General features: G+C 63.5%; 44 protein-coding genes. 24 read left to right on the top strand and 20 right to left on the bottom strand.

The features are described from left to right. Positions 1-267 precede the first annotated feature (267 nt). Entirely contained in the window at positions 268-1,596 is a 1,329-nt protein-coding gene (gene mnmE, locus NKI47_RS17230) for a tRNA uridine-5-carboxymethylaminomethyl(34) synthesis GTPase MnmE (protein ID WP_352591897.1), read from the bottom strand. A gap of 59 nt (positions 1,597-1,655) precedes the next feature. Between mnmE and NKI47_RS17225 the strand changes: the two genes are divergently transcribed. Next, positions 1,656-3,674: a thioredoxin domain-containing protein gene (locus NKI47_RS17225; RefSeq protein ID WP_352591894.1), complete on the top strand. Its 2,019-nt coding sequence runs from the start codon at positions 1,656-1,658 to the stop codon at positions 3,672-3,674. A gap of 185 nt (positions 3,675-3,859) precedes the next feature. On the opposite strand, the gene rho is transcribed toward NKI47_RS17225, so the two are convergent. From rho to hemE, 3 genes are all read right to left on the bottom strand, one after another. Continuing rightward, positions 3,860-5,125 (bottom strand): transcription termination factor Rho, encoded by a 1,266-nt coding sequence (gene rho / locus NKI47_RS17220; protein WP_023675925.1) that lies wholly within the window; start codon positions 5,123-5,125, stop codon positions 3,860-3,862. A 166-nt stretch (positions 5,126-5,291) separates the two neighbouring features. Further along, on the bottom strand, positions 5,292-5,837 hold the full coding sequence (gene hemJ, locus NKI47_RS17215; RefSeq protein ID WP_031211566.1) for a protoporphyrinogen oxidase HemJ: 546 nt from the start codon (positions 5,835-5,837) through the stop codon (positions 5,292-5,294). 2 nt (positions 5,838-5,839) lie between these two features. Then, positions 5,840-6,868, bottom strand: a complete 1,029-nt coding sequence (hemE, locus tag NKI47_RS17210; RefSeq protein WP_023675923.1) for a uroporphyrinogen decarboxylase — start codon at positions 6,866-6,868, stop codon at positions 5,840-5,842. A gap of 401 nt (positions 6,869-7,269) precedes the next feature. Between hemE and NKI47_RS17205 the strand changes: the two genes are divergently transcribed. The 5 genes from NKI47_RS17205 to dnaQ all read left to right on the top strand — a co-directional run bounded on the left by NKI47_RS17205 (position 7,270) and on the right by dnaQ (position 11,124). Then, on the top strand, positions 7,270-8,088 hold the full coding sequence (locus NKI47_RS17205) for a pyruvate, water dikinase regulatory protein (protein ID WP_023675922.1): 819 nt from the start codon (positions 7,270-7,272) through the stop codon (positions 8,086-8,088). Between the two features lie 196 nt (positions 8,089-8,284). After that, positions 8,285-8,884, top strand: coding sequence for a Maf-like protein (locus NKI47_RS17200; protein WP_023675921.1), 600 nt, complete (start codon positions 8,285-8,287; stop codon positions 8,882-8,884). Beyond that, entirely contained in the window at positions 8,877-9,719 is an 843-nt protein-coding gene (locus NKI47_RS17195; protein ID WP_352591891.1) for a shikimate dehydrogenase, read from the top strand. Before NKI47_RS17200 ends, NKI47_RS17195 begins: the two co-directional genes overlap by 8 nt. Then, the gene (coaE, locus tag NKI47_RS17190) at positions 9,716-10,318 is read left to right on the top strand and encodes a dephospho-CoA kinase (RefSeq protein ID WP_023675919.1); all 603 of its coding nucleotides are present in this window, start codon (positions 9,716-9,718) and stop codon (positions 10,316-10,318) included. Before NKI47_RS17195 ends, coaE begins: the two co-directional genes overlap by 4 nt. An 86-nt stretch (positions 10,319-10,404) precedes the next feature. After that, positions 10,405-11,124 carry a DNA polymerase III subunit epsilon gene (gene dnaQ, locus NKI47_RS17185; protein WP_023675918.1) on the top strand — a complete coding sequence of 240 codons (720 nt, stop codon included), beginning with the start codon at positions 10,405-10,407 and terminating at the stop codon, positions 11,122-11,124. Positions 11,125-11,383: 259 nt separating this feature from the next. Here the strand turns inward: dnaQ and secB are convergent, their stop codons facing one another. Together secB and NKI47_RS17175 are read right to left on the bottom strand one after the other, a co-directional pair. Then, positions 11,384-11,884: a protein-export chaperone SecB gene (secB, locus tag NKI47_RS17180; protein ID WP_023675917.1), complete on the bottom strand. Its 501-nt coding sequence runs from the start codon at positions 11,882-11,884 to the stop codon at positions 11,384-11,386. 113 nt (positions 11,885-11,997) lie between these two features. Beyond that, a complete protein-coding gene (locus tag NKI47_RS17175) occupies positions 11,998-12,489 on the bottom strand; it encodes an FxsA family protein (RefSeq protein WP_023675916.1) in 492 nt (163 codons plus the stop codon). A 199-nt stretch (positions 12,490-12,688) separates the two neighbouring features. Between NKI47_RS17175 and NKI47_RS17170 the strand changes: the two genes are divergently transcribed. From NKI47_RS17170 to NKI47_RS17155, 4 genes are read left to right on the top strand one after another with little or no spacing between them, the layout of a single operon-like run. Further along, positions 12,689-13,396 carry a Tim44/TimA family putative adaptor protein gene (locus tag NKI47_RS17170; RefSeq protein ID WP_023675915.1) on the top strand — a complete coding sequence of 236 codons (708 nt, stop codon included), beginning with the start codon at positions 12,689-12,691 and terminating at the stop codon, positions 13,394-13,396. A 23-nt stretch (positions 13,397-13,419) separates the two neighbouring features. Then, on the top strand, positions 13,420-14,526 hold the full coding sequence (mltA, locus tag NKI47_RS17165; protein ID WP_023675914.1) for a murein transglycosylase A: 1,107 nt from the start codon (positions 13,420-13,422) through the stop codon (positions 14,524-14,526). Next, positions 14,523-15,059 carry a Smr/MutS family protein gene (locus tag NKI47_RS17160; RefSeq protein WP_023675913.1) on the top strand — a complete coding sequence of 179 codons (537 nt, stop codon included), beginning with the start codon at positions 14,523-14,525 and terminating at the stop codon, positions 15,057-15,059. Before mltA ends, NKI47_RS17160 begins: the two co-directional genes overlap by 4 nt. A 53-nt stretch (positions 15,060-15,112) precedes the next feature. Next, entirely contained in the window at positions 15,113-15,481 is a 369-nt protein-coding gene (locus tag NKI47_RS17155; protein ID WP_023675912.1) for a helix-turn-helix domain-containing protein, read from the top strand. 9 nt (positions 15,482-15,490) lie between these two features. On the opposite strand, the gene NKI47_RS17150 is transcribed toward NKI47_RS17155, so the two are convergent. The 3 genes from NKI47_RS17150 to NKI47_RS17140 form a co-directional block, all read right to left on the bottom strand. Beyond that, positions 15,491-16,108, bottom strand: a complete 618-nt coding sequence (locus NKI47_RS17150; protein ID WP_023675911.1) for a transglutaminase-like cysteine peptidase — start codon at positions 16,106-16,108, stop codon at positions 15,491-15,493. A gap of 215 nt (positions 16,109-16,323) precedes the next feature. Further along, on the bottom strand, positions 16,324-17,601 hold the full coding sequence (locus NKI47_RS17145; protein WP_023675910.1) for a polyhydroxyalkanoate depolymerase: 1,278 nt from the start codon (positions 17,599-17,601) through the stop codon (positions 16,324-16,326). Between the two features lie 255 nt (positions 17,602-17,856). Then, the gene (locus NKI47_RS17140; RefSeq protein ID WP_023675909.1) at positions 17,857-18,216 is read right to left on the bottom strand and encodes a septal ring lytic transglycosylase RlpA family protein; all 360 of its coding nucleotides are present in this window, start codon (positions 18,214-18,216) and stop codon (positions 17,857-17,859) included. Between the two features lie 307 nt (positions 18,217-18,523). On the opposite strand from NKI47_RS17140, the gene NKI47_RS17135 reads away from it, so the two are divergent. Further along, complete coding sequence (locus NKI47_RS17135) at positions 18,524-18,709, top strand: hypothetical protein (RefSeq protein WP_023675908.1); 186 nt, start codon at positions 18,524-18,526, stop codon at positions 18,707-18,709. A 58-nt stretch (positions 18,710-18,767) separates the two neighbouring features. On the opposite strand, the gene NKI47_RS17130 is transcribed toward NKI47_RS17135, so the two are convergent. The 4 genes from NKI47_RS17130 to tauA all read right to left on the bottom strand — a co-directional run bounded on the left by NKI47_RS17130 (position 18,768) and on the right by tauA (position 21,734). After that, complete coding sequence (locus NKI47_RS17130) at positions 18,768-18,956, bottom strand: hypothetical protein (protein WP_023675907.1); 189 nt, start codon at positions 18,954-18,956, stop codon at positions 18,768-18,770. A 19-nt stretch (positions 18,957-18,975) separates the two neighbouring features. Further along, positions 18,976-19,842, bottom strand: a complete 867-nt coding sequence (locus NKI47_RS17125; protein ID WP_023675906.1) for an ABC transporter permease subunit — start codon at positions 19,840-19,842, stop codon at positions 18,976-18,978. Further along, positions 19,839-20,612, bottom strand: coding sequence for a taurine ABC transporter ATP-binding protein (locus NKI47_RS17120; protein WP_352591888.1), 774 nt, complete (start codon positions 20,610-20,612; stop codon positions 19,839-19,841). Before NKI47_RS17120 ends, NKI47_RS17125 begins: the two co-directional genes overlap by 4 nt. 108 nt (positions 20,613-20,720) lie before the next feature. Then, positions 20,721-21,734: a taurine ABC transporter substrate-binding protein gene (tauA, locus tag NKI47_RS17115; RefSeq protein WP_023675904.1), complete on the bottom strand. Its 1,014-nt coding sequence runs from the start codon at positions 21,732-21,734 to the stop codon at positions 20,721-20,723. Between the two features lie 339 nt (positions 21,735-22,073). Between tauA and NKI47_RS17110 the strand changes: the two genes are divergently transcribed. From NKI47_RS17110 to NKI47_RS17095, 4 genes are all read left to right on the top strand, one after another. Beyond that, positions 22,074-22,265, top strand: a complete 192-nt coding sequence (locus tag NKI47_RS17110; RefSeq protein WP_156937312.1) for a hypothetical protein — start codon at positions 22,074-22,076, stop codon at positions 22,263-22,265. 147 nt (positions 22,266-22,412) lie between these two features. Continuing rightward, positions 22,413-22,865 carry an RrF2 family transcriptional regulator gene (locus NKI47_RS17105; protein WP_023675902.1) on the top strand — a complete coding sequence of 151 codons (453 nt, stop codon included), beginning with the start codon at positions 22,413-22,415 and terminating at the stop codon, positions 22,863-22,865. 49 nt (positions 22,866-22,914) lie between these two features. Then, entirely contained in the window at positions 22,915-24,261 is a 1,347-nt protein-coding gene (locus NKI47_RS17100) for an FAD/NAD(P)-binding protein (protein ID WP_023675901.1), read from the top strand. 334 nt (positions 24,262-24,595) lie between these two features. Further along, positions 24,596-24,949, top strand: coding sequence for a winged helix-turn-helix transcriptional regulator (locus tag NKI47_RS17095; protein WP_023675899.1), 354 nt, complete (start codon positions 24,596-24,598; stop codon positions 24,947-24,949). A gap of 115 nt (positions 24,950-25,064) precedes the next feature. On the opposite strand, the gene NKI47_RS17090 is transcribed toward NKI47_RS17095, so the two are convergent. Together NKI47_RS17090 and NKI47_RS17085 are read right to left on the bottom strand one after the other, a co-directional pair. Continuing rightward, entirely contained in the window at positions 25,065-25,712 is a 648-nt protein-coding gene (locus NKI47_RS17090; protein ID WP_031211561.1) for a cysteine hydrolase family protein, read from the bottom strand. After that, entirely contained in the window at positions 25,709-26,038 is a 330-nt protein-coding gene (locus NKI47_RS17085) for a hypothetical protein (RefSeq protein ID WP_023675896.1), read from the bottom strand. Before NKI47_RS17085 ends, NKI47_RS17090 begins: the two co-directional genes overlap by 4 nt. Positions 26,039-26,117: 79 nt before the next feature. Between NKI47_RS17085 and NKI47_RS17080 the strand changes: the two genes are divergently transcribed. The 8 genes from NKI47_RS17080 to NKI47_RS17045 all read left to right on the top strand — a co-directional run bounded on the left by NKI47_RS17080 (position 26,118) and on the right by NKI47_RS17045 (position 35,829). Further along, positions 26,118-26,609, top strand: a complete 492-nt coding sequence (locus tag NKI47_RS17080) for a RidA family protein (protein ID WP_352591885.1) — start codon at positions 26,118-26,120, stop codon at positions 26,607-26,609. Positions 26,610-26,794: 185 nt separating this feature from the next. Then, entirely contained in the window at positions 26,795-28,219 is a 1,425-nt protein-coding gene (locus NKI47_RS17075; protein WP_352575409.1) for a pyridoxal-phosphate dependent enzyme, read from the top strand. Continuing rightward, a complete protein-coding gene (locus NKI47_RS17070; RefSeq protein WP_352591882.1) occupies positions 28,216-29,397 on the top strand; it encodes a cystathionine gamma-synthase in 1,182 nt (393 codons plus the stop codon). Before NKI47_RS17075 ends, NKI47_RS17070 begins: the two co-directional genes overlap by 4 nt. A 188-nt stretch (positions 29,398-29,585) precedes the next feature. After that, positions 29,586-30,563, top strand: coding sequence for a GlxA family transcriptional regulator (locus tag NKI47_RS17065; protein ID WP_352591879.1), 978 nt, complete (start codon positions 29,586-29,588; stop codon positions 30,561-30,563). A 291-nt stretch (positions 30,564-30,854) separates the two neighbouring features. Further along, positions 30,855-32,159, top strand: a complete 1,305-nt coding sequence (locus NKI47_RS17060) for a M24 family metallopeptidase (RefSeq protein WP_352591876.1) — start codon at positions 30,855-30,857, stop codon at positions 32,157-32,159. A 20-nt stretch (positions 32,160-32,179) separates the two neighbouring features. Further along, entirely contained in the window at positions 32,180-32,857 is a 678-nt protein-coding gene (locus NKI47_RS17055) for an isochorismatase family protein (RefSeq protein ID WP_352591874.1), read from the top strand. 16 nt (positions 32,858-32,873) lie between these two features. Next, a complete protein-coding gene (locus tag NKI47_RS17050) occupies positions 32,874-33,866 on the top strand; it encodes an alpha/beta hydrolase (RefSeq protein ID WP_352591871.1) in 993 nt (330 codons plus the stop codon). 322 nt (positions 33,867-34,188) lie between these two features. After that, positions 34,189-35,829 (top strand): ABC transporter substrate-binding protein, encoded by a 1,641-nt coding sequence (locus NKI47_RS17045; RefSeq protein ID WP_352591870.1) that lies wholly within the window; start codon positions 34,189-34,191, stop codon positions 35,827-35,829. Positions 35,830-35,967: 138 nt separating this feature from the next. Here NKI47_RS17045 and NKI47_RS17040 read toward each other — a convergent pair whose 3' ends face one another. Continuing rightward, positions 35,968-37,497: a pyridoxal phosphate-dependent decarboxylase family protein gene (locus tag NKI47_RS17040; protein ID WP_352591868.1), complete on the bottom strand. Its 1,530-nt coding sequence runs from the start codon at positions 37,495-37,497 to the stop codon at positions 35,968-35,970. A 25-nt stretch (positions 37,498-37,522) separates the two neighbouring features. Continuing rightward, complete coding sequence (locus NKI47_RS17035) at positions 37,523-38,608, bottom strand: PLP-dependent cysteine synthase family protein (RefSeq protein ID WP_352591865.1); 1,086 nt, start codon at positions 38,606-38,608, stop codon at positions 37,523-37,525. Positions 38,609-38,820: 212 nt separating this feature from the next. Between NKI47_RS17035 and NKI47_RS17030 the strand changes: the two genes are divergently transcribed. Next, a complete protein-coding gene (locus NKI47_RS17030; RefSeq protein WP_352591862.1) occupies positions 38,821-40,851 on the top strand; it encodes a transcriptional regulator in 2,031 nt (676 codons plus the stop codon). Between the two features lie 122 nt (positions 40,852-40,973). Here the strand turns inward: NKI47_RS17030 and NKI47_RS17025 are convergent, their stop codons facing one another. From NKI47_RS17025 to NKI47_RS17015, 3 genes are all read right to left on the bottom strand, one after another. Further along, the gene (locus NKI47_RS17025) at positions 40,974-41,192 is read right to left on the bottom strand and encodes a hypothetical protein (RefSeq protein ID WP_352591859.1); all 219 of its coding nucleotides are present in this window, start codon (positions 41,190-41,192) and stop codon (positions 40,974-40,976) included. Between the two features lie 136 nt (positions 41,193-41,328). After that, positions 41,329-42,006, bottom strand: coding sequence for a L,D-transpeptidase (locus NKI47_RS17020; RefSeq protein WP_352591856.1), 678 nt, complete (start codon positions 42,004-42,006; stop codon positions 41,329-41,331). A gap of 11 nt (positions 42,007-42,017) precedes the next feature. Further along, a complete protein-coding gene (locus tag NKI47_RS17015) occupies positions 42,018-43,307 on the bottom strand; it encodes an ABC transporter substrate-binding protein (RefSeq protein ID WP_352591853.1) in 1,290 nt (429 codons plus the stop codon). Positions 43,308-43,369: the final 62 nt, after the last annotated feature.

Here is a 43,369-nt window from a genome sequence, read left to right as displayed (position 1 = left end):
GATACCAGGTCGAAAATCGTCTCGTCCGACGCCGCCAGCCCGTCCGCCAGACTCAACTGACCCAGAACACGATCCGCCATCCCGAATCTCCCTGCTTCGACCAAATCACAGAATCACCAATCGGCTTCTGTGCAAAGGTCTCACACAAGGGGAGAAGGGGAGACGCTACGAGCGAGATCGTTTCACGTGAAACAGTACCCACCTATTCTTGGGCCCGTGTTTCACGTGAATCACCGCCGGTGCTCCTTCCCTTATGTTTCACGTGAGTCATTTTCCAATACAAAACTGCGAAAAAATCACATCGAGCATGTCTTCGACATCGACCGACCCAACGATTCGTCCGAGCCGATCCGCCGCCAGGCGCAGCTCCTCGGCCTGCAGTTCCTGGCCGCGATCACAACTGGCCACTGCTGCGAGCAGGAAGCGTTTCGTCTCGTTGAGCAGCTCGACATGCCGCAGCCGCGACGGCAGGATATCGCCGGCCTTGCCGATCTGGACTGCGGCACGACGCCCGATCTCGTCCAGCAGTTCGGTCAGACCCGTGCCGTCCCGCGTCGAGATAGCGAAATCATAGTGCGCCGCGGGCGAGGGCGATTTGCCCCCCAACAGGTCAATTTTTGTTCCGACCCTCAGCGCCTGAATGTCGCTCGTCAGCACACCGATCGCGATTGGGTCTGCCAGATCCTCCAGCAGCAACAGCAGATCAGCGCTGTGCGCCTTGGTCCTGGCTTTCTCGATGCCGATCGCCTCGATCATGCCAGGCGCCTCGCGCAGACCGGCGGTGTCGGTTACCCTGACCCGCACCCCTTCCAGGTCCAGTGCCACCTCGAGCAGGTCGCGGGTCGTGCCCGGCTCGTCGGTGACGATGGCCGCTTCGCGCCGCGCCAAGGCGTTGAACAGGCTGGACTTGCCGGCATTCGGCGCGCCGAGGATTACCACTTCGAACCCATCGCGAATGATTTCGGCAGCGCGGAAGCCGGCGACGTGGCGCTCTATTTCCCCGATCATCGCCCGGACATCGGACCAGACTGTATCGGCGACCGAGCCCGGCACGTCATCCTCGTCGGCAAAGTCGATCTCGGCCTCGATCATCGCGCGGGCGTGGATCAGCCGTCGGCGCCAGCCCAGATAGAGTTCGCTCTGCACGCCTTGGGCGTTGTGAACGGCAAAGCGCCGCTGCGCCTCGGTTTCGGCGTTGATGAGATCGGCCAGCGCCTCGGTTTCGACCAGATCGAGCTTGCCGTTGAGAAAGGCGCGGCGGGTGAATTCGCCAGGCTCGGCATGCCTGACGCCGTCGAAGGAGGCGATCGTTTCCAGCATCCTCGCCACAACGGCGCGCCCGCCATGCACATGGAACTCTGCAACGTCCTCGCCGGTAAAACTGTCGGGACCGGCAAAGAAGACGACCAGGCCGCTGTCCAGCACCGATCCGTCGGGCGCCCGGAACTTGCGATAGGTGGCAACGCGGTTTGACACCTTCGATCCCGCAATCGTTTCGACAGCGAATCGACTCTGCGGCCCGGAAATCCGGATCACTGCAATGCCGGCCGGCAGGCGCCCGCTCGACAGCGCCACGATGGAGTCTTTTGAAATCATTTGCCCGCTCTGCCGAAGCGCCCTAGCTATGCTTGTTCAATCCGCCATCGAGTAGCGCCGTGACATTGCCTGCACAAAACCTGCTTGCCGAAGAGGCCAGCCCCTATCTGCAGCAGCACAGCGGCAATCCGGTGCACTGGCGGCCATGGTCGCCCGCCGCTCTGGCCGAAGCAAAGGTGCTGCAGCGTCCGATCCTGCTCTCTGTCGGCTACGCCGCGTGCCATTGGTGCCACGTCATGGCGCATGAGAGCTTCGAGAACGACGAGGTCGCCGCCGTCATGAACCGTCTCTTCGTCAATATCAAGGTCGACCGCGAGGAGCGCCCCGACATCGACCAGATCTACATGGCGGCATTATCCTCGATGGGTGAGCAGGGCGGCTGGCCGCTGACCATGTTCCTGACGCCGGAGGGCAAGCCGTTCTGGGGCGGCACTTACTTTCCACGCGAAGCCCGCTACGGCCGGCCGGGTTTCGTCCAGGTGCTGGAGGCGGTTGACAAGGCTTGGCGGGAGAAGAAAGAAAGCCTCAACCAGAGTGCCGACGGCCTGACCACGCATGTCGAGACGCGGCTGGCGGGCAGCCATGGCAAGGCCGTGCTCGACCGCGGCATGCTGGCGAACCTCGCCAATGGCATTGACGGCATGATCGACCGCGATTTGGGCGGTCTGCGCGGCGCGCCGAAATTCCCCAACGCGCCGTTCATGCAGAGCCTCTGGCTGTCCTGGCTGCGCGACGGCACCGCATCCCACCGCGACACTGTTCTCCTAAGCCTCGAAAAGATGGTGGCCGGCGGCATCTATGACCATATTGGCGGCGGACTCAGCCGCTACTCGACCGACGCCGAATGGCTGGTCCCGCATTTCGAAAAAATGCTCTACGACAATGCCCAGCTCATCCGCTTGTGCAATTGGGCCTATGCGTCAACCGGCAAGGAATTGTTCCGGCTGCGAATCGAAGAGACGATTGCCTGGCTGTTGCGCGAAATGCGAGTCAAGGGCGATGCCTTTGCCGCCAGCCTTGATGCCGATAGCGAGGGCGAGGAGGGGTTGTACTACACCTGGAGCAGGGATGAGCTCGAAGCAGCCCTTGGCGACGATTCAGCATTGTTTTTCAAATACTTCACGCTTGCCGGTACGCATGGTTGGGAAGGCAAGCCGATCATTTGCCAGACTGATGCTCAACAGGCGCAGAGCGTCGTCGATCGTGACCTTCTCGTTCCGCTCAAGCAAAGGCTGCTGGCAGCGAGGGAACAGCGCGTGCGGCCCGGGCGTGACGGCAAGGCCCTGACCGACTGGAACGGCTTTATGATCGCAGCCCTTGCCGAGGCCGGACGGTCGCTTGGCCGATCCGACTGGATCGAAGCGGCGGCAGCGGCCTTTGCCGCAATTGCGGCTGCCGGACGTGACGGCCGCCTGCCGCATTCGATGCTCGGCGCAAAGAAGCTGTTTCCGGCTCTGTCGAGCGACTATGCCGCCATGGCCAACGCCGCCATCTCACTGTTCGAGGCGACCGGCAATCCCGACTATATCGATCGCGCCGGGAACTTCATTGAGCAACTCGATCTTTGGCACCGGGACAGCGACAAGACCGGCTACTATCTGACCGCGTCCGACAGCGCGGATGTGCCGATCCGCATCCGCGGCGATGTCGACGAAGCCATTCCTTCCGCTACCGGCCAGATCATCGAAGCCCTGGTCCGATTGTCGTCGCTTTCGGGCGATCTCGATCTCTGGGAAAAAGCCTGGACAGTCGCAGAGCACGCGGGCGGGCGGGCGGAGCACCAGGGCTATGGCCAGGCGGGTATAGTCAATGCCTGTGCCTTGTCGCTTGAACCGCTGAAGCTGGTGATCGTGGATAGACCGGAGAATCCAAGGCTTGTTCCGGTTGCGAATCGAAATCCAGACCCGCGCCGGGTGGACATCGTCGTGCCTGTTGGCTCGGCGACAAATCTGCCGGCCTTGCCAGGCGGCGTCATGCCGCCAACGGCCGAGCCCGGCGCCTGGCTCTGCACGGGGCAGGTCTGCCTGCCGGTGGTGACTAGTGCCGAGGAGCTTGAGCGGCTGTTGCACCGGCAATGAGTCCAACGCGGCTCCCCCTTCTCCCCTTGTGGGAGAAGGTGGCCGAGCGAAGCTCGGTCGGATGAGGGGTGTTCCAGCTTGGCGCCGACGGAGTTCCGTCCGGCACCCCTCAACCGGCTTGGCGCTGCGCGCCAATCCACCTTCTTCCACAAGGGGAGAAGGGAAGGACGGCGCCGGCCAACCCCCTACGTATTCATCGAATCGAAGAAATCCGCGTTGGTCTTGGTCTGCTTGAGCTTGTCGATAAGGAACTCGATGGCGTCGGTCGTTCCCATCGGCGCCAGGATGCGGCGCAGCACGAAGATCTTCTGCAGGTCCTGGCGCGGAACCAGCAGGTCTTCCTTGCGGGTGCCGGATTTGAGGATGTCCATGGCCGGATAGATGCGCTTGTCCGCCACCTTGCGGTCGAGCACGATTTCCGAATTGCCGGTGCCCTTGAACTCTTCGAAGATGACCTCGTCCATGCGGCTGCCGGTATCGATCAGCGCTGTCGCGATGATGGTCAGCGAGCCGCCTTCCTCGATATTGCGGGCAGCACCGAAGAAGCGCTTCGGCCGTTGCAGCGCATTGGCGTCGACACCGCCGGTCAGCACCTTGCCGGACGACGGCACCACGGTGTTGTAGGCGCGGCCGAGGCGGGTGATCGAGTCCAGCAGGATGACCACGTCACGGCCGTGCTCCACCAGGCGCTTGGCCTTTTCGATGACCATTTCGGCGACCTGGACGTGGCGCACCGCCGGCTCGTCGAAGGTCGAGGACACCACCTCGCCCTTCACCGAGCGCTGCATGTCGGTGACTTCCTCCGGCCGCTCGTCGATCAGAAGCACGATCAAATAGCATTCCGGATGGTTGGTGGTGATCGAATGGGCGATGTTCTGCAGCAGCACCGTCTTGCCGGTGCGCGGCTGCGCCACGATCAACGCGCGCTGGCCCTTGCCGAGCGGCGCCACCAGGTCGATGACGCGCGCCGAAATATCCTTGGAGGTCGGAACCTCCATCTCCATCTTCAGCCGCGAGGTCGGATAAAGCGGCGTCAGATTGTCGAAATGGATCTTGTGGCGGATTTTTTCCGGGTCGTCGAAATTGATCGTGTTGACCTTGAGCAGCGCGAAATAGCGCTCGCCCTCTTTCGGGCTGCGGATCGGCCCTTCGACCGTATCGCCGGTCTTCAGCGAGAACCGCCGGATCTGCGACGGTGAAATATAGATGTCGTCGGGACCTGGCAGATAGTTGGCATTGGCGGAGCGCAGGAAGCCAAAGCCGTCCTGCAGCACTTCGACGACGCCGTCGCCGATGATCTCGATATCCTGGGTCGCCAGCCTCTTCAGGATCGCGAACATCAGCTCCTGCTTGCGCATGACGCTGGCATTCTCGACTTCGAGCGATTCCGCATAAGCGATCAGCTCTGGCGGTTTCTTGTTCTTGAACTCTGTGAGTTTCATTTCTTGCATCATTAGACGGACTCTGAGTAAGCTTTGGGAAAAATATCGGCGGGATGCGACAAATGCCGGGCGCGGCCGAAGCGATAAATGGGCGGCGCATGACGGGAAGGAAGACCCGTCTTTTATCGTCGGTCGGTTGAAAGAGCAAGCCGCCTTTTGCGGGCAACCGAAGACGTCAGAACGGTTTCACGATAACCAGGACGACGATGACGATCATCAGCAATGTAGGGATCTCATTGACGATCCGCCAGTGCCTTGCCGATTTTTCATTGCGGTCTTCGGCAAATTTCCGGACGGCGCCGGCGAGATAGCCATGCACGGCCGACAGGCCAACCACCGCGGCGATCTTGGCATGCAGCCAGCCGCCTTGAAAACCAAAGCCTTTCCAGGCAAGCCACAGGCCGAATGCCCAGGTGATCACCATTGCCGGATTGATGATGCCGCGCAGCAGGCGGCGCTCCATCACCTTGAAAGTCTCCGACTGGACGGAGCCTTTTTCGGCATCGGCATGATAGACCAGCAAGCGCGGCAAATAGAGCATGCCAGCCATCCAGGAGATGACGGCAATCACATGGATCGCCTTTGCCCAGGGATAGAAATCATCGGGCCCGAACAGCAACAGCAGGCCGGCCAGCACCAGGAAAATGGCGATCGCGATTGCCGCGCGGCGCATCGCGCCCTTACCGGTGTTGGTGCCGTTCGCATTGTCCGCGCCCATCATCGTCACGATGCGCTCCGCACCAGCTTGACCATCCGCTCGACATGAGCGAGCGGCGTCTCCGGCGTGATGCCATGGCCGAGATTGAAGATCAGCGGCCCGTCGCCCAGCGCCTTCAGGATCGCCCCCACGCCGTCGTCAAGCGCCTTGCCGCCGGCTACAAGCCTCAGCGGATCGAGATTGCCCTGCACGGCGCCGTCACGCTGCAATTCCTTCGCCGTCGACAATGGCACGGTCCAGTCGAGGCCCAGCCCGGTCACGCCGGTCTTCTGGCGATAGCTTCGATAGTGATCTCCCGCGCCCTTGGGAAAGCCGATGATCGGAACATTGGGATGGGCAGCCTTCACTTGCCGGACGATCGAGGCCACTGGCTCGACGCAGAACAACTCGAAAGACGCTTCGTCGAGTACGCCTGACCACGAATCGAAGATCTGCACCACGTCGGCGCCGGCCTCGATCTGGCGGATCAGATAGGCAGCCGAATGATCGGCGAGCACCTTCAGCAGCCTAAGAAAGGCCGCCGGCTCGCGATAGGCGAACAGCCTGGCCGGCGCCTGGTCGGGCGTACCGTGGCCGGCAATCATGTAGGTCGCCACCGTCCAGGGCGCACCGCAGAAGCCGATCAGCGTCGTTTCATCAGGCAGTCTGGCGCGCAACCGCCGCACCGTCTCGTAGACCGGCTCGAGATTCACGTGAAACGTTTCGCCGTCGAGAGCCGCAATTTCCGCAGCCGTGATCGGCGTCAGCAGCGGGCCGCGTCCTTCCTCGAAGCGCACGTCGCGGCCAAGCGCATGCGGCACGACAAGAATATCGGAAAACAGGATCGATGCATCGAAGCCGAAGCGTTCGATCGGCTGCAGCGTCACTTCGACGGCGAGATCCGGGTCGTAGCAAAGATCGAGGAAGGATCCGGCCCGTCTCCTCGTCTCCCGGTATTCCGGCAGATAGCGGCCGGCCTGGCGCATCATCCAGAGCGGCGGCGGAAACGCCGCTTTGCCTCTCAACACGTCCAGCACGATCCGGTCTTGAGGCATTGAGCGCTCGCCTTTCCAGGCTTCCCTATAATTAAATATTCTATTTTTAGGAATCTTATGATTCTAAGAGTCTGTTGGTTGTGGTGGTTGTCTCCTGTCCCGCTTTGCCCTCGAAAAGACCAGCCAGCATATTGTCGCGCGCTTCTCCAACGGGATTGCAGGACTTTGTGGAAAACCGCGAATTTACGACTGAAGTCAATGCGTTGCCGCCAGGCCAGGGAAATTGCCCCTGTGGATGAAGCGAAGGCAAAAAGCTCCGTCCCCGGACTTGTCCCCAACCGCCCGGAGAAGCCGACAGCACATCGAATTGTGGACAAACCGGCATCTGATACAGTCGCTTTGCGGTGGCCGAGTTTTCCGCCCGGCTTATCCACATCGGCCCACAGCCTGGAATGTATCCTGTGAACAAACCGCAGAGCTTCTTTCATCTTCACCTGATTTCCGACGCCACCGGCGAAACGCTGCTGGCCGCCGGCCGCGCGGCTTCCGCGCAATACAAGGATGCGCGCGCCATCGAACATATCTACCCGCTCATCCGCACCGAAAAGCAGGTGACGAAGGTGTTCGAGGACATCGAGGAGGAGCCGGGCATCATCCTCTACACGGTGGTCGACCAGAAGCTTGCCCGCGGCATCGACGAACGCTGTGCGGCCATGGGCCTGCCTTGCGTCTCGGTGCTGGAGCCGGTGCTGACGGTGTTCCAGTCCTATCTCGGCACGCCTGCCGGCCGACGCGTCGGCGCCCAGCATGTGCTGAACGCCGAATATTTCCGCCGCATCGACGCGCTCAACTTCACCATGGAGCATGACGATGGTCAGCTGCCGGCCAATATGGACGATGCCGACATCGTGCTCGTCGGCATCTCCCGCACCTCGAAGACGCCGACCAGCATCTATCTCGCCAATCGCGGCATCAAGACCGCCAACATCCCGATCGTGCTCGGCGTGCCGGTGCCCGAAATCCTGGTCAATGCCAGGAGGCCGCTGATCGTCGGCCTGGTCGCCACCGCCGAACGCATATCGCAAGTCCGGCAGAACCGCATTCTCGGCACCAGCGCCTATGAGCCGACCGACTATGTCGACCGTGCCGCGATCGCCGAAGAGCTCACCTATGCCCGCCAGATATGCACGCGGCACGGCTGGCCGATGATCGACGTCAGCCGCCGTTCGATCGAGGAGACGGCGGCGGCCATCGTTGCCCTGCGCGGCAAGACGCGCTAGGGTTTGGGCGCTTGTGCTGTGGGTGGTCCTTACCTTCTCCCCTTGTGGGAGAAGGTGGCCGAGCGAAGCTCGGTCGGATGAGGGGTGTTCCAGCTTGGCATCACCTGCACTCCGTCCAGCACCCCTCAACCATCTTGGCGCTGCGCGCCAATCCACCTTCTCCCACAAGGGGAGAAGGAAAGATCAGGCGAAAAAAATGGCTGAAAAAATCATCCTTGCCTCGGGCAGCCCGTTCCGCAAGGCGCTGCTCGTCAATGCCGGCGTCACTGTCGAAGCGGTTCCGGCTTCTGTCGATGAGCGCGCGCTCGAGGCGCCGCTGCAGAATAGTGGCGTGTCGCCGGAGGACGTCGCCCTGGTGCTCGCCGAAGCCAAGGCCACCGACGTCAGCGAGCGCAAGCCCGGCGCCCTAGTGCTCGGCTGCGACCAGACGCTGTCGCTCGGCGACGAGCTGTTCCATAAGCCGGCCGACATGGAAGGAGCGCGCCGTCATCTGCTGGCGCTGTCGGACAAGACGCATCATCTCAACAGCGCCGTCGTGCTCGGCCGTGACGGCCAGGTTCTGTGGCGGCATGTCGGCATCGCCAGCCTGACCATGCGCAAGCTCGATCCGGCCTTCATCGGCCGCCATCTTGCGCGCGTCGGCGCCAAGGCGTTGTCCAGCGTCGGCGCTTACCAGATCGAAGGCGAAGGCATCCAGCTGTTCGAAAAAATCGAAGGCGACTATTTTACTATTGTCGGCCTGCCACTTTTGCCGGTGCTGGCCAAGCTGCGTGAGTTCGGGGCGATCGATGGCTGAGGCCACGAAAAAGGCGTTTGTCACGGGCCACCCGATCGCGCATTCCAGGTCTCCGAAGATCCACGGCTACTGGCTGGCGAAATACGGCATCGGCGGCGTCTACGAGGCCATCGACGTTGCACCAGAGGCGTTTGCCGAATTCCTGCAGACGCTGCAGGCACAAGGCTATCGCGGCGGCAACGTCACCATCCCGCACAAGGAAGCCGCCTTCGCTTTGGCCAAGCGGCGTGACGCCGACGCCGAACAGATCGGTGCGGTCAACACGCTGTGGTTCGAGGATGGCGAATTGTGCGGCGGCAACACCGACGCCCATGGCTTTGCCGCCAATCTGGACGAATATGCACCGGGCTGGGCGGCCAACGGCCGCGCCGTGGTGCTCGGCGCCGGTGGCGCCGCTCGCGCGGTTATTCATGCGCTGAAGCAGCGCGGCATCAGCGACATCCGCATCGTCAATCGGACGCTTGCGAGGGCGCAGGAGCTGCGCGACCGCTTCGGTGCCGGCGTCTCCGCCCATGGCATGGCGGCGACCGGCGAATTGCTCGAAGATGCCGGCCTGCTGGTCAACACGTCAGCGCTCGGCATGCATGGCAATGAACGCCTGTCCGCCGATCCCCGCAGACTGCCGGACGGCGCCATCGTCACCGACATCGTCTACGTGCCGCTGGAGACGCCGCTGCTTGCCGCGGCCAAAGCGCGCGGCCTGAGAACCGTCGATGGGCTCGGCATGCTGCTGCACCAGGCGGTGCCCGGCTTCGAGCGCTGGTTCGGCATCAGGCCAGAAGTCACCGCCGAACTGCGGCAAATGATCATCGCCGATATCGGCGCGATAAAATGATCGTGCTCGGCCTCACCGGATCGATCGGCATGGGCAAATCGACCACGGCCAAGATGTTTGCCGAAGCCGGCGTGCCGGTCCATGATTCCGACGAGGCTGTGCATCGCCTTTATGCCGGCAAGGCCGCGCCCTTGGTCGAGGCGGCCTTTCCCGGCACCACCAGATCCGGTGCGGTCGACCGCGCGGCACTGGCGGAGCGGGTGCTCGGCGACGCCCCCGCGCTGAAACGGCTGGAAGCGATCATCCACCCGCTGGTCCGTGCCGATGCCGATGCGTTCCTGGCTGAACATCGTGCCGCCGGCGCGCCGCTTGCCGTGCTCGATATACCGCTGCTGTTCGAGACCGGCGGCCGCGATCGCGTCGACAAGGTCGTGGTCGTCACCGCGCCGCCTGAAGTCCAGCGCGCCCGCGTGCTGGCGCGGCCGGGCATGAATGAGGAGAAACTGGCGTCGATCCTGGCCAGGCAGGTTCCCGACGCCGAAAAGCGCCGGCGCGCCGACTTCGTCATCGACACCGGTCAGGGTTTTGACGCCGCTCGCGCGGCCGTCAAGGCCATCATCGCCGAACTAGTCGTGGATAAGGCAGCCAGGCCTGGTTAAGAGGCTTGCAGACTCACATTACTTGTTGCCATTTTGTTCCTGGTGTGATTCGGCTAGAATGATGCCGGAACCAGTGGACTGATTCGATGCGTGAGATCATCTTCGATACGGAAACCACCGGCCTCGACGCGCGCGAGGACCGCGTCATCGAGCTTGGCGGCGTCGAGTTGGTCAACCGCTTCCCGACCGGCCGAACCTTCCACAAATATATCAACCCGCAAGGCCGCCAGATCCATCACGAGGCGCAGGCCGTGCACGGCATCAGCGCCGCCGATCTTCAGGGCAAGCCGACTTTCATGGAGATCGCCGAGGAGTTTCTGGCCTTCATCGACGGCGCCAAGCTGGTCGCGCACAATGCCGGCTTCGACATCGGCTTCCTCAATCTCGAATTCGGCCGGCTTGGTCATCCGGCCATCGATCCGGGACGGATCGTCGACACGCTGGCGCTGGCGCGCCGCAAGCATCCGATGGGCCCCAATTCGCTCGACGCGCTCTGCCGCCGCTACGGCATCGACAACGGCCGCCGCACCAAGCACGGCGCGCTGCTCGATTCGGAATTGCTGGCCGAGGTCTATATCGAGCTCATCGGCGGCAAGCAGGCAAGCCTCATCCTCGACAGCATCCTGACTCCGGCGGGCGGCAGGCAGAATGTCGACGACATCGATATTTCGATCGGCGTGCGGCCGATCGCCTTGCCCGCGCGCCTGACCGACGCCGAGCGCACAGCACACGCAGGCATGGTTGGCACATTGGGCGAAAAGGCGCTGTGGCTGCGGGTCGTCCCGGAAGCGAGTTCCGCGGCATAGTGATTTTGACCGGAGTGATCCTTCGCGCCCCCCTCTGTCCTGCCGGACATCTCCCCCTCAAGGGGGGGAGATTGGCAGACCCAGCGCCTCGCTCATTCCTGCGGCGATGAAGGATTGGCGAAGGCTGACGTGAAGTCCGATCTCCCCACTTGAGGGGGAGATGGCCGGCAGGCCAGAGGGGGGTACTTGTCCCGCCGGCGTCTCAAACAAAAAACCCGGCGCAAGGCCGGGTTTTCCACACTCAAGCGAGACAACCGCTTTAGCTCACCTTGACCTTGGCGGCAGCCTGGTCCTCGGCCAACTTCTGCTGGAACATCTGCGCGAAATCGATCGGGTCTAGCATCAGCGGCGGGAAGCCGCCATTGCGTGTTGCCTCGGCGATGATCTGCCGGGCGAACGGGAACAGCAGCCGCGGGCATTCGATGAACAGGATCGGCAGCATGTGCTCCTGCGGGAAGCCGCTGATGGAGAAGACGCCGCCATAGACCAGTTCGACATTGAACAGCACTTCCTGGTCGAACGACGCTTTGGCGTTCAGCGTCAAATTGACGTCGAACTGCTTGTCGGAAAGCGGATTGGCGTTGACGTTGACATTGATGGCGATGCCCGGAGCCTTGTCGCGGCCGCGCAGCGAGTTCGGTGCGCCCGGGCTTTCGAAGGACAGGTCCTTCACATATTGCGCAAGCACGTTGAGCGAAGGCTGCGCCGCATTTCCATTACCGTTGGCTGCGCCGGTCGGCGCGTCGTCGTTGCTGGCCATAAGCTGTGGTCCTTTTGCCTGGGCAGCGTTGCTGACCGGATTGAAATTCGGGCGTTCGCTATCATGGCCGGCCCGACAAGACAAGTTTGCAAAAGACGCCGGTTGCCTTGCAGCTACTCGTCCTTGAGGCGGCGCCAGGGAGAACCCGGTCCGCGCGTATGGTCGTCGGCCCGCGAATAGTCGCCGTCGTCGAGATCGATGGTCTTGCCGCGTTGCCTTGCCCGCAAACCACTGCTGAAATCGGTTGCCAGCACGATGCGGCCTTTCAGCATCCGCCAGGCAAGATCGCGCACCGGCGGCAGGAACAGCAGAAGGCCGAAAATATCCGAGATGAAGCCGGGGATGATCAAAAGGATCGCTGCCAGCACGATCATGGCGCCATGCGCAAGCTGGCCGCTCGGATCACGCCCGGCATCCATTTCGGCACGGACCCTGGCCATGACGCCAAAACCCTGGTGTCGAAGGAGCAAGGCGCCGGCGACACTCGAGGCCAGCACCAAGCCGACTGTCGCCAGCGCGCCGACCTGGCGGCCGACAATAACGAAACCGGCTATCTCCAGCAGCGGAAGCGCCAGAATGAACAGGGGAAGCAGCGAGATACGCAAATCTTGACCGATCGTTTTCGATGTTTTGCCGGCCGGCGAGCAATCGCCGCTGGCACCAGAGCTGTTAGATAGGTATGGCTGCCTTTGATTTGAATGATTGCGCCATGCGTTCTATATGCTTTGGATACTGAACGCTATGTGATCGCGGCCCTTGCTTGGCCGCTGGTCCGGCCAAAGCAGGGATTGATCGGCGCAAGATATGGGCTTCTTCGACTTCGGCACGATTTTCTTTCTGATTGCGGCGGTGGTGATCTTCTTCCAGCTGCGCAACGTGCTTGGCCGACGCACGGGCAACGAGCGCCCACCCTTCGATCCATATACGGCAGCGCGCAAAAACGACAAGGATGCCGCCCAGAAACCCGAGAACGTGGTTTCGCTGCCGCGCAAGCGGCTGGCGGGAGAGCCGGCGGCCGACACCTATGCGGCGATCGACGCCTTTGCCAAGCCCGACACCGATCTCAACCGGGGCCTGCGGGCGATCAAGGACAATGATCCGACCTTCGACCCGAAGACCTTCGTCGACGGCGCCAAGATGGCCTACGAGATGATCGTCATGGCCTACGCCGATGGCGACCGTAAAACGCTGAAGAACCTTTTGTCGCGCGAGGTCTATGACGGCTTCGTCGCGGCCATCGGCGACCGTGAGGCGAAAGCCGAAAAGATCCAGTCCTCCTTCGTCGGCATCGACAAGGCCGACATCGTTTCGGCCGAGATGAAGGGCAGCGAGGCGCACATCACGCTGCGCATCGTCAGCGAACTGATTTCGGCGACCCGCGACAAGGCCGGCGCCGTCATCGACGGCGATCCCGAAACCGTCGCCGAGGTCAAGGATGTCTGGACCTTCGCTCGTGACGCGCGCTCGCGCGATCCGAACTGGAAGCTCGTCGCCACCGAAGAAGAAGACTGAACTGGACGGCGGCGGAGGCTGTCGTGTCGCTTTCTCGAGCCTTCAGCGAAAAATCCTTTGGCGAATTGCCGGGCTGGGGCGAGGACGACCATCTCCCTGCCTTTGAGGCCTTTCGCCGCTCGGCCTTTCATGTCCTGACCAAACCCTACCGCTCCGGCGCGCTCGGCGTCGATTACAATGGCTTTGCCGATGCCTATGCCGAAGCGCGCACCGTTTCGCCGGCGAATCGGTTGCAGGCCCGAAGCTTTTTCGAGCGCCATTTCGTGCCGGCCCGTATCGATGCCGAAGATGGTGCTCCCGGCCTGGTCACCGGCTTTTATGAGCCGGAGGTCGAAGCCTCGCCGGTACGCACGCAACGGTTTTCGGTGCCGTTGCTGTCGCGCCCGGCCGATCTTGTCGACGTCGACGACGGCAATCGTCCTTCAGGCTTGGATCCTTATCTCGCCTTTGCTCGTGCGACGCCGAACGGCCCGGTCGAATATTTCGACCGCGGCGAGATCGAGTGCGGCGTGCTTGCCGGAAAAAGGCTGGAAATTGCCTGGCTCGCCGACAAGGTCGACGCCTTCTTCATTCACGTGCAGGGCGCGGCGCGGCTCAAGATGACCGACGGCAGGCTTCGCCGCATCACCTATGCCGCCAAATCCGGCCAGCGCTTTACCGGACCGGGCCAGATCCTGAGCGAGGAAGGCGAGATCCCGCTGGAGAAAGTGACGATGCAGTCGATCCGTGCCTGGTTCAAGGCGCATCCGGAACGCGTCGACGAGATCCTTTGGCGCAACCGCTCCTACATCTTCTTCCGCGAGATGGGCGTCGACGACCCAGAGCTCGGCCCGATCGCTGCCGCCAAGGTGGCGCTGACACCCGGCCGCTCGATCGCCGTCGACCGGCTGCTGCACACGTTCGGCACGCCCTTCCATATCGATGCGCCGTCGCTGACCGCTTTCGACGGAAAACCGTTCCGGCGGCTGATGATCGCGCAGGACACCGGCTCGGCGATCACCGGGCCGGCCCGCGGCGATCTGTTTGCCGGGTCGGGCGATGCGGCCGGCGAGATCGCCGGCGTTATCCGCAACGCCGCCGATTTTTATGCGCTGATCCCCCGGGCGCTGGTTTCAGGAGCAGGCCGATGACCCGGCGCATCGACAGGCTGAGCGAGGACGACCGGGTGCTGTGGAACCTGGTGGCGCGCACGGCAAAGCCGCTGAAGGGCAAAACCGCCGTCGAAATTCCAGACGTCGGGCCGGAGATCGACGAGACCAGGCAGGCGCCGCCGCCGGCACAGGTCGCGGGCAATGCTGCCACGGCCGCAAAGCCGAAGGCGCAGCATGTCTCCCACGCACTCGACGAACCGACGCTGGACAAGCTGTCGAAGGGCCGGCTGCCGATCGAGGGCCGCGTCGACCTGCATGGCCTGACCCAGGACGAAGCCTATTCGCTGCTGTTTTCCTTCCTGTGCCGGGCGCATGCCGGCGGCATCCGCTACGTCCTTGTGATCACCGGCAAGGGTTCCTCGTCGGGCGGTGATGGCGTCTTGCGGCGCGCCGTACCGTCATGGCTGTCGACACCCGCCTTCCGGCCCCTCGTCTCCAGCCACGACCATGCCGCCCGCAAACATGGCGGCTCGGGTGCGCTCTATATCCGCTTGCGGCGGGCGCGCTCATGAGGACACGCCCATGAGGGACGCACCTATGAGGATGCACCCATGAAGGTGCGCTTGTGACCCCGTTCGGCGAAAAGCTTCGCGTGCTGCGAAACGAGCGCGGCGTCAGCCAGAAGGACATGGCCAAGGCGATCGGCGTCAGCGCAGCCTATCTCTCGGCGCTGGAACACGGCCGCCGCGGTGCGCCGAGCTGGACGCTGATCCAGAAGATCATCGGCTATTTCAACATCATTTGGGATGACGCCGAGGAACTGGCGCGGCTGGCCGAAACCTCGCATCCGCGCGTCAAGCTCGACACGTCGGGCCTTAGCCCGGCGGCGACCGAGCTTGCCAATCTCCTGGCCGACAACATTGAAAAGCTCGACGAAGCCGAGCTTCGCCGCATCATTGCGTCGATCCGCGCCGCGCTGGCACGGCCGAAATGAGCTGCCTTGTTACTGGACCGAGCCGACCAGAACCTGCTGGCCGCCGCGGATCGAGACCCAGCGGCCGGTATTGTCAATCGCCTGCCGCTTGAGGAAACGATAGCCGGTCTGGTCCCAGGAACGGACCTGGTCGGTCAGATTGTCAAGGATGTAGTCGCCCTTGTCGGTGCGCACCGTCAGCACGGCGTGGCCTTCGCCATCCGGCTTGCGCACGACGGTCATAAGCAGATCGGAAAACGAGACGCCCAGCCGGTTCAGCTCACGGCGCTTTTCCAGGACATAGTCCTCGCAATCGCCGACGCCCTTGTCGGGATAGGCCCAGACCTCGTCCTTGCCGTAGATGTCGAAGTCGCTCTCCGGCTTGACGGCGGCGTTAACCCTTGCCGTGACGCTGAGCAGCTTGCGCCACAGCGAGCCGGTCAGGCTGGCGGGCGACAGATCCTTCGGGCGGATCGTGCATTCGGACGCGTAGCTCTTGCAGAAATCATAATGGCCGATCGGCTGCGAGGTCGGGCCACCTGTTATCATCGGGCTGGCTGCCGAGGCCGAACCGGCCCAACCTGCCGCCACAGTAAGTCCGGCCAGCGCGCACAGGCGCAGCGTTCTCGCCATTGGTGAGGAAATCATTGTCCCCGCTTGTCCCTTGTTATTAACGAAACGTTAAGGGGTATTTACAGTCCGTGTCAATTATGAGGATGGATTGATTTTGCGGCATGGTTACCCGCGTGGCGCCAACGCGACTATTGTGCAACAGCTCGGATGGACTACACCGGTTCCAACCGGTAATTTTAGCGTTGGCCGACCTGATGCGAGGTCGCGGGCGCGGCATCATCGCTGGTCGCCTATTTCTTGCCGGTCCGGACCAGTTTCGGCTTCACCGCAACGCGGTTCTGACGGCCATAGCTGGTAATGAAATCAACGATGCGCGGCACGATTTCGGAGCGGAAGCGCGAGCCGTTGAACACACCATAATGGCCGACCGCCGGCTGCATGTAATGGGCGTGCCTGTCGGCCGGGATGTTGATGCACAGGTCGTGCGCCGCCTTGGTCTGGCCGAGTCCGGAGATGTCGTCGTTCTCGCCCTCGACCGTGAACAGGGCGACATTGCGGATCGCCGAAGGGTCGACCGCCACGCCGCGATGCGTCATTTTGCCCTTGGGCAAGGCCTGGCGGACAAACACGGTGTCGACGGTCTGCAGGTAGAATTCCGCCGTCAGATCCATCACCGCCAGATATTCGTCGTAGAACTCGCGGTGCTTCTCGGCATTGTCGCCGTCATGCTTCACCAGATGCATGAAGAAGTCCTTGTGGGCGATGATGTGGCGGTCGAGGTTCATGCTCATGAACCCCGAAAGCTGCAGGAAGCCAGGATAGACCTCGCGGCCGAAGCCCGGCACCGGCCAGGGCGCGCGCATGATGACGTTGTCGCGGAACCAGTCGATGCCCTTTTCCTGCGCCAGCAGATTGACCGCCGTCGGATTGCGGCGCGTGTCGATCGGCCCGCCCATCAGCGTCATCGTCGAGGGCACGAACGGATCGCCCTTGGCTTCCATCAGTGCCGCCGCCGCCAGCACCGGCACCGAAGGCTGGCACACCGCCATCACATGGGTGTCGGGGCCCAGCGCATGCAGCATGTCGACGATGTAGTCGATATAGTCGTCAAGATCGAAGCTGCCGTCGGCCAGCGGCACCATGCGGGCGTCGACCCAGTCGGTGATATGCACGTCGGCATAGGGCAGCATCGCCTCCACCGTGCCGCGCAGCAGCGTCGCGTAGTGGCCCGACATCGGCGCGACGATCAACAGCTTCGGATCCGGCCGGCGCCCAGCCGGAACCGCGCGCTCGAAACGGACCAGGTTGCAGAACGGCCGCGACCAGACGGTGCGTTCGCTGACCTCGACGGTTTTCCAGTCGACCACGGTTTTGGTCAGGCCGAATTGCGGCTTGCCGTAGCGGCGCGTCGTGCGCTCGAACAGTTCGGCCGTTGCCGCAACCGAGCGGCCCCAGGACGTGTGTGAGACCGGATTGAGCGGATTGGAGTAGAACAGGCGCACCGCATCGGCATAGAGGCGCGCCGGCTGCAAGGCGGCGTGGTTCAGTTCGTAGAGCTGGTAGAACATCGAGAACCCCGCTGCCGACTGCGATCGAAGGGCCGACGAGCAGCGCCGAGCCTTGAATGCCTTGCGGGGAAGTTAGCAACAATCTGCTGCGATGCAATACGTCAACTTGCGTGATTTATCCTCGTTCTTTCGTCCAAGGCGTTGAGAATCCGCCTGGAACGGCAACAGCCGGCTCAATGTGCACCTGCGAAGGCCTGGCAAGCAGCACGGCTATTGGGGACGAGCGTCGGAGGCGGTGTCCGGCCGTGGCGGCCGTTAGACCCGTGCCATGCAGACAGCGGTGTGGCCCGAGCTGATGAAGCCAAGCTGGCTGGCGGCGCCCTTCGACAGATCGAGCATCCGGCCCCTGATAAACGGGCCGCGGTCGTTGATACGCACGACGACGCTGCGGCCATTGTTGCGGTTGGTCACCTTCAGCTTGGTGCCGAACGGCAGGCTGCGATGCGCTGCGGTCAGCGCCGACGGGTTCATGCGTTCACCGGAAGCGGTTCTGGAATGCAGTGAGTACCAGGAGGCACGGCCGCACTGCGCGGCGGCGCTGGCAGTGGATGCGCCGACCATCAGGCCAGCCGCGATCATGGCCGCGACGAGCGCGGTCCGGTTGCTTTTGTTCATGTGTTGGGGACTGGCTCCGTTGACAGACCCGCGGCGGTTAGGGGCGAATGAGGCAGCAAATGCGGCAATGATCTGTCGGTTCCATGGCAATGTTACACGTTTGGAGTCGGCGCGAAACAATTTGTCAGAGATTTGCCGCAGAGCGGCACAGCTTCCTTGATGATCTTTGCACCGATCTCCGCATGTCTTGCGCAGGATCAGAGGTTAGCATCTAAGTAGAAGTTGGCGTGACCGAACCGCTTCTTTTCGCTCTTCCACCGGTACGAGGGCACGGCTGGCGATCGACTTTGAAAAGGAGTTTGCAACGATGAGATTGATCAAAAATCTGCTGGCCTTGATTGTGCTCGCCATCGGCGTGCTGTGGTCATTGCAAGGCATCGGTTGGGTCCAGGGCAGCTTCATGACCGGCCAGTCGCAATGGCTGTATGCCGGCATCGTCACCGCGCTGGTTGGCTTGGCGGGGCTGGCCTGGGCGAACCGCTCGCGCGTTTGAGCAGGGGTCGATCCTCAGGCATTCGCCGGAGCAGCACAAGCGGACCCGTGGCGGCCGCTCACCGCGACCAGTATTGCCAGCCCCAGTAGAAACTTTCGTCGCGCGGTGGCAGGCGGTTGCGCTCCGCGTCCAGATGCACCGGCGTCGGCGTTTTGCGTTCGCCGTCAGGCGGCTGTTTGTCTCCGGCCTTGATCAGGCGGAGCCAATGGCCGAAATGCGCAAACAGTACAGCGGTGGAATGGGGCATCGTCACGTCTCCGGTCCGGTTACTCCCGCCCCGCCCACGGGACGAGCACCCGCTCGATCCTGCGGATGATGAATTCGAGCACGAAGGCAATGGCCGCGATCACCAGGATGCCCATCACCGCCACGTCGGTGACGAGGAACTGGGCAGCGGACTGGATCATGAAGCCAAGCCCACGCGTCGCGGCCACCAGCTCGGCGGCGACAAGCGTCGACCAGCCGGCGCCAAGCGCGATGCGCAGACCGGTCAGGATCGAGGGCAGCGCGCTGGGTAGGATCACCTGCCTGATCACTTGGCGCCGCGTGGCGCCAAGTGAGCGCGCTGCATTGATGCGGTCCTTCGATACGCCGCGAACACCCGATGCCGTCGACAGCGCAACTGGCGCCAGCATGGCAATGGCAATCACCAGGATCTTGGACGGCTCGCCAATGCCGAACCAGATAATGATCAGCGGCAGATAGGCGAGCGGCGGGATCGGCCGCAGGAATTCGAGCAGCGGATCGAAGATGCCGCGCCCGATCGTGCTGACGCCGATCGCCAGCCCGATGGGAACGCCGACGAAAACGGCCGCGATCAGCGCTGCAAACACCCGCCACAGGCTGGCGGCAATATGCTGGGCGAGCGTCGCGTCGACAAAGCCGTCACGGGCGACGACGACAAATTTGTTCCAGACTGCCACGGGCGACGGCAGGAAAACCGGCGACACCAATTGCAGGCGGGCCGATACCGTCCACGCCGCCAGCACCACCAGAATGGTGATTGCGCTGACCATGCGGGCCGAAACGCGGCTGCGTCTCGGCGGCGGCCGCGACCATGGCACCGACAGTGCGTCGGCTCCGTCGTCGATATTGGAGCGCTGCGGCCGCTCGGTGTAGGAGGAAATGGTCACGCCGCCTCTCCTTCGAAGATCGCGTCGGTCAGTTCGCTGCGCGCCGCCACAAACGCGGGATCGGCCTTGATGCTGCGAATGGCCTCGCCGGCTGCATAGCGCCGGCTGAAGCCGGTCTCGAAGCTCCACACCACCCGGCCAGGGCCGGGAGCGAGCACAATGATACGGGTGGCAAGAACCAGCGCTTCGTCGATGCCGTGCGTGACCATCAGCACGCCGACCTGGCTTGCCGTCCACAGATCGAGCAGCGTCGTCTGCATGCGTTCCCGGGTCAGCGCATCGAGTGCGCCCAGCGGCTCGTCGAGCAGCAGGAATTGCGGTTCGGCCGCCAGCGCCCGGGCCAGGCCGACGCGCTGGCGCATGCCGCCGGAAAGCTCCCAGATGCGCTTGTCGCCGGCGCCGTCGAGTTTCACCAGCGCCAGAAGGTCGTCGGCAGTCCGCGCCCGTTCGGCGGCCCTGACACCGCGCAGCCTGAGCGCAAAGGCGACATTTTCCCGCGCGGTCAGCCACGGAAACAGCGCGTCGTTCTGGAACACGACGGCGCGGTCAGAACCTGGCGCCGTGATCGGCCTGCCGCCAATCGTGGCGCGTCCGCGCACAGGCTCGACCAGGCCCGCAGCGACGTTGAGCAACGAGGTCTTGCCGCAGCCTGAGCGGCCGACCAGGACAACGAAGTCATCCTTGGCGATCTCAATCGACACATTTTCGACCGCCGGCGCCGGCTGACCGTCATAGTGGACCGAGACCTTGTCGAGCACGAGATGCGTCATGGGAACCTCGCCGATATTCCGAATCTGTCTGCCCCGAAGCCGCTCCTCGCAAGCGGTTCGGGGCAGGGAGCACGCGGCGTCAGGGAAGGAGAACCGCGCGCGTTGGCGTCAGTTCGAGGCAAGCGCTTCGCTGACATATTTCGACGACACGTATTTCGAATAATCCGGCAGCACGGCGTCAATCTTGCCCTGCTCCTTGAGGAAGGCCGATGTCGCCTCGACCGCCTTGACCGTGCCGCCACCGAGGAACTTGTCCGAGGCTTGCTCCTCGAGCGTCGGGAAGACATAGCCCCTCAATAGTTGCGGCACGTCCTCCAGCTTGGCCCCGGTGATCGTGGCGATCTTCGCCGCTTGCGGCGACGTCACCGACCAGACGTCCGGCTTGGCCAGGAACTCGGCATAGGCCGCGCCCGTCACTTTGACGAAGTCGCGCACCGCTTCCGGGTTCCTTTCGGCGAAGTCGGTGCGCACGATCCAGGCGTCGAAGGTCGGCGCGCCCCAGGCGGCGACCTGCGAGGAATCCAGCACGACCTTGCCCGAAGTCTTGATCTGGCCGAGTGCCGGATCCCAGACATAGGCGGCGTCGATGTCGCCGCGCGCCCATGCCGCCGCGATCTCCGGCGGCCGCAGATTGAGAATATCGACCGACTTCGGGTCGACACCCTCATGCTTCAGCGCGGCAAGCAGGCTGTAATGCGTCGTCGAAACGAAGGGCACCGCCACCTTCTTGCCGGCAAGGTCGGCGGCCTTCTCGATGCCGGCGCCGTTGCGGGCGACAAGGGCTTCGGATTCGCCGATCAGCCCGACAATGAAGATTGTCTGGATGGGAAGCTCGTGGCTCGCCGCCGCCGCCAGCGGGCTCGAGCCGACATAACCGATGTCGACCGAACCGGAAGCGATCGCCGCGATCACGTCGGCGCCGGAATCGAATTTCCGCCAGTCGATTGTCGCCTTGGTCGCGCTCTCATAGGCGCCGTCGGCCTGCGGCACCTTCGAGGGTTCGACGACCGTCTGGTAGCCGATAGTGATCTTGAGGTCCTGCGCATCGGCTGGGCCGAGAAAGGCCGCACCAGCCAAGGCCGCCGAGGACAAGAGAACGATACGTCGCGAAATGGTGGACATGAAAGGCTCCTTGAAAAACGAGAAAAACCCGGATTGCGTTTCATAGTCACCTAACTCTATCGTCCTTGTAGAGTTAAATCCTTCCAATCGGTTCGGTCTTGTTAGAAAAAGTCATCTGGCTATGGCAGTTCGCGCGCTTCTGGGTGACGGCCCGGGTGAGAACCATCATCCTTGCCCGGGAACCGCTTCCACGTCGTCCATGCGCGCAACAAGGATTTCCCGTTTTCGCCCCTGCATCGGCAAACCCGTGCTGTGAATAGCCAAGAAATTGGAAACAAGTTCCCTGTGTTCGCGGTTAAGTCTAGTATCCTTATCGACATTGAAGGATTGGAGAGGACGATGAGCGACGCCACCCTCCTTGTTGCCGCGCGCGGCATGCTTTGGCCTTCAAATTCAGGGGCAGAAGCTGCTGTCGGTATTCTCGCCAATGGGGACATTCCTGCCGCCGGCCAGTTTGGCGGTGCGCCATTGGCGGCGGCTTCTGTGCTTCCAAGAGCACAAGCCCCGGCCAAAATGGCCATTGCGGCGTGAAAACGAAGCAAAATCAACGTTTCTCGGCTTGTATATCATGTCACTAGAATTTATTTGTAGTGACAGCTTGGACGCGGCGGGGAGGCACGCCAGGCGTTTCGCAACCGGTGGCCTTGCGCCATCGCATGACAGAGAAACGTTCGGGTTATGCTCACGAAAAAAGGTAAATACGGCCTCAAGGCGCTCGTCCATCTGGCGCGCCTGCCGGTTGGACAGCTCGCCTTCGTCAACGACATCGCCACAGGAAACAATATTCCGAAGAAGTTCCTCGATGCCATCCTTGGCGAATTGCGCAATGCCGGTTTCGTTCAGAGCCGCAAGGGCAAGGAGGGCGGCTACCGGCTGGCACGCCCGGCGGACGAGATCAAGGTCGGCCACGTCGTGCGCGTGCTCGACGGACCGCTTGCCCCCATTCCTTGCGCCAGCCGCACCCAGTATCAGCGCTGCGAAGACTGCAACGAGGCGACATGCCAAGTCCGACACCTGATGCTGGAGGTCCGGCAGGCCATCGCCGAGGTGCTGGACCAGCGCAGCCTCGCCGAAATGCGCGACATCGCCGGCGACGAGGATTTTTCGGCGGCGTTGAAAATCCAAGCCTGAACCAATCTCTCCTGAGCCGGCGACGATCGCCAGGACAGCTGGTGTGCGCATGACCGTGCGCGCTACGCCAAGTTCGATCATCATTGTCGGTGGCGGCGCCAGCGGCGTCGTGCTTGCCGCGCATCTGCTGAAGTCGCCCAATCCCGATCTACGTGTCAGCTTGATCGAAAAACGCCCTCATTTTGGGCAAGGCATGGCCTATTCAACGCTGCTGTCGGCACATGTGCTGAATGTCAGCGCGTCGGGCATGAGCGCCTATGCCGACGATCCCGGCAATTTCTCGCGCTGGCTGCTTGAACGCGGCCTGGCAACGCCGGAACAGGCGCCGGTCTATGCGCCGCGCAGCGTCTACGCCCGCTATCTCAAGGAGCTGCTCGACGAGCTCGAGGCGCGTGAGCAGCAGACGGGCCGGCTGCGCCTGATCCGCGAGGAGAGCCTGTCGATCTCGCCGACCGCGTCAGGCGTCGAAGTGGCGCTGGCCAATGGCACCAGCGTGGTCGCGCATCTTGCCGTGCTCGCCACCGGGCATGACGAAGAGCCGGGGGCGGGGCAGGGGCATGCGATCAGGATGGGATCCGAGGCGGACACTGCGCTCGACCCCGAAGCCCGAGTCCTGGTGCTGGGCACGGGCTTGAGCATGGTCGATGCCTTCCTGTCGCTCGAGCAGCGCGGCCACCGCGGCGCGATCGTCGCGGTGTCTCGGCGCGGCCTGCTGCCTTCGCCGCATCGCAAGGGCAATCCGATCAAGCTCGACGTTGCCGACATTCCGCTCGGCACCCAGCTTTCCTATTTCGTCGGCTGGTTCCGCGACCTGATCCGGGAAAACCAGAAGGCCGGCATCGACTGGCGCGACGTCGTCGACGGTCTGAGACCCTTCAACCAGAAGATCTGGCAGAACTGGCCGTCCTCGGCCAAGCGCCGCTTCGTCGAGCACACCAAAGCCTGGTGGGACATCCACCGCCACCGCATGGCGCCTGAAGTCTACGCCCGCGTTGCCGAGGCGGTGCAAGCGGGCCGCATCCGCCTTGTCGCCGGGCGCGTCGTCGAGATCGCCGCCGGCGACGGCTTCAGCGTACAGGTCCAGTCGCGCCACACGCAGCAGCTCGAAAGCTTCGACGTCACCCGCATCTATGATTGCACAGGCATCGCCAGGGACATCTCGACCACCTCGAACAGCGTGGTGCGGTCGCTGGTCGAGCGTGGGCTGGCACGGCCGGATCCGCTGCGCCTCGGCCTCGACGTGACCGCGAACTGCGAGGTCATCGCCGGCGACGGCACGGTATCCGCCAAGATCCTCGCCGTCGGGCCACTGACGCGCGGCACCTTCTTCGAAATCGACGCCATTCCCGATATTCGCGTGCAGTGTGCGCGGCTAAGCAAGCGCTTACTCGGATGAGGCCCTTTGTCTTGACGCAATTCCGGACGCAGGACACCTGCCGCCGGGTGAAAAGATCTCGGCCACATAGCCGCGTTCGGTGAAGGCGAACCAAGGGTGCGGGAGCTCGCTCCACCAGAAGCCGACCGGCCAGCCCGTGGTGGTCGAGACAGCCGGGTTGGCGATGACGCCACACGTTTCGGCCGTCTCGCATTGACCGGATTGGTGTCGCGGGCGCTCATCTTCGTTCTCCTCCATGGATTTTGTAGCCGGCCAGGCCGTGAGCCGCGACCCTGGCCAGATGACCGGGCAAATTCTGCTTCCGTTGTCACCGTGCCTTGCCTAGCATTGGCGCATGACCCAACGCGGAAGACTGTACGGCTGTCCGGTCGAGTTCGCGCTCGACGCGCTCGGCGGCAAATGGAAGACGGTGATCCTGGCGCGGATCAAGGAACAGCCGATGCGCTATTCCGACCTGCGCCGGCTGATCCCCTCACTCTCGGACAAGATGCTGACGCAGCGCCTGGCCGAGCTTGTCGAGATCGGCTTCGTCACGCTCGAGACGTCGCCCGACGGCAAGGGGCGCTATGCCTTGACCGGGCGCGGTGAAGATCTCGCCGCCGCGCTCCAGGCGCTCTACGACTGGGGCAGCGTGCACGGCCGCGCCGAGGGCGTGCGTTTTCGCACCGACAGCGCAGCCACCACCTAGATCAATTCCGGGAAAAGCGCGGAGCGGTTTTCCGTCCGCAATTGCGTGAAGACAAAGCGATGGAGCGGTTCGGCGTTGCCGTGAAACGGTGGGTCGCGCGGCAAGCCGATTGCCCTCAACCCGCGCCGGCAAGCGCGCTGCAGAAGCTTGCGACGTCGGTGACGACGGCTTCGCCGAGGAAGCGTAGCGTCGCCATCGAGCGGTCGCGCGCTTCGCGGTTGCCGAAGCCACAGGCGTCGTCGATTACCACGGCGACAAAGCCATTGTCGGTCGCCTGGCGAACGGTCGGCTCGATGCCGATCTCCATGGCGATGCCAGCGAGCGCTATCGTGCGCACGCCGCAATCGCGCAAGGCAAAGCCGAGCGCGGTGGAATCGAAGGCCGACATCGTGAGCTTGTCGAACACCGCCTCGTCATCGCGGGGTTCCAGCTCGGGCACGATCCGCGTCGCTTCGGCGTCGCGCGGGAACCACGGCTCAACCGTGTCGGGGCTGTCGCGCCGCTGCCAGTTCATGGCGGTGCGCAGCTGCGTCGCGCCCATCCATTTGCGCGGCAGCGACAGATGGCGCGTGAACGCCACCCGCATTCCGGCCATGCGCGCCGCTTCCAGCACCGTGCCGGTGCGCTCGACGATGGTGGCGGCGCCGGCCACCTGCCGGCAGATGCCGACCTGCATGTCGTAGACCACCAGCGCCGTGCGGCGCGGATCGCACCACTCAGCCAGGCTGGCCGGGATTTCGATCCCGTCGCTCGCCCGGATCATGCCGCAGTCCGGTCCCATGGCTTGGCGATATCGACCGTCGGATCGAACAGGAATTCCAGCGGCAATGGCGCGTCGAAGGCGATGAAGTGCCATTCCAGCAGCCCGGCCTTGGACAGCGGGAAGTCCTCGGTGTATCGCCTCGCTTCCGCGACGCTGTCGAGCTCGAAGACGATGATGACGCCGCCAATATCGCCGCGCGCATAGTTCTCGCGCACGATCCCCGCCTTCCAGAGCCGCCAGACATTCGACACTTCGTCGCGCAGATAAGGCCGCAAATCGTCGAGCGTGACGCCGGGCCTGAAATTGTCATAGGCAAGAATCTTCATCGGCCGTTCCTTGCATTGCTGTTCGCCCAGCGCCGGGTAGCATGGCGGAATCGGCAGCCGCAACGAACGAGATGGTGCGTTGAAACGGCCGCACGATTGCCGTTCTGTGCCGCGCGATCCCTATGGGCGGCCGGGCGGCCGCGGGATAATTTTCGCTGAGGAGGAAAAGCGCGGTGACATCGAAAGGCTGAACCCCGAGGGCATGCACAGCAATCCGGCCTATTCGCAAGGCGTGTCGCTGCCGGCATCCGCGCGCATCGTGCTGGTCGGCGGCCAGAATGGCGTCGACGCGCAAGGCCGGATCGTCGCCAGGGACGATCTCCCTGCACAGGCCGCTCAGGCGCTTTCCAACCTGGCAAAGGTGCTCGAAGCCGGTGGGGCAGAGCCTGAAGACCTCGTCAGCTTCTCGGTCTATATCGCCGGCGACCTGGACATAGGGCCGGCCTTCGGCGCCTGGATGGCCTTCTGGGCAAACCGTGGCGCGCCGCCGATCATCAAGGTGCTGCGCGTCGCCGGCCTCGGTAATCCGGATTTTCTGATCGAGACCGAAGCCCAGGCGGCGATCGCCTGAACCCTAAGCGGGTTCTGCAAATCTTTTGCCTGCCTGCAGGCCGGCGAAGCTTTCGCGAAATTCCATTCCCCTGCTGGCGGCCGGATTGGCACGATCTATCTTCTTTCCAACTGCAAACGGCTGGAAAAGACGGTAGGTTGCCGTCTTCCAGGGCGGTTGCTCATTCTGGCAACGGAGCATCTGACATGAGCAAGCACAAGATCGTGGCACCGGACGATGCATCGTCCCGCCTGCGCCCGCCCTATGCCTCGGTTCTCGACCTGATCGGGCAGACACCGGTCGTCGAGCTGACCAAATTCGACATCGGCAAGTGCCGGCTGTTCATCAAGCTCGAAAGCCAGAATCCCGGTGGCTCGATCAAGGACCGCATCGCGCTGTCGATGATTGCCGCCGCCGAAAAACAGGGCAAACTGAAACGCGGCGGGACGATCGTGGAGGCGACCGCCGGCAATACCGGTCTTGGTCTCGCCCAGGTCGGCATCCCCAAGGGCTACCGCATCATCCTCGTCGTGCCCGACAAGATGTCGCGCGAAAAAATCCAGCATCTGCGGGCGCTCGGCGCGGAAGTGCGCATGACGCGTTCCGATGTCGGCAAGGGCCATGCCGAATATTATCAGGACATGGCCGAAAAGATCGCCGCCGAGTTGCCCGGCGCCTTCTACGCCAACCAGTTTGCCAACCCGGCCAATCCGCTGGCCCACGAAACCACGACCGGGCCGGAAATCTTTCAACAGCTCGGAGGCGATGTCGATGCGGTGGTCGTCGGCGTCGGCTCCGGCGGCACGCTGACCGGGCTTGGCCGCTATTTTGCGAAAGTCTCGCCGAAGACCGAGATGATTTTGGCCGATCCGGTCGGCTCGGTGCTGGCACCGTTGATCAAGACCGGCAAGATGGTAGAGGCCGGAAGCTGGACCGTCGAAGGCATCGGCGAGGATTTCGTGCCGCCCAATGCCGATCTGTCGCTGGTCAGGAAGGCCTATTCCATCCCCGACAAGCAGAGCATGCTTGCGGTGCGCGACCTGCTTTCGAAGGAAGGCATTCTCGCCGGCTCGTCGTCCGGTACGCTGCTTTCGGCAGCGCTTCGCTATTGCCGCGAGCAGACCGTGCCGAAGCGCGTCGTTACCTTCGTCTGCGACAGCGGCAACAAGTACCTGTCGAAAGTCTTCGACGATTTCTGGCTGGTCGAGCAGGGCCTGGCCGAGCAGGAGCAGCATGGCGATCTGCGGGACCTGGTCATGCGCACGCTCCGCACCGGCGATGTCGTGTCCGTCGGCCCGGACGAAAGCCTGCTCAACGCCTATGGCCGCATGCGCCGATCGGATGTCTCGCAGCTGCCGGTGCTGGACGAGGGCAAGCTCGTCGGCATCATCGACGAAAGCGATATCCTCGCCAAGGTCGAAGGCCCCTATGACAGCCGCTGGGACCGCTTCAAGGCCCCGGTCAGTACGGCTATGACCTCTACCCTGCACACGCTGGAAGCCAGCCAGACGCTGGACGCGTTGCTGCCGGTCTTCGATCGCAACGAGGTCGCCATCGTCTTCGATGGCGACGAATTCATCGGCCTGATAACACGCATCGACCTGATCAACCATCTGAGGCGCGCCCGATGACCGTCAAAGCCACCGTATCGGGCAAAAACCGCCTCGCCTTTTCGACGCGCACCATCCATGGCGGCCAGAGCCACGACCCGACGACGGGCGCGGTGATGGTACCGATCTATGCCACTTCGACCTACGGTCAGCAGAGCCCGGGCGTGCACAAGGGCTTTGAATATGCCCGCAGCCAGAACCCGACCCGCTTCGCCTTCGAGCGCGCGGTGGCCGACCTCGAAAGCGGCACAGCCGCCTTCGCCTTCGCTTCGGGGCTGGCGGCGATCGCAACCATTTTCGAATTGCTCGATTCAGGCGCGCATATCGTCGCGACCGACGACATCTATGGCGGCACGTTCCGGCTGCTGGAACGGGTGCGCAAGCGCTCGGCCAATTTGCAGGTCGACTTCGTCGACTTCACCGACCTTGCCGCGGTCGAGGCGGCGATCCGCCCGGAAACCAAAATGCTCTGGGTCGAGACGCCGACCAACCCGCTGCTGCGTGTCGTCGACCTCGAAGGCGTCGCAGCACTTGCCAGGCGCAAGGGCGTGATGTCGGTCGCCGACAACACTTTCTGCAGCCCCTATCTGCAGCGGCCGCTGGAGCTCGGCATCGACATCGTGGTCCATTCGACGACGAAATACCTCAACGGCCATTCCGACATGGTCGGCGGCGTCGCCGTGGTCGGCGACAACAAGGATCTCGCCGACCGGCTGAAATTCCTGCAGAACGCCATCGGCGCCATTTCAGGGCCGTTCGACAGTTTCCTGGCGCTGCGCGGACTGAAGACGCTGGCGCTGAGGATGGAGCGTCATTCGTCGAACGGCCAGAAGATCGCGCACTGGCTGGAAAGCCGTCCCGACATCCGCCGTGTCATCTATCCCGGCCTGCCCAGCCACCCGCAGCACGCCATCGCCAGGCGGCAGATGCACGCCTTCGGCGGCATGATCACGGTCGAGCTCGACCGCGACCTCGCCGGCACCAAACGCTTCCTCGAACATACGCAACTGTTCACGCTGGCCGAAAGCCTCGGCGGCGTCGAAAGCCTGATCGAGCACCCGGCGCTGATGACGCACGGCTCGATCCCGGCGAAAAAACGCGCCGAGATCGGGATTTCGGATTCGCTGGTAAGGCTGTCGGCCGGGATCGAGGACGGCGATGATCTGATTGCGGATCTGGATCAGGCGCTGGCGAGCTGAGCCGGATAGCGAGACGTCGGCGGGACCCCCTTGTGGGGGAGATGTCCGGCAGGACAGAGGGGGGCGTGAGGGATCACCGACAAGCGGCAATTGTTCTGCGTCGCACCCCCAAGCTTGCACGCTATTCCGTTGACCCAGGGCGCATCTGCCTGAATTGTAGCGTCCCGATCCTTCTGGCTCCATAAGCTATGAACAACCGACAACGCCACCAACCGACGGCAAGCGACACCCCCCTAACCTTTGCCATCCTGGTCTTCCCAGGCTTTCCGATGATGGCGTTCAGCTCGGTGATCGAGCCGCTCCGCGCCGCCAACGTGCTGGCCAAGCGGGACTGCTATCGCTGGATCATCGTCGGCGCCGCCGAAGGCCCGGTGGAGGCCTCGAACGGCGTCGTCATCCACCCCGGCTTTGCCGCCCATGACGCGCCGAAGGTCGATCGCGTCGTCGTCTGCTCGGGCGGCGATGCCGATCATCTCGTCGCGCACGATGCGGTGAGCTGGATCCGCAGGAGCCTGCGCGACGGCGCCCATATCGGTGCGGTGGCGGATGCCGCCTTCTTCCTGGCTCGGGCCGGCCTGCTCGACGGTCATGCCTGCACCTTGCACTGGACCAGCCAGGCTGCCTTCACCGAAGCGTTTCCGGATATCGAGCTGAGGCGCGATCTCTATGTCATCGACCGCAAGCTCTTCACTTCGGCCGGTGGCGTCGGCAGCCTCGACATGATGCTGGAGATCATCACCAGCGATTATGGCGCCGAACTGGCCGCCGGCGTCGCCGAATGGTTCGTGCACAGTCCGCTGCGCTCCAGCGTCGACCGCAAGCTGATGCCGCTCAGGCTGCGGACCGGCGTGCAGAACGAACTGGTGCTGTCGGCCATCGCCATCATGGAGGATGCGGTGGAGGAGGGGCTCGGCATGGCGGAACTGGCGGGGCGACTTGGTGTCTCTTCCGATAAGCTCGAACGCAATTTCCGCTCCGAACTCAGTATCTCGCCCAACGGCTATTACCGCCGCCTGCGGCTGAAGCGTGCCGCCGACCTCTTGGCGCATTCGACGCTGATGGTGCGCGACGTCGCGCTGGCCTGCGGTTTCGCCTCGATGTCGAGCTTTGCGCGGGCGTTCCGGGAGGAGCATGGGCATGCGCCGAAGGTAATGCGGAGGCATTAGGTATTTCGGATGTTGGCGGGACAGCGCCCCCCTCTGCCCTACCGGGCATCTCCCCCTCGAGGGGGAGATTGGCAGCTTCGATGCTCCGCTCCTCCTGCGACGGTGGAAATTCACGAAAGCGGCGATGACGAGCCGATCTCCCCCCTTGAGGGGGAGATGTCCGGCAGGACAGAGGGGGGCGCCGTAGAACGCTACGGAACGACTTCAAGCGGTATTTCGCACAACATCTGCGGTATCGCGCACAGCCTCTGAACGACGTATGGCTCATCTTCCCCGCTTCAGGAGGCACCCATGAGCATCGTCGTTTTTGACCCCGACAGCACCGAGGATGTCGACTTCAAGGACCGCATGCGCCATCCGGCGGCGGCGGATCCGGCCGGCGGCATGTGGCTGTCGGACACCGAGCCGTCCTTCATCGACGCCGACGCGCTGCGCAAGGGCCGGCTGGCCAGGCTGCGCGCCTGGATGCGCGAGGCCGGCTATGGCGGCGTCGTTTTGTTCGACCCCTACAACCAGCGCTACGCCACCGGCTCGCGCAACATGTTCGGCTATTTCCTGCGCAACTCGACGCGCTACTTCTTCATCCCCACCGAAGGGCCGATCGTGTTGTTCGAATATCCGCAGAGCTACCATGTCTCGATGGTGCTCGACACGATCGACGAGGCGCGTCCGTCCAAGCTGGTCTGGTCATCGGTGTCAGGCCGCGACGACGAGACCGCCGGCCCGTTCGCCGATGAGATCGCCGAATTGCTCAAGGCGCATGGCGGCGGCTCGATGAAGCTCGGCCTTGACCGCTGCAGCCATCTGCAGGCACTGGCGCTGGAAAAGCGCGGCTGCGAGGTGCGGGATTGCCAGGGCGAGATTTTGGCGGTGCGCGCGGTCAAGACGCCCGAGGAAGTAAAATGCCTGCAGGTGTCGATGGCTGGTGCCGAGGCTGCGGTCTATGCGGTGCGCGAGGCGATCAAGCCTGGCGTTTCCGAAAACGAGCTGTTCGCCATCATGTATGGTGAGGTGATCCGGCAAGGCGGCGAGTTCATCGAGACCCGGCTGCTGACCTCGGGCCAGCGCACCAATCCGTGGTTCAACGAGGCGAGCGGCCGCAAGATCAGGCCGGGCGAACTCTTGGCGCTCGATACCGATACGATCGGCTGCTACGGCTATTATTCGGACTTTTCGCGCACCTTCCGTTGCGGACCGGGCAAGCCGACGGATTATCAGAAGTCGCTCTACCGCATGGCGCACGACCAGGTTCAGCACAATATCGGGGTCGTCAAGCCGGGCATGGCGTTTCGCGAGATTGCCGAAAGGGCCTGGAAGATACCGGACCGCTTCGTCGACCAGCGTTATACCTCGGTCATGCACGGCGTCGGCATGCATGGCGAAACGCCGTTCATCGCGCATGCCATGGACTACGAGACCTATGGCCGCGACGGTGTCATCGTGCCCGGCATGGTGGTCAGCGTCGAAAGCTATATCGGCGAGAACGGCGGCCGCGAGGGCGTCAAGCTGGAAGACGAGATCCTGATCACCGAGACCGGCACCGAGCTCCTGTCGCGCTTCCCCTATGAGGATGATTTCCTTGACAGGCTTGTTTGAGTGTTGACAGGCAGTTTTGCATGAAGAGCCCGATCTCGATCAAGCGCGGCAAGGTGGCGGCGGTGTTCATCGATCTCCAGGAGGAGCATCGGCGGGACAAGCGCTATCTGGTCGAAGGCTATGGCGACATCCTCGCCAACGTCCAGCGGCTGCAGGAGGCGGCGCGGGCCAACAATGTGCCCCTTTACCACTGGGCCTATATCGTCGATCTCGCCACGGCGCTGCCGTTCCACCCGGTCGAGGCCAGCGGCAAGTCCGCGTTTTCCGACAAGGACGATCCGCTGACTGCGATCTGCGCGGAAGTGGGCCCGGCGACAGGTGAGATGATGCTGGTCAAGACCGATGCCAGCGCCTTCCGCGCGGGGCCTGCCGCCGAGCGGCTGAAGGCCGACGGCATCGAGTGGCTGGTCGTTGCCGGCGTCTGGACCGAGGCCTGCATCGATGCCACCGTCAAGGATGCGGTGGCGCTCGGGTTTCGAGTGCTGCTGGTCAAGGATGCCTGCGGCAGCGGCAGCACGGCGATGCACCAGACGGCCATCCTCAACCTTGCCAACCGGCTCTATGGCGGTGCCGTCACCACCACCGACGGCGCCTGCCGGCTGCTGGCAGGCGAGACGGTCGAAGCCTGGCAGGTCGAGGGCTCGGTGCCGCTGCGCTTCAGCTATGAAAATGCTGCCCGGCTCTACGCCGAGCTCTGAGCGGGATCGCGCAGCGATGATCACCGAGGCCGAGCGACCCGGAACGAGAGGGCGCGGAAAATACCAAACGCTGCTCGATCCGGAGCTGTGGGCCTATATCGATCGGGTCAACGAGTGGTATCCGCCCGAAATCGTCTACATGCCGATCGACAGGCAGCGGGCGGTCTATGATGCCATGTGCCGGGCGTTTCGCGAGCCCTATCCACCCGGCGTCAAGGCCAGCGACAGCGCGGTTCCTGCCGGCGACCGTGCGATCCCGGTCCGGCGTTTCCAGATGGCGGGCACGGCGCCGCAAGCGATGGTTGTCTATTATCACGGCGGCGGCTTCGTCCTTGGCGGGCTCGACAGCCATGACGACATCTGCGCCGAGATATGCGCCGGCACCGGCTTTGCCGTGCTGTCCGCCGATTACCGGCTGGCGCCCGAGCATCTGCATCCGGCCGCTTTCGACGATGCGCTGGCCGTATTCGAATGGGCGACGGCGACGGCCGGCCTGCCGATAGTGCTCTGCGGCGAAAGCGCCGGCGGCAATCTGGCCGCTGCGGTGGCACAGGCGACACGCCGCCATCCTCGCCATGCGATCGGCCAGGTGCTGATCTATCCCGAGCTCGGCGGCCCGGAACCAGTTGGCAAAGAGAGCGCCGGCTCCTGTGTCGAGCACGCCGAAGCGCCGCTGCTGACGTTGCGCGACATCGAGTTCTATCGCCAGATCCGGTCGGCGAAGGGACAGTCGCAGGACGACCCGACCTTTTCGCCGCTCAGCGACACCGACTTCTCCGGGCTGCCGCCGACGGTCATCGTCACCGCGCAATGCGACCCGCTGTCCTCGGAAGGCGAGGCCTATCGCGACCGCATCCTGGCCGCCGGCGGTCGCGCCTGGTGGCATGAGGAGCCGCGCCTCGTGCATAGCTTTCTACGCGCCCGCAAGACCGTACCGCGAGCCGGCGAAGCCTTCGGGCGCATCATTGCGGCCATCGCCGCGCTCGGCAAAGGCGACTGGCCTTACTGAGGTTGCGAAGGCCCCCTCATCCGGCCGCTTCGCGTTCACCTTCTCCCCGCTGGGGAGAAGAGGCTGGCATCAACGCTGGCGACCTCCTCTCCCCCCGGGGGAGAGGTCGGATTGCCCCGAATTGCTCTTCGTAATTCGGTTGGCAATCCGGGTGAGGGGGACCTTCCGTTTGCGGAACAGCGCACAAGAACTGCGGAAGTCCGAACACTCTCCCACGGGAGCTCGCCCTATCATCCCCGAGGCAATGGCGGCTCCGGCGATCGCATCCGTCCCCCGCGTTTGGCGATCGGCAGAGGTGCCCAACAACAGGGGAATGACGACAATGAAGTTCATGCTGACCGATCGAAAACTGCATCCGCAGGCCGAGCCCGTCGCCGATGGCTTCAAGAAAGGCCAGATGAACCGGCGCGAATATCTCGCCACCATGGCTGCGCTCGGCGTCAGCGCTACCGGCGCGCTGGCGCTCGGCGGGCTTGCGCCGTCACCGGCCAGGGCCAAGGAGCCGAAGCGCGGCGGCATCTTGCGTGTCGCCATGAACGTCAAGGGCTGGAAGGATCCGCGCACCTTCGACGGCGTCGAGATGTCCAACGTCGCCCGCCAGTGCAACGAATATTTGGTGCGCTGGAAGCGCGACTTCACCTTCGAGCCATGGCTGCTCGAGAGCTGGGAAACCAGCGACGACGCCCGCGTGCTGACGCTGCATGTCCGCAAGGGCATCACCTGGTCGAACGGCGACACCTTCAACGCCGACGACGTGATCCACAATCTGACGCGCTGGTGCGATGCGTCCGTCGCCGGCAATTCGGTCGCCGCGCGCATGGGCGCACTGGTCAACGCCGATACCAAGAAGCCCGTCGACGGCGGCATCGAGCGCGTCGACGACGTCACCGTTCGGCTCAATTTGCCGAAGCCCGACATTTCGCTGATCGCCGGCATGGCCGACTACCCGGCGCTGATCATGCACCGCAGCTATGAAGGCGACGGCGATCCGCTGAAGGCATTGGCGATCACCACCGGGCCTTGCGAACTCGTGGCATGGGACGCCGAAGTCGGCGCCGAAGTCCGCCGCAAAGACGAGCCATGGTGGAAGGGCGAGTTCTACCTCGACGGCATCAAATGGGTGGACTACGGCTCCGACCCCAATGCGATGCTGTCGGCCTTTGAATCGGGCGAGATCGACACCGACCACGAAACCGCCTCCGACACGGTTGCGCAGACCGACTCCATGGGCCTGAGCAATTCGGAAATCGCCACCGGCTCGACCATCGTCGCGCGGTTCAATATCGGCAATCCGCCCTATGACGACATCAAGGTGCGCCGCGCCGCCCAGCTCGCCGTCGACAACGCCGCCGTGCTGAAGATCGGCATGGACAACCGCGGCAAGCCTGCCGAGAACCATCATGTCGGGCCGATGCATCCCGAATATGCCGATATCGGCCCGGCCGTCCGCAACATTGATCAAGCCAAGGCCCTGCTCGCCGAGGCCAGCAAGGCCGACCACGAATACGAACTCATCTCGGTCGACGTCGACTGGCAGAAGAGCACCGGCGACGCCATCGCCGCGCAGATGCGCGAGGCCGGGCTGAAGATCAAGCGCACCGTGCTGCCGGCCGCGACCTTCTGGAACGACTGGAGCAAATATCCTTTCTCCTGCACGGAATGGCTCGGCCGGCCGCTCGGCGTCCAGGTGCTGGCGCTCGCTTATAAGTCTGGCGCCGCGTGGAACGAGAGCGCCTACGCCGATCCGGAATTCGACAGTCTGCTCGACAAGGCGCTGGCGATGCCCGATCCCGGCGCCCGCAAGGAGCTCATGGCCAAGATCGAACAGAATCTGCGCGATTCCGGCGTCATCATCCAGCCCTACTGGCGCTCGGTCTACCGCACCTACCGCAAGGGCGTGCATGGCTGCGAGCAGCACCAGTCGCTCGAGCAGCATTTCGAGAAGGTTTGGCTCGAGGCGTAGCCTTGCAGACGACCATTGTCGGGGCCAGCGCCGCTCCTTCTTCCTTCTCCCCTTGTGGGAGAAGGTGGATTGGCGCGCAGCGCCAAGACGGTTGAGGGGTGCGGACGGAGTGCCGTCAGTATCAAGCTGGAACACCCCTCATCCGGCCGTTTCGCGTCCACCTTCTCCCACAAGGGGAGAAGGAAGAGCCACGCCAGGCCTTGAAATCTCCAGTCCAAGCCGCACGGTCTCCCGCACCAGCAGGTCCAGATCGTCGCGCCGGGTGCGGTGGTTGTTGATCGCCACCCTGAGGCTATGCTGGCCATGCACCGTCGTGTCGGAAATGGCGGCGATGCCTTCTTCCTGCAGCCTCAGCATGATCTCGGTATTGAGCGCTTTCAGGCGCTCCCCGCCCAGTCCGTCCGCGCGGTAGCGAAAGCAGACGATGTTTATGCTCACCGGCGCTACCAGTTCGAGTGCCGGTTCGGCCGCGATCAGCGCGCCGAGATAATGCCCTTGCGCGATGTTCTGGTCGATCAGCCGGCCGAACTTTTCGATGCCGTGCTCTCGCAACGCCATCCACACCTTCAGAGCGCGAAAGCCGCGCGTCGTCTGCAGGCCGTAATCGTGCAACCATTGGCCGGAGGCCAGGCCGCGCGGCGTCGATTCCAGATATTCCGGCGTCACCGCGAACGTGCCGCGATGCACGGCGGCATCCCGGATCAGCGCGCAGCCGACCTCGAATGGCGCGTGCAGCCATTTATGCGGATCGAGCGCGATCGAGTGGGCGTGCTCGATGCCGGCAACGCGATGCGAATTGTCCGGCGCAATCGCAAGCAAGGCGCCGATGCAGCCATCGACGTGAAACCACAGATCCTCTTTTGCCGCCAGGTCAGCCAGCGCTTGCAGATCGTCGATTGCGCCGGTGTTCACCGTGCCGGCCGTACCGATTACGCAGGCCGGCTTGAAGCCGGCGTCGCGGTCCTCGGCGATCGCCGCCCGCAACGCAGCGATGTCGATCCGCAGCCCGGCATCGCTCGGGATGCGACGCAGCGCCCGGTTGCCGAGGCCGAGCACTTCCATCGCCTTGCGGTGACAGGAGTGAAGCTGGTCGGAGCCGTAGAAACGCAGCGGCTTGTCGATGCCGGCAACGCCGTGCTCGCGTATGTCGATGCCGGCCTTGGCGTTGCGCGCCACGGTCAGCCCGATGATGTTGGCCATCGAGCCGCCGCTGACCAGCGTGCCGCTGGCCGATTGCGGAAAGCCCATCATCTGCTTGCACCAGTCGACGACCTGGTTGTCCATCAGCGCGGCGGCATGGTTGCCGCCGCCGAGGTTGGAGCCCTGGATCGCCGCCAGGAAATCGCCGAGCGCGCCGGTGAAATTGCTCGAGCCCATATACCAGGACCAGAAGCGCGGATGGACGTTGCCCATCGGATAGGGCATCAAACTCCTGGTTACTTGGCCATACACCTCGGCTAGCGGCGCCGGCGAACGCGGCAGCGGCGATGTGAAGAAGGTCCTCACATCAACCGGCATCTCCTGCCACACCGGACGCTCTCTGACATCGCGCAGGTAAGCGACGGCATCGTCGACGATCCGATGCGACAGGGCCTGCACGTCGGCCCAGTTCGAGGGGTCAAGCGTTTCCTCGGTGGCCGTGACGGCCAGTCCAGGTTTCGTGTCCATGCAGGCCGCTCCCGATGTGCCGCCGTCACGCCGGAAACTGGCAGCCGGGCGTCGACTGCGAAAGCGCAGTCTCCTCGGCATCCATCTCCGCCTCGATGCCGTCGAACAGCGGTGTCGTCATGTAGCGTTCGCCGGTATCGGGCAGCATGCACAGCATCACCGAGCCGGGTGCCGCCTTTTCCGCGATCTGCCGCGCCACCGCGAAGGTCGCTCCGCCGGAGATGCCGGTGAAAATCCCTTCCTTCTGCGCCAGCGCCTTGGCCCATTTCATGCCCTCGGGCCCGGCAATCGGCACCACCTCGTCATAGAGGCTTGCGTCTATCGCCTCCTGCAGCACGTCCGGAATGAAGTCGGGCGTCCAGCCCTGGATCGGATGCGGCTCGAACGCCGGATGGCTGGCGGCAGGCGCGCCGCCGGTGCCGCGCTGCTGCGGCTTGCCGCTGCCGATAAGCTGCGCATTGGCCGGTTCGGCGAGCACGATCCGGGTCTCCGGCCGCTCGCGGCGCAGCACGCGTCCGACACCGGCGACGGTGCCGCCCGTGCCGTAGCCGGTGACGAAGCAGTCGAGCCGCGAGCCGGCGAAATCGTTGATGATCTCGCGCGCCGTCGTCGCTTCGTGAATGGCGGCGTTGGCCTTGGTTTCGAACTGGCGGGCCAGGAACCAGCCATTGGCTTCGGCGAGCTCCACCGCCTTCTTGTACATGCCGACACCCTTCTGGGCGCGCGGCGTCAGCACCACCTTGGCGCCCAGCATGCGCATCAGCTTGCGGCGTTCGATGGAAAAACTGTCGGCCATCGTCACCACCAGCGGATAGCCCTTCTGGGCGCAGACCATGGCAAGGCCGATGCCGGTGTTGCCGCTGGTCGCCTCGACCACGGTCTGGCCAGGCTTTAGAGCGCCGCTGCGCTCGCCTTCCTCGATGATGTTGAGCGCCAGCCGGTCCTTCACCGAGGCGGCGGGATTGAAGAACTCGGCCTTCACGTAGATCGTGGCATGGTCCGGTCCGAGATTATTGATGCGGATCACCGGCGTATCGCCGACCGTGTCGAGAACGCTGTCGAACAGGCGGCCGCGCCCGGCGGTGGTTCTGATTTTCTGTTGATGCAACATGTCGATCTCCTCGCTTTGTTGTTGGCCCTTGTCGTCACGGGCCGGTTACAGACCGGTGGCTTGGGCGGCGAGGTTTCGAGACCTTGCCGCGCTACATTTGCCTCCGGCAATGCCAGCATCCGGAGCGGAATTCGCTGCCGGATGCACCGTGTCGCGTTTGGTGATAAAACAAAGGCCGACTGGCCAGCGTGGGAGCAGGCGTGGAAACTTACGTGGAATCCGCCCGATCGAGCCTCCACGGCGAGGTGGCCGGCTTTTCCGTGCGTCTGCTCGGACCGCTGACGATCGCACGCAACGGCATCATCATCCAGCTCCCAAAATCGCGCAAGCTGTGTGCGCTGCTCGCCTATCTGGCGCTGGCGCCGCATCCGGTCGGCCGCAGCCGCCTCTGCGAGCTTTTGTGGGATGTGCCGAACGACCCGCGCGGCGAGCTTCGCTGGTGCCTGAGCAAGCTTAGAGGCATCCTCGATGAACCGCATCGTCGCAGGGTCGAGACACCAGGCGACACGATCGCGCTTGATCTGAGAGGTGCTTCCGTCGACGCTGTCGACATAGCCTCGGCCGCCGCCAAGGGCGTTGAGACGCTCGGTCTAGAGCGGCTGCAGGCTCTTTCCGGAATGTTCGCCGGCGACTTTCTCGATGGGCTGGAGATCGACCGCAGCCCGCATTTCAACAGCTGGCTGATCGCCCAGCGCCGCCGCTTCGGCTCTTGGCACGCCGCAATCCTGGAACATCTCGTCAACAAGCTTCCGGTGGATGCCGACAGATTGTCTTCGCATCTGGACAAATGGCTGGAACTCGCTCCGTTCGACGGGCGCGCGCATGTGGCTCTTCTGAAAGGGCTGGCGCAGCGCGGCCAGTTTGACGCCTGCGAGGAACATCTCGCTTCCGCAGCGCAGCTGTTTGCTTCGGAGGATCTGGATTTCGGACCCGTTCGTGAGGCATGGCGCACGATCCGCAACGAACGACCTGCCGCTACGCTCCGGGCGCGACCGTCACTCGTACCCGCGGCCCCTCACGCGTCAATTGTGCTTCCCAATTCCGACACTGCTGCATCGCAGAAGGCTTCGCTTGCGGTGATGCCGTTTGCCGAAGAGACGGCTGACGGCGGCCCACGCGGAGGCATCGCCGATGGCCTGACTCACGATATCATCACCCGCCTGGCCAAGCTCAGGGATTTCTTCGTCATCGCGCGCGGTTCGGTGTTTGCGCTCGCCGAAAAAAACATTGGGCCGGAGGATGCCGGCCGTCGGCTCAATGTCGATTATGTCGCCACCGGCATGGTACGCAGGCAGGCCGGCCGCGTCACCGTCGCGGTCGAGCTGGTCGAAGTGCGCACGGCCAGGATCGTCTGGGCCGAGACGTTCGAGCGCAAGCCGAACGACATCTTTGCCGTGCTCGACGACATCGGCAACAGCATCGTCTCGTCGATCTCGGCCGAGATCGAGACGGTCGAGCGCAACCGCGCCATGTTGAAGGCGCCCAATTCGCTGAACGCCTGGGAAGCCTACCACCGCGGTCTCTGGCACATGTATCGCTTCACCCGCGCGGAAAACGAGCAGGCCCGGCATTTCTTCGACATAGCCTTGAAGCTCGATCCGACGTTCGCCCGCGCCTATGCCGGCCTCTCCTTCACCCATTGGCAAAATGCCTTCCAGCGCTGGGGCGACCGCGACCACGAAAGCGCCCTGGCCTTCGAGGCAGCCGGCCAGAGCCTGCTCGTCGACGATCACAATCCGGCCGCTCACTGGGCCATGGGGCGGGCGCTGTGGCTGCGCGGCGAGCAGGACGGCTCCCTCATCGAGCTGGAACGCGCCGTAGACCTCAGCCCGAATTTCGCGCTCGGCCACTATGCGCTATCTTTCGTCCATTCGCAGTCCGGCGACCCGCAGGCTGCGATCGGCTCATCCGACCATTCCAGGCATCTGAGCCCCTTCGATCCGCTGCTGTTCGGTATGTTGGGCGCCAGGGCGATGTCGCATGTCCGGCTCGGCCAGTTCGACGAAGCCGCCGAATGGGCGCTGAAAGCAGCCGCGCGTCCCAACGCCCACGCCATCATCCTCGCGATTGCCGCGCATTGCCTTGCGCTGGCGGGGCGGCTGGACGAGGCACGAAGTTTCGCCGCTGCGCTGCGCAAGATGCTGCCGAACTACTGCGCCGACGATTTCATCGGCACGTTCCGCTTCGAGCCGGACGCCGAGGCGCTGTTCCGGCAAGGCGCCAAGCGGATCGGGCTGGGGTGAGGCAGGCGCGCGGTTTGCCAGGCTCTCCAAACCGCTCATCGCGGCTGGCCGCCCCAAACATCGTCATGTCTGCAGCCAGGGCGCATCGTCAGGTTGGTTGCGAATTCGTCGACCAGAGCGGATCAGACGGGCTCAACCGATTTGACGTCGCCGTCGGTATCCACGAGGCAGCTTGTCTTCTTGCCACTGGCATCGAGTTCGACCTGATAGGTCTTGGAATCGAGCTTGCTCGATGAAACCGGAAGTATCTTCGTGCTGTCGACACCGCTCGCCTTGGCGACCGCATTGGCGCAAAGCAGTTGAAGGTCCGCCGGGGCCGTCTCGACCTTCGTCCTGGACATCTGGTCCTGAGGCGGCGGCGGTGGCGTGCTGACACAAGCGCTAACGGCTCCAGCCAGGAATCCGATTGCTGTCCCCCGGATCGAAGTTCTCACTGCATTTTTTCCCGACATTGCTTGTCCCTCTCCGAATGCCGCTTCATACACCTTTGTAGAGGGCGGCCCCCTGCATGAGAACGATGACCTTGGCCCCAACCTTGACGCGGGATGCGAGATCGACGATGTCGTCGTTCCTCATACGGATGCACCCCGATGACACGTCGAGCCCGATCGTCCAAGGCTCCGGGGTACCGTGGATCCGGTAGATCGTGTCCTGGTCGCGCTCATAGAGATAGAGCGCCCTTGCGCCGAGCGGGTTGTCGGGCCCTCCCTCCATGCCTCCGGCGTATTTTACCGCCTTCGGATCGCGAGCGACCATTTCGGCCGGAGGTGTCCAGGTCGGCCACTCCGCCATGCGGCCGACGCGCACGATGCCGGCCCATCCAAACCCTTCCCGGCCCACGCCGATGCCGTAGCGCATGGCCCGCTGACCCGGCTGCACAAGATAGAGAAAGTGCTGATTGCCATCGATAATGATCGTGCCTGGCACTTCCGCGGTGCGGAATTTGACCATCTGCGGACGAAATGCCTCGGGCACCTCATTATGCGCGGCGTAGTATTTGCGCGCCTTGGTGCGATCGTAGTCCACCCATTTGTGGCTTTTCGGGTCGAAAACCTGTGTTCCCGCAGCCAGCGCCGCCACCGCGACAAGACCGAACGCCGCGGCGACGACTGCCGTGAGGGAGCGCCGCCGGACGGTGCCGGGTTCCGCGAACATAGGATTTCCGCTCATGGATTTGCCCACCCGTGCACCCGTGCGCCTTGTGCGGCAACCCATTGTTTGGCGTATTCGTAAGGATCCTGACGCTCTACCTGGAGCGCATAACTCATCTTGGTGATTTCCTCGGGCCTCAGGTCGACCCGTTCCAGGAACGCCACCACCTTCGGATATTTATTGCGCAGCGAGGTGGCGTAGGCGATATGGAAATGTGCGGTATCCCATGATACCGGCGCGCTGGACTTCGAGACCCAGAGCGGATCTTCTGACGGCAGCACGATCTTCCACTTTGCCGGATCAAAGGGCGGCTCGGTAAGCCGGACAATGTCGTGCAGCTCAAAGACGTAGTGCGGCGCGTAGCAGGCAAACACCATTGGATGATCCGTGGCGACCGCGGCATCGACAGCCGCCATTCCGGCATCCTCGGGCGTCTCCAGCAAGGTCATCGTCTTGGCATAACCATAGCTGTTGGCGCGGACGCGCTCGATAGCGGTCGAGGACCAACCCTCAGCGCCGATCCAGAGTTCGCCACGTCCGTCGCCATCAGTATCCAACGCGGCGGTTTTCTTCGTATCGCTGAGGTCGGAAACGTCGTGAATTCCAAATTTGTCGGCTGCCTCACGCGTCGCGCAAATGCCTTGCCAGGCCGGCACTCCAATGGGGCTGATGGCCACCGTGCCGGCCCCGTCCACATACTTCTTCACCAGATTGTCCAGATTGGGCAGCCAGATTTCGGGATGAATATCCACCTCACCCGAATTGAGACCGGCAAAGGCAATAAGCGTCCCCATCTCGCGCACGTCGGCATCGAGCCCGAAATTTTCCTTCAGGCTGACCTTGAGGATATTTGCCGTCGCCTGGCCCGACGGCCAGTTCGGCATTGCAATGACGAGATCAGCCGCGTGGACCGGGATGTTTAGCGCCAGCATCGTCAATGCCGCCAGCGACACTTTCCGCAGGCACTGCCGAAATCGGTTGTGCATCTCTTCCCCCTCGCTTCGGTGCTGAAATGAACCGCGACGGGAACAATCTGTCGCGGCAAGCACCTGGTTGTGACACCAGCCCCATCTTCTGACGGGCAACTGCTGAAGGTGCAGCAGTGCATTCGCCAAAGAGAGCGCCTTCACGTGCCGCCCCTGCACGCTACCCGATGACAATCCGACTGGGAAGATGCCCACAACGCGGCCGCGGCGCCCCCACTGCGCCCCTATTTGGCACGCCGCAGCGTTGAAAAGTCGGGCAAAGGGGCGCGTTTCTTTCGGCCCTCGCAACGGTTGGCTGGGTTCGAAAAAATACCACAATAGATCGCGATTAGGGAGATTGTATAAGATGTGGTATCGTCGCGCCTTTTTTGTAGAGCTGG

Source organism: Mesorhizobium sp. M0633, from assembly GCF_040320645.1.
Classification (GTDB): domain Bacteria; phylum Pseudomonadota; class Alphaproteobacteria; order Rhizobiales; family Rhizobiaceae; genus Mesorhizobium.
This window is presented reverse-complemented; position numbering and strand designations above follow the sequence as displayed.

Excerpts from the sequence above, each read along its gene's own strand:
- mnmE (WP_352591897.1), bottom strand. The coding sequence starts at position 1,596 with ATGATTTCAAAAGACTCCATCGTGGCGCTGTCGAGCGGGCGCCTGCCG.
- rho (WP_023675925.1), bottom strand. The coding sequence starts at position 5,125 with ATGCAAGAAATGAAACTCACAGAGTTCAAGAACAAGAAACCGCCAGAG.
- hemJ (WP_031211566.1), bottom strand. The coding sequence starts at position 5,837 with ATGATGGGCGCGGACAATGCGAACGGCACCAACACCGGTAAGGGCGCG.
- hemE (WP_023675923.1), bottom strand. The coding sequence starts at position 6,868 with ATGCCTCAAGACCGGATCGTGCTGGACGTGTTGAGAGGCAAAGCGGCG.
- NKI47_RS17200 (WP_023675921.1), top strand. The coding sequence starts at position 8,285 with ATGGCTGAAAAAATCATCCTTGCCTCGGGCAGCCCGTTCCGCAAGGCG.
- NKI47_RS17195 (WP_352591891.1), top strand. The coding sequence starts at position 8,877 with ATGGCTGAGGCCACGAAAAAGGCGTTTGTCACGGGCCACCCGATCGCG.
- coaE (WP_023675919.1), top strand. The coding sequence starts at position 9,716 with ATGATCGTGCTCGGCCTCACCGGATCGATCGGCATGGGCAAATCGACC.
- dnaQ (WP_023675918.1), top strand. The coding sequence starts at position 10,405 with ATGCGTGAGATCATCTTCGATACGGAAACCACCGGCCTCGACGCGCGC.
- secB (WP_023675917.1), bottom strand. The coding sequence starts at position 11,884 with ATGGCCAGCAACGACGACGCGCCGACCGGCGCAGCCAACGGTAATGGA.
- NKI47_RS17170 (WP_023675915.1), top strand. The coding sequence starts at position 12,689 with ATGGGCTTCTTCGACTTCGGCACGATTTTCTTTCTGATTGCGGCGGTG.
- NKI47_RS17160 (WP_023675913.1), top strand. The coding sequence starts at position 14,523 with ATGACCCGGCGCATCGACAGGCTGAGCGAGGACGACCGGGTGCTGTGG.
- NKI47_RS17150 (WP_023675911.1), bottom strand. The coding sequence starts at position 16,108 with ATGATTTCCTCACCAATGGCGAGAACGCTGCGCCTGTGCGCGCTGGCC.
- NKI47_RS17145 (WP_023675910.1), bottom strand. The coding sequence starts at position 17,601 with ATGTTCTACCAGCTCTACGAACTGAACCACGCCGCCTTGCAGCCGGCG.
- NKI47_RS17140 (WP_023675909.1), bottom strand. The coding sequence starts at position 18,216 with ATGAACAAAAGCAACCGGACCGCGCTCGTCGCGGCCATGATCGCGGCT.
- NKI47_RS17135 (WP_023675908.1), top strand. The coding sequence starts at position 18,524 with ATGAGATTGATCAAAAATCTGCTGGCCTTGATTGTGCTCGCCATCGGC.
- NKI47_RS17130 (WP_023675907.1), bottom strand. The coding sequence starts at position 18,956 with ATGCCCCATTCCACCGCTGTACTGTTTGCGCATTTCGGCCATTGGCTC.
- NKI47_RS17120 (WP_352591888.1), bottom strand. The coding sequence starts at position 20,612 with ATGACGCATCTCGTGCTCGACAAGGTCTCGGTCCACTATGACGGTCAG.
- tauA (WP_023675904.1), bottom strand. The coding sequence starts at position 21,734 with ATGTCCACCATTTCGCGACGTATCGTTCTCTTGTCCTCGGCGGCCTTG.
- NKI47_RS17110 (WP_156937312.1), top strand. The coding sequence starts at position 22,074 with ATGAGCGACGCCACCCTCCTTGTTGCCGCGCGCGGCATGCTTTGGCCT.
- NKI47_RS17105 (WP_023675902.1), top strand. The coding sequence starts at position 22,413 with ATGCTCACGAAAAAAGGTAAATACGGCCTCAAGGCGCTCGTCCATCTG.
- NKI47_RS17100 (WP_023675901.1), top strand. The coding sequence starts at position 22,915 with ATGACCGTGCGCGCTACGCCAAGTTCGATCATCATTGTCGGTGGCGGC.
- NKI47_RS17095 (WP_023675899.1), top strand. The coding sequence starts at position 24,596 with ATGACCCAACGCGGAAGACTGTACGGCTGTCCGGTCGAGTTCGCGCTC.
- NKI47_RS17090 (WP_031211561.1), bottom strand. The coding sequence starts at position 25,712 with ATGATCCGGGCGAGCGACGGGATCGAAATCCCGGCCAGCCTGGCTGAG.
- NKI47_RS17085 (WP_023675896.1), bottom strand. The coding sequence starts at position 26,038 with ATGAAGATTCTTGCCTATGACAATTTCAGGCCCGGCGTCACGCTCGAC.
- NKI47_RS17075 (WP_352575409.1), top strand. The coding sequence starts at position 26,795 with ATGAGCAAGCACAAGATCGTGGCACCGGACGATGCATCGTCCCGCCTG.
- NKI47_RS17070 (WP_352591882.1), top strand. The coding sequence starts at position 28,216 with ATGACCGTCAAAGCCACCGTATCGGGCAAAAACCGCCTCGCCTTTTCG.
- NKI47_RS17065 (WP_352591879.1), top strand. The coding sequence starts at position 29,586 with ATGAACAACCGACAACGCCACCAACCGACGGCAAGCGACACCCCCCTA.
- NKI47_RS17060 (WP_352591876.1), top strand. The coding sequence starts at position 30,855 with ATGAGCATCGTCGTTTTTGACCCCGACAGCACCGAGGATGTCGACTTC.
- NKI47_RS17055 (WP_352591874.1), top strand. The coding sequence starts at position 32,180 with ATGAAGAGCCCGATCTCGATCAAGCGCGGCAAGGTGGCGGCGGTGTTC.
- NKI47_RS17050 (WP_352591871.1), top strand. The coding sequence starts at position 32,874 with ATGATCACCGAGGCCGAGCGACCCGGAACGAGAGGGCGCGGAAAATAC.
- NKI47_RS17045 (WP_352591870.1), top strand. The coding sequence starts at position 34,189 with ATGAAGTTCATGCTGACCGATCGAAAACTGCATCCGCAGGCCGAGCCC.
- NKI47_RS17040 (WP_352591868.1), bottom strand. The coding sequence starts at position 37,497 with ATGGACACGAAACCTGGACTGGCCGTCACGGCCACCGAGGAAACGCTT.
- NKI47_RS17035 (WP_352591865.1), bottom strand. The coding sequence starts at position 38,608 with ATGTTGCATCAACAGAAAATCAGAACCACCGCCGGGCGCGGCCGCCTG.
- NKI47_RS17025 (WP_352591859.1), bottom strand. The coding sequence starts at position 41,192 with ATGTCCAGGACGAAGGTCGAGACGGCCCCGGCGGACCTTCAACTGCTT.
- NKI47_RS17020 (WP_352591856.1), bottom strand. The coding sequence starts at position 42,006 with ATGTTCGCGGAACCCGGCACCGTCCGGCGGCGCTCCCTCACGGCAGTC.